Here is a 57671-nt window from a genome sequence, read left to right on the forward strand (position 1 = left end):
TACGGATAAAGAATTTTCAACTGAAACAGATAGCGGTCTTGTTTTGATCGATTTTTGGGCGACATGGTGTGGTCCTTGTCGTATGCAATCACCGATTTTAGAACAATTGAGTGAAGAATATGATGAAAGTGAAGTAAAAATCACGAAAATGGATGTAGATGAAAATCCAGAAACACCAGCTTCATTCGGGATCATGAGTATTCCAACGTTACTATTGAAAAAAGACGGAGAAGTTGTAGAAAAAGCAGTTGGTGTTCATTCAAAAGAGCAACTACGTGCATTGATCGACAAGTATCTTTAGAATTAAACCGTTTATTCGGATTCCTTAAGGCTGGAATATAACTCGTAGAGTTATATTCCAGCCTCATTTTTATGCCTAAATCTATAGAAAATGGTATAATATAATCTATCCCTAACCTAGAAAGGAAGTACTATGAACGAAAAAATCAAACATAAATTAGCATTGCTTCCTGACCAACCAGGTTGTTACTTGATGAAAGATAAAAATGGAACAATCATTTATGTTGGTAAAGCGAAAGTGTTAAAAAACCGTGTACGCTCTTATTTTAGCGGCAGCCATGATACAAAGACAGAACGGCTAGTCAGTGAGATAGAAGATTTTGAATATATAGTAACTGAATCAAATATTGAAGCTTTACTTCTCGAAATCAATTTGATTCATAAAAATGATCCTAAGTATAATATCATGTTGAAAGATGATAAAAGTTATCCGTTTATTAAAATTACCAACGAGGACTACCCTCGATTATTGATTACCAGAAAAGTGTCAAAAGATAAAGCATTATACTTTGGTCCTTATCCGGATGTGGGTGCAGCAAATGAGACAAAACGGTTACTGGATCGCCTTTTTCCGTTAAGAAAATGTCGAGTGCTACCAAAAGAGGTTTGTCTTTATTATCATATGGGGCAATGCTTAGCTCCTTGTGTTTTTGACATTCCAAAATCAACGTATACAGAAATGGTCGCAGAGATCAAAAGTTTTTTGAACGGTGGACACCCGGTCATTCAAGAAGAAATACAAAGAAAAATGAATGAAGCAGCAGAAAATATGGAATTTGAAAAAGCGGCAGAATATCGTGATCAAATCAAAGCAATCGAAACAGTCATGACACGTCAAAAAATGACGAATGCAGATTTAGTTGATCGTGATGTTTTTGGTTATGCAGTTGATAAAGGGTGGATGTGTGTTCAAGTATTCTTTATTCGTCAAGGCAAATTGATTGAAAGAGACGTTTCTATCTTTCCTTTTTATAATGAAGAAGAGGAGGATTTCTTAACGTTTATCGGGCAATTTTATCAAGAAAATGAACACTTTATCCCCAGAGAAGTCTTAATTCCAGATAATATCGATATTGCAAGTGTGGAGGCGATGCTTTCAACAAAAGTTTTAAAACCTCAAAGAGGAGAAAAAAAGAAATTAGTCAAGTTAGCTGGTAAAAATGCGACAGTTGCTTTACAGGAAAAATTTGATCTAATCGTGCGTAAACAAGAACGAACAGTTGGCGCAGTTGAAAAACTAGGAAATGCGATGAATATACCAACGCCTATAAGAATTGAAGCATTTGATAACTCAAACATCATGGGGACAGATCCAGTTTCGGCAATGGTGGTATTTATTGATGGACGCCCCGATAAAAAAGAATACCGAAAATATAAAATTAAGACCGTTAAGGGACCAGATGATTACGCCTCAATGCGCGAAGTAATCTATCGCCGCTATGCTCGTGTTTTAAAAGAAAATTTGCCATTTCCAGATTTGATCGTGATTGATGGCGGAAAAGGTCAAATAGATGCTGCAAAAGAAGTACTGAATAATCAATTAGGGTTAGATATTCCAATCGCAGGTTTGGCTAAAAATGATAAACACAAAACAAGTGAACTTCTTTTCGGACCTAATTTAGATATTATTCCCTTAGAAAGAAATTCGCAAGAGTTCTTTTTATTACAGCGCATTCAAGATGAAGTCCATCGATTTGCGATTACGTTTCATCGGCAACTACGAAGTAAAAATAGTTTTGCTTCACGTTTGGATGATATAGAAGGATTAGGACCAAAACGAAAAAAAGAATTGTTAAAGCAGTTTAAGTCATTAAAAAATATCACTGCAGCCTCAATCGAAGAATTGAATGCATCTGGTTTACCAAAAAATGTTGCTAAAAAGGTGTATGAGCATTTACATCAAGAAGAACTGAATTCTAAAGACAAGGCTGATTAGATCAGTAATCAGTAGGAGAACTGCATTTATTTAGGTGAATTCAGTTCTCCTACTTTTCATTTTTTTGTCAAGTGAAAAGGACTAATATGCGAAAAAAATTGACATGGCTATTAACTCGCGATACTATAAAATGAAAGAAGTGAATGGTTTAACAAAGTAAAACAATTTTTCATGAAATTATCTGAATATTTAGTGATTTATAGTGAAATTTATTAAAACCAAAGTTGTTTTGATCAGTAAAAATGAATAACTTACTCTTTATTAAAGCGCTTATTTAATTTGAACATAGGAGGATGGGGAATGTTAGAAGTAAAGAATTTGGTTAAAACGTTTGGGGACTATACAGCTGTTGACAATATGTCATTTGAAATCCCAGACGGAAAAATACTTGGGTTGATCGGCCAAAATGGTGCAGGTAAAACAACGACTTTTCGTTTGATCTTGGATTTTTTAACGCAAGATAGCGGTGTTGTACTTTGGAATGGGCATCAACTAAGCGGGAAAGACTATAACGATGTCGGCTATTTACCCGAAGAACGTGGCTTGTATCCAAAAGTTTCTATTCAAGAACAATTGATTTATTTTGCGCAATTAAGAGGGAAAACGAAAAAAGAAATTGAACCTAAAATTGATGAATGGATGGAAAAATTCAAAGTCAAAGGAAAAAAAACAGATAAAGTAAAATCACTTTCTAAAGGAAATCAACAAAAAGTTCAACTGATTGCAACACTAATTCATGAGCCCAAATTAGTTATTTTGGATGAACCATTCAGTGGATTAGATCCAGTCAATGCGGAGCTTTTAAAAGAGGGAATCATATCATTGAAAGAGAAAGGTTCTTGTGTTATTTTCTCTAGTCACAATATGGACAATGTAGAAAAAATCTGTGATCACCTTGTAATGTTAAGAAACGGCAAGATGGTTCTTAACGGGAAGGTTCATGAAATACGTGAAAGTTTTGGACGTACAAAAGTATTTTTAGAATCCCCTTTAAATCCAGAAGATGTTTTGGCAATCGAAGGTGTAAACTCTACTATAAAGCGTAGTGATGGTGTCTTGGAAGTCACGTTAAACGATCCAAAAGCTGGGCAAGAGATTTTTGCTCGCGCAACTCAATTTGGTTATATACCAATGTTTAATCAGCAACCTCCAACCTTAGAAGAGATATTCAAGATGAAAGCAGGTGAACCAAATGAGTAAATTTTGGATTATAGCGAGTGATGTGTACAAGAAAAATGTTAAATCTGTTTCTTTTATCATTATGATCCTGGTGCCATTTATTGTAATGGGCATTATTTATATTGCTGGTTCATTAGCAGGAGGTTTTTCTGAAGAAACGAAAGTTGGGCTTGTCTCAAATAATCAAGAATTAGCAACGCAATTATCTAAATCAAAGACAGATGATTATACCTTCAAAGTAATCAAGTCGCAAAAAGAAGCCGAAGAGCAATTGAAAAATGAAGACCTTGATGCATTTCTTGTCTTGGATACTAAAACAGAACAAATTCAAGCCAAGCTATATGCAGAATCATCTTTAGGTACAACAACAGAATTGATGATGGGGCAAATGCTTAACGGACTTCAGTCCTCACTGAATGCAAGTAAATTAAATTTGACGACAGAACAATTAACCAGTTTAAGTCAACCAGCCAATTTTGAGAAAACTAAAGTTAGTTTTGATAGCGATGGAAAAATGACAACAGGTCAAGATAATACAGCAATTCAGTCAGCTATGTCATTTGTAATAACGATCATTCTTTGGGTGTTTATCATTACCTATGCATCGATTATTGCACAAGAAATCGCTTCTGAAAAAGGAACACGAATCATGGAAGTTATTTTATCAAGTACCAAAGCTCAAACACATTTTTACGGAAAACTAACAGGTGTCATTTTAGTTGCTATGACACAAATTGTGATTTATGCCGCGGCAATAGGAATCGGCTATACACAATTAAAAAATGTAGAAATGGTGAAAGGGTTATTAGAAGGTCTTTCTTCTACCAATATTTTCGGTAGTTTCTTATTTTTCACATTAATATTTTTTGTACTAGGTGTGTTGGTCTATTCAGTTTTAGCGGCATTATGTGGCTCATTGGTATCAAAACCTGAAGACACAGCAAAAGCTGTTCAGCCGATTCTCTATCTTGCAATGATCGGTTATTTTATCGGAATTTCATTAGGAACAACAGATCCACAAAATATCGTGATCAAAATATCTTCTTATATTCCATTGATTTCATCTTTCATTATGCCGATTCGTTTAGCAAGTGAGACAGTAACAACAACAGGAGCAGTGATTTCTGTATTGATTCTTGTTGTATTTGGTATTTTACTAACGATGTTCTCAGCAAAACTCTATAAATCAAATGTCCTAGTTTATAGTGAAGGCGGCGTGTTGAAATCATTGAAGCAATCAATCTCAATTTTAAAAAATGAACGTAAAAAAGTAGCGAAATAGACAAGAAAAAGAACAATGGAGGTTTTAATCTTCATTGCTCTTTTTTTGTTCTCTAAAAGGTACGGTCATTCTTTCAATCAAGCGAACACTCATCTCTTGTTCTGGAATGGTTTCTTTATTGAGTTGATTATGAATATAGATAAATGAATTTTCTGCTTGTAGTTTAAGTGAATAGTCGACAGTCGTAATATGCATCAATCGACTGATCTCACTATTATCAAAGCCAATAACAGCGACGTCTTCTGGAATGGAGTAACCCAATGTTTGAAGTTCGGAGATAAAACCTGCGGCGACTGAATCAGTATAAAACGCCATTGCATCTGTTTTATTCATCATTTCATGCCATAGTTGTGCAATGCGACGTCCATTGTCGGTTCGATTCTCATCACGGAAAATCCATTCATCATTGATAGAAATATTTTTTTCTCTATGAAAATCATCAATTGCTTTTAATCGTGCTTTTGTATTCAAGTTTTCAAAATGCCCTAAAACATGCCCAATCGAACGATATCCACGCTGAAAAAGATAATCCAACGAGCGTAAATAACCTGAATAGTGATCAATATATGAAGAATAGATTCGTTCAGAATCAATACGATGCCAGGTAGCGATTGGGCCATAAATACTGTAGGGTTCAATCAGTTCCCACTTATTTGCTCTAGTCAAAATAAAAACACCGTCTAGTTGTTTATACCTCATTTGGTTTAACGCATCGATTTCCTTTTTCTTGTCTCCATCGGTAAAATAAAGGGTTACATAATAATTATAGGATTTTGCTATAGAGATGAAACTTTCAAGAAAAATACCTAAAGGATCGATAAACCCTTGAGCAAGAAAACCAATCGTTTTAGTCTCACCACTTTGAAGGTTACGAGCAATCAAATTTGGAGAATACGATAACGCTTCCATTGCTTCTAACACTTTTAAACGACTTTCCTCACTAACGTAACCATTTCCAGAAATGACTCTAGAAACAGTAGATTTTGAGACTTGTGCTTTTTTGGCTACATCAATAATCGTTGTCATTCCAACACCTCACTAATTGAATGAATAGAGAAGTATAACGTTAGCCTGAAAATTATAAAACCTAAAAAAATTTGCGACAATGAGTATCGCTAGAATGAATTTTTATTAGTATTCAGAGTCTAAGCAACTTCTTTTCATTTTAATAAGTATAACATAAAATAATTTGAAATAGTGCTTGACATGGGAACATTCCCACATATTATCATGATATTGTAAACGATGTCAGAACGTATTCTGAACAAAAAATCAGGAGGGAAACACATGACAAGAGAAGCATTGAAAATCGCAACAATTGGTGGAGGATCTAGTTATACACCAGAATTGATTGAAGGATATATTAAAAGAAAAGACGAACTGCCAATCAAAGAAATTTGGTTAGTTGATATTGAAGAAGGAAAAGAGAAGTTAGAAACTGTTGGTGCTATGGCTAAACGGATGGTCAAAGCAGCTGGTCTAGACTGGGAGGTTCATTTAACTTTAGACCGTCGTGCAGCTTTAAAGGATGCTGATTTTGTATCAACACAATTTAGAGTAGGATTACTTGATGCTCGGATCAAAGATGAGCGTATTCCATTATCTCATGGCGTATTAGGTCAAGAGACAAATGGAGCAGGTGGTATGTTTAAAGCATTCCGTACGATTCCTGTGGTTCTTGGAATCATTGAAGATATGAAAGAATTATGTCCAGATGCATGGCTTGTTAATTTTACTAATCCTGCTGGCATGGTGACAGAAGCGGCAATCAAACATGGTGGATGGAAGAAAACAGCCGGTTTGTGTAATGTACCGATCGGTCACAGAAAACAAGCAGCTGAAAAATTAGGCATTCCAGAAGAGGATTTATTCTTCAAATTTGCGGGTATCAACCACTTCCATTGGCACCGTGTATGGGATAAACAAGGAAATGAGCGCACACAAGAGTTGATCGATTTGATTTATGGACCTCAAGAGGATTCTGAGAGTCATTTGAAAAATATTCATAATGCCCCTTTCCATTATGAACAAATCAAGGATTTAGGCTTGTTACCATGTGGCTACCACCGCTATTATTATATTGAAGATGAAATGCTGAAGCATTCAATCGAAGAATTTGAAAAAGGTGAGACAAGAGCCCAAGTGGTAAAAGAAACAGAAGCTCGTTTATTTGAACTATACAAAGATCCAAACTTAGATTACAAACCAAAAGAGTTGGAACAACGTGGTGGGACACATTATAGTGATGCTGCATGTGAGTTGATTGCATCGATCCATAATGATAAACGTACAGATATGGTCGTTTCAACTGAAAATAATGGAACCATCACTGATTTACCATATGATTGTGTTGTTGAAGTGTCAGGTCCTGTAACTGCACATGGACATGAGCCGTACAATTGGGGCGCATTCCCACCAGCTGCTCGTGGAATCATTCAAGTGATGAAAGGAATGGAAGAGACGGTTATTCGTGCAGCTATTGACGGAGATTATGGTGCGGCATTACATGCCTTCACGATCAATCCATTAGTTCCTGGCGGAGCAATGTCTAAAACATTATTGGATGAACTACTGATTGCACACAAAGACCATCTACCAAACTTTTCTGAAGCAATTGCTAAGATTGAAAAAGAACAACCTGATACTGTCCTTTATGTGACGGAATTGATGAAGAGTAATTAATTTAATGACAATAAAAGACAAATAATACAAAAGAGAGTCTGGGACAATAGTCCTTCAAAAAAGAAAACAAGTTAAATTTTGATGATTATCAAAATTTAACTTGTTTTTCTTCTTTTCGTGTCTTTTCATCCATATAGGTCCCTAATTTTTTTAAATTTAGTGTCATGACCTTGTTTCCCTCGCAAATTGGAACGATCCAACACTAATTTAGCTTTTAGATGGCCAAATGCTTGTTTTGCATCGGCTTTTTGTTTTCGGTAAATCGAACCTGCGAGTCATATTCTCTTAAATGTTTGATTTCCAAAAATAGTCATTTTCTGGACACTCTAAGTATCGATTCCTCAAATTAAAAATGAAAATAGCTTTTACTATCTGCTTTGAGTGTCCCTCATAGATACGTGTCAAAATAGAAATGTTCGTCCCAAATCCAAATAAGACAAGGTGTTAGAATGTGTTTTTCAACTTTCAAGTAAACTCAGTTATCTAAATACTTCTCTCCCCACTCAAACATGGTTTCTATAATCGGAAAAAACTTTTCACCTAACTCAGTTAATGAATACTCTACTTTTGGCGGAACTTCTTTGTAAACTTCACGGTGGACAAGTTTATCTTGCTCTAGTTCTCTTAGTTGCTTGGTCAACATTGATTGTGTCATCTCAGGAAAACAACGGTTAATTTCTCCGAATCGCCGTGGTTGCTCTGAAAGATACCATAGTAACACCAATTTCCACTTTCCACCTAACATTTTCTGCACTTTTGCTAAAGAGCATTCAGGTGTGTAGTATTTTGTATTTTTTTCATAATATCCTCCTAAACATTCTCATTACTACCAAAAATAGTAGTACATACAAAAAAAGACAGTACTTGTTTTATTTGTTTAAACATAATAAAGTGATTGTAACATGTTTGCTGTGGTTTTTAAATATCTTGTTCAATGATAAAAAAGGTGAACTGTTACATAAATGCTAAAAAAACTTTATACTCGAAAGGTGATTTATATATGAAATCAAACAATCAAAAATTAATTTTAGTAGTCGGTGCTACCGGATTACAAGGAGGTGCTGTCACAAATGAAGCGCTGAAACAAGGCTTTAATGTTCGAGTTTTAGTAAGAGACAAAAACACATCTAAAGTCCAAGATCTTATTCAAAAAGGAGCCGAAGCTGTAGTAGGTGATTTTGATGATTCGTCTTCTTTGGAAAATGCTATGAAGAACGTTGATGCTGTATTTTCAGTCCCAATTTCTGGAATAGATACTATCGAAAATGACAGGGAGAGAAGGCAAGCGTATGCAGTTATTCAAAGTGCAATTAAAAGTGGTGTGAAACAATTTGTACATACTTCTGTTGCAGCCACAAGTAGATATACCGAGTTTCCAAAATGGGGAACAGGTTATTGGTTTGAAAAGTATTGGACCGATAAGTGGGATATAGAAGAAGCTGTTCGTTCTGCAGGATTTTCTTCATGGACAATACTGAAACCAGCCATGATTATGGAGAATTTCACTGAGAAAGTCGAGCTCATGTATCCTGATTTAAGACAAGGGAAAATAAAAACCGTTACTTTTGCTGATACACAAATAGATTATATCTCAGTTAAAGATCTTGCTGTGTTTGTTTGTGCAGCCTTTGAAAATCCTGAAAAATTCAATGAACACAATATTGAACTAGCTGCTGAATCACTATCGTATAAAGATATTGCTGAAATCATTTCAAAAGTCACAGGAAAAGAGATTGAGGTCTCAACACTTAGTATCGAAGAATCAAAAAGAGAAGGAACGCATCCATTTTCTATCTTAGGTCAGGAATGGGATAATTTAGTTGGTTACAATGTGGATATTAATTTATTAAAAACGTATAACGTAAAATTGACTTCTTTTAAAGAGTTTGCAAAAGCAAATAAAAATCAGTTCAAAATAGACTAACATTTCTCAAAAAAATTTTTATTAATCACGGGATTTTTTTAACATTTTTAATTCAGTTTTCAATAATTTAAGGTGCAAAAGAAAGTATATCCTGTTAAAGATTGCGAAAGTAAATAGAGTTTCAGAACAATAATTTATAAAATGAAAAAAACGAATGAATTTAGCCATAAGCTAGATTCATTTGTCTTTTTATGTAACTTAAAATTATCATTTATCGAAATAATTTCGTGCCATTTAAAAAGAAAAATGACAAGGTGAATTAACTAAGTAGATTCAGTCTCAAAAAAGGAAGGTTTTTGGGAAAGAAGAATTTTAATGATTCATGGGCTAAAAATTGCGCCTGAATATTTTAAAGATGTACGAACTGGATTGAAAAAATTTGAAATCAGGAAAAATGATTGAGATTTTAAGGATGGTGATCGATTATCTTTAAAAGAGTGGAACAGTTATCATTACACTGGAAAATCAATCAATGTAGTAGTTACGTACATAACCGATTACATGCAAAAAAAGGGGTGCGTTATATTAGGCATTGAATGAACATTAAGAACTGTATTTTCATGAAACGTTTAAACAGCGGTTTTTGGGATAGATTTAGAAATGTAGTGTCATAAAAAAGGAGGTTGTAGTGTCAAAATGTTTTAAAAAAAAGGAAAGTAAACAATACTATATATTGGAGTTTAGCAGAGAATTACAGGGAAGGAACGAAAATTAAACAGCGTGTGATTCTGAATTTAAAAACTACAGATCGAGCAATTCAAAAATTATCTGCAGATAATCAGTATGGTCATTTTTTGACTAAAGTAGCGAGTGAAGAAATGAAAACAGTAGAAAATATTAATGAACTGTGGGATCAAGTTTTTAATGAAAACTGCTTATTAAGCATGAAACGGATTCCAGACCATACTATAGATATGATTTTTTGTGATTTACCCTATGCAACCACAAATAACCGGGACAGTTTAATTCCTCTTGAACCACTTTGGAAAGAGTATAAACGAATCATAAAGGACAATGGGGCAATCGTTCTTACAGCTCAAACACCTTTTGATAAAATCCTTGCCAACAGTAATTTAGATATGTTGAGGTATGAATGGATTTGGGAAAAAACAACTGCTACTGGACATTTAAACGCAAAAAAATACCAATGAAGGCACATGAAAATGTTCTTGTTTTTTATAAAAAGCTACCTACCTACATACAACCCTCAAAAAACAACAGGACATAAGCCAGTAAATAGCTACACTAAGCACCAAAATGATGGCAGTAACTACGGTAAAACAAAAGTAGGCATTTCTGGTGGTGGTTCTACAGAACGATACCCACGCAGCGTTTTAACGTTTGCTACTGACAAACAGAGATTAGCAATACAGCCTACACAAAAGCCTGAATCACTTGTTGAATATTTTATAAAAACATATTCTAACGAAGGTGATTTGATACTCGACAATGCTTGGGGCAGTGGAACAACTGGAGTTGTATGTAAAAAAATAATAGACATTTTTTAGGATTTGAAAAGGATAAAGATATTTACTTATCTTCATTAGAACGATTGAACGATGTGTAAAATTTGAGTATAGTCAAAATTGAATCTACCTGGAGCTGATGCCATTAGTTTTCTAGCGTTAATTTTAAATATAAGCTAATTGTATTTTGCTAAAAGATAACAATAAATTTACCAATTATTTTAATTATTAGTATATGGTATATTTTATATTCGTAAGAGTGTTAAAATTTACTAGAGGAGATGTTCAATATGAAAGGTAAAATAGTAGGCTTTTTAGTAGTAACTGTATCAACTGTATTGTTAGGCTCAACTTTTGTTCTCAGTAAAGGTAATGCATATACTAAAAGTTCAGATAAAGTTATGATTAGTGAAGAGGCATCAAATATCATTTTGAGTAGTGACTCGATACCTGGAAGTAGTAGTATCGAAGAAAATGACTCGATCGTTGATTTTAAAAATATAAATGGTGAGCAACTTTATAATACTTTTAAAGGCCCCGATGCTTCTGATATTGTAAATCTGCTAGATCAATTTCATGATGATTCGGATCGAGTTGTTGTTACTTCGTATGGAGAAGTTCTAAGTGGTCAGATTGATTTTAAAGCGGAAGGGTCTAATAAAAGAAAGATAGATACTTCAACTTATTCAAAAGGCATAACTATTTACGACCTAAAGGTATTGATTGAAACTCATAAAGATGAAATAAATGAATTGTCTGAAAAGTACAGTCAATAAATTTATATAAATAACAAAAAAGGAGCTTAAAAATGAAAAAAATATTATTAGTTCGTTTTCAGTATAGATCAGAATTATTTTAATGAGTAAAAAATGTTTACTCATTTTCTTTTTAAGAAAAGCTATCAAAACTTAAAAGTATTGATCGAGCAAAATCAAGCAACAACAATCAGGATATTAGGCTATCAAAAGTTACGATCATAATTTGAACAACAATAGAGCTGACACAAAAAAAACTGTACTTTTATTTCACCTTATGTTATAAATATGTATTACGGAGAAAAAAAGGGATGCTTAAAGAAATGAAAAACAACAGAATTGCTATTTATATATTATTTTCTATATGTTTATTTTTGATTTTAATTATTGCTTTTCAACATAATAATAATTCAGAACAAACTACAAATAATATTGATTCTATTTACAGTAGAGAAAACTATCAGAAATATATTTCTGATTTCGATGAAATAACTCCTAAAGAGTATTCTGATTTAGTAAATAATAAAGACGATTTTTATTTTTATGTAGGCAATGAGAATTGTGTTTATTGTAGAGAATTGGTTGTAGAGTTACGAAAAGAGATTAAAACTAATAGTCTAAAAATTTTATTCCTAGATTCTGGGAAAGAAGAAAATCAATCTTTTCTAAGCGAACAGAAAATTCAATTTGTCCCCTATTTAATCCATTATAATACTGATGAAAAAAATAATTATAAAAAACAAGCATATGATGAAGCTAATGATGATTTAAAAGCTTTTTTAAGAATTTGAGAATATTATGAATAATGTATTCAAGGAAATTTATAGTAAATTAAAATTTTGGCTTATTTTTCAAATTGTTTTAAATATATATATAGGTGTTAGTCCTGTACTTATTATGTTACTAACTAAAAATATAGTAAATATTTTACAAAGCAATATTGATAGTAAAAATATTGTACACGCCGACATAATTAAGAATGTTACCCTCTTTTTACTACTTATTTTAAGTGATTACATCCTTTCTACGTATTCAAACTATTTTAAGTCTAAAGCAGAAATTAAAATTGATTATTTAATGGAAAATATGTTAATTGATAAAGCCTCTGGAGTTCCATACTCGTATTTTGAAAATCCTAATTTTCAAAATCATCTAGGGCGAGTTTCCAACAATTTAGGAGCTATTTTTATGGAGCCTATAAATAGTTGCATGAGTGTTATTCAAAATATGATCACTTTTATATCACTTTTTATTTATATATTTTCCTATACTAAGTTATCAGCATTAACATTACTTATGTTTATACCTATTATTTTAGTCAATATAAAATTAGGGAAAATAAAGTACCAAAACAATGTAGAAAACACTCCAAAAGCTAGAGAAATGGTTTATTTAAATCACTTATTAAAAGATAGAAATTCAGCGTTTGAAATTCGAGTATTCAATTTAAAGAATTTTTTGAAAACAAAGTGGAGCGAGGATTATTGGTTCATCAATAATAAAATTAATTATCTAAATAAAGTTGTTACTAATAAAAATATTTTTCTTAGTTTAGCAATGGTACTTTGTATTTCACTTATTATTATAGAAGTTTCTTATTCCATTGTGCTTGGTTTAATTTCATTAGGTGTATTTGTCTTAATCTTACAATCTGTAAATACAATTCAAACTACTGTTTTATCTTTGTCAATAAATATAGCTTCTATGTTTTCGGAATTTTTATATCTAGAGGATTTTGCTTCTTTTATAAATTATGAAGATGAATCAATTCATAAAAAAGAACTAAAGAAAACTATCTCTTATAAAAATAGTTCTTCAGTTTTAAAAGTTAATGATTTAAGTTTTAATTATCCTCATAGTGAACAGATAGTTTTAAAAAATATATCATTTCTCATTGAACGAGGAGATAAGGTTGCAATAGTTGGACAAAACGGTTGTGGTAAAACTACCTTAGTCAAATGTCTTTTAAATCTTCTAGAGAGTGTCTCAGGTGAAATTGAATTGTTCAATTCACCAATAGAACAATATTCAAAAGATGAATTAACAAGCATTTTTACAGTAATCCCTCAAAATTATATTAAGTATAATTTATCGATCAAAGAAAACATAATTTTGAATTCAAAATATGAGAAAGATAAATTTTTCAATATCTTAAAATTTGTTGGTTTAAACATATTAGTCGAAAATTTACCTGCTAAAGAAAATACCATTCTAGGTAAAGTATATGAAAATGGAGAGGATCTATCTGGTGGACAATGGCAAGCCATTGCAATAGCGAGAGCAATGTATAAACAGGGAGAGATTCTAATTATGGATGAGCCAACTTCCTCACTAGATTTTAAATCGGAGGAAAAATTTTATTCCGAACTTAAAAGAATTGCTAATGATAAAACAATTCTTTTTATTTCTCATAGGACTGCTTTTACTAAATCAGCCGATAAAATTATTGTTATGGACAATGGAAAAATATTTGAAACAGGAACACATACAGAGTTAATTTCAAAAAAGGGATTGTACTATGATATGTATATTACTCAATTAAAAATGATATCTTAATATCAGTTCTAGAATTCTAGAATTAATATAAAAAAATTGAAAGAGGGTTATGTTATGTTTGGAAATCTAATTTTGGGAACAAAAAGTACTAATGAACAATCTAAAATATCTCCTAGAAAACTGTGTGAAGTGGGGCCTTGTCCATGTGGTTATTATTTCAAAAAAGGTGGTTGGAGTACTGGAGGAACAAAAATATCTGGTGGATATTGTATTCCAATGGGCAATCTTCGTTAAACAGTAAATAAAAGGAGGTAAAAAAATTGAAGAAAACATATTTTTTTATATAGTTCTATTCGTATTACTCTGCATTACAGCTATGATACAAATAGAACTCAATAAGACTAATGAGCTATTGACTGTAGAAAGAAAGAAAAATGCGGACTATCCAGATATTTACAATTATTTAAATTCTGTTTCGTATATGAATCTCGATACGTTCCTTGAAAAAGGTTCAACTATACTATATGTTGGTAGACCGTCATGCGATGACTGTAACAACTTTGAACCAGAATTCATAAAATATATTTCTGAACATAAGTTGACAAATAAACTGACTTATTTAAACGTGAATGAAGTTCAAAAAAAATCTGCAGACTGGGAGAATTTTAAAAGAAAATATGATATTAAATATACACCCACATTGGCATTATTCAAAGAAGGAGTATTAGTAACAAAAACAGAATGGACGCCTGAAAATGATTTTTCTATAAACCAAATAAATAAATGGCTATCTGAAAATTCTATTAAATAGTAATTTTTAAATAAGATAATATGTATGGAGGTAACTATGAATACTAAATATTTAAGTAGCGTCTCACTAATACTAATCCCTATAATTATTAGTATTATTGTTAAGTTGGTTTTAAATGTACAATTTATATATATACTCACAGGGATTTATATTATTATGCTATTTTTTATGATTCCTTCAGACACTTTTTTTAAAAGTTCTTTAAATTATAACATAAAAAGTGTTAATCCTAGTTATAAGGATGATGAGCCTAAATTTAATGAAGGAACAAAACGTCAGTTTATCAACTTTATTTTGGTATTAAGTGCTTCTTTAATATGCTTAGGTATTAGTTTCTTATCTAGTTAAAAAAGATGGTAACTACTCTAGATGAAATAAGGGAAGCTACCGCTTAATACATTAATTAATATCGCAATATAGATATCGGTGTTTTGAAGGTGAAGCCTTTTTGTTAGCAAAGGATACAATTCAGCAGATTTTAAGCTTTAGTATGTTTACTATCGTTTTGATCAAGTTAATTGTAGATTTGCTGAAAAACGACAAAAAAGTAATCAATCACAACTTGTAATTAAAACTTGCTACCTTCTGAAATGGTTCTACTTACCACAATTTGGCGTAATTTTTGTTTACAGATTTATTAAAAAGACGCCGTAAGATAGACCTATTTTCCACAGTCAACTCCCTTGCAGCATCTTTTTATTTGTGAGCTCAGAATTTTGGGTAAAGTTAAAAGTTGGTCAATTTCCAAGACGTTTAAACTAGAAACCTAAGCGAAAATTTTTGAGTGAATCGCTGGTTTCGTCTTGCGTGATCCCGATGTATCGCTTGGTGATCTGTTGATTTGAGTGACCAAATATTTCCATTAGAAAAACAATATCCTTTGTACGTTTGTAATAGTGATAACCAAACGTTTTGCGTAAGGTATGAGTTCCAATATTGTCTCTGTCTAGTCCAGCTGCAACCTTTTGAAAAATCTTGTACACAGCTTTCGGCTGAAGGTGATCCTTTCTATTTCGACTAGCGAACAACCAATCATTATCGTCCATGTCTTTTATGTAGTCTTCAATCTGACTTTGCATACTCTCTAAATAGAGGGTTCTTTTTTTTCCTGTTTTTTTCTCGATGATTTGGGGTGTACTGGAATATGTTATATCACTTACTTTGCGACAAACAATATCGGACATTCACAAACCTGTATTGATCTCAAACAAAAAAAGAAACACGTCTCTTTTAGCATATCGATGTCGGCGCAAGAAAAAAAGAAAGTCATTAATTTCGTCATTTGATCGCAATGGCTGCACATTGTAACTCATGATTTTACCCCCTGATAGAATGCGTTATTATATCTATATTTTAGCATAATAACGCATTGAGAGCTATTGGAAATAGAAACCTATATTTCACTGTGATTTGAAAGCGTAAAAATGAACATATTTACGCATTGAGTTAAAATACAGGTGGATCGAAGTCCAGAAAATATTTATTTTAGAAATCGACACTAAAGTGTTGAGTAAGGCACTTTAGTGTCGTATAATTAATTTGAGATAAAGAAAGGATGATTTAGATGAACGCAAAAAGAAGAGAGTCGTTAAATACAATCGAGAAAACGTTACGTGTAGAATTGGAAAAATTGAGAGATATTTTGGAAGAGGAAGAAACGGATTTCGATAATATTCCAGAAAATTTATCAAGAACAGATATTTATACTGATTGTTTAAATGCAGTTGAACAGTTAGAAGAATCTATAAATTCAGTTGAAAAAGCAATGGATACTATCAGGTATGTTGTTAATATTAAAATGAGCAAAAAAAATTACTCTTATTCTGCTGTAACAGAACAAGAGCATGTGTAACAAAAACCTACTAAAGTCATTCGCTACTATTATACTATATCAAATTTAATAGTAGCGAACAACTTCGCTGCAACGAAAGGAAATTGCTTATGTATGCAGACAGAAAATTAATAGAAAGACTATTATTTGATACTGAAATATCAAGTGCAGAAATTGCTAGAGTTGCGGGATTTAAAAGCGCAACGGCAATAAAGAAATTTAGAAGTGGTGAATCAAATATTGACAATATGAGGTTGGGAAATGCTGAAGCTTTAACTTCATTTGCAAAAGAGACGTTTTATCCTAATTCGGATATGGATAAAAAACTAGAATGGATGTTAAAAGAATTTGATGAAGCAGGCAATGAGATATCATACACTGAGTTGTTAGAAAAAATGGTAGATAATTATTATGAGTTGATGAGGGGTAAATTTGTACAAGCAGAAAAACAATAAATTAAACCTAAACTTATAACTAAATCTATATTCGGTAAAACTACGTTAATGGTAGAGAGATTCTAAGTTCATTTCAACTTTTAAACTGAGGTACTATCTTGAACAAGCAATCTAGCGATTACCTAAAACGCCGTTTTTGGCAAAATAAAAAAGTTGCCCCAAAACTAGGACAACTTCCAGTAATACCAGTATTTCATATTCATTGAATCATTAATTAGGCAAATTATCGAAAACGCTCGTTTTTGGTATAAAGGCTTGTTTCCTTATATTTAATGTTAAAGGAATGAAGCAGCATTGTCAATTTGAAAAAGGATCGATAGCAGCTTCATGTATTAGACCCAAAAAAGATTAGAAAGGATGCGGTTAGTGATGATAATAAACATATGTATTGGTATTCTCATTGTGTTATTGATCCTTCAAGTTGTTGTACTAATAATATCAATAACAGAGAAAAAAGAAGTAGTTGATAAAGTATGGTCAGCAGCTGAACTAAACGAAAAAATTCTAGCGGACAGAATTGAACAAAGTAAAAATAAAAGTAGAAAACCTTATATCAGAAATTGGAGATAAGTTCTCCCAAAAAGGATTAAAAAAGGAAGTGAATTTCAATGAATATTGACTTAATTAGTGTTTGTGTTGGGGTAGTAAGTAGTGCAGTTATTCCATGTGTAACATGGGCAATAAAAAGATACAACTCGCATATTAAATACAAGTCGTTTAAAAGATTATTATTTAAAGAGTATGTTAGTCAATTTAGTAATATAAAACATTCAAAAGTTGATAATCAGCATATAGTTATGAAAAATATAGAAGATTGCATAAGAGATTTAGATGTTCTAAAACAATCACTGAAGGACTCAAATGCTGACTGTAAATATCAAATGCTAAGATCAATAGATTACACTGTTGATTTTTTATACACGTTAGAAATGAAACAAAAAAACTAACAGAAGAAATTCCTTTAGTTTATGAAGATCCGTCTAGAAAAGAAGAAGTTCTAAATTCATACGATAAGGAATTTGAAAATTACGGAAAAATATATATTGATAATATTGATAATTTCGTAGATATGAAAATAAACAATTTTGATGAGAGTCTAGAGTAAGAGCAAAGCAAAGCCATATATCAAAAAGGATAGATAGGAGAAAGTTATGAGAAAACAGCTTAAACAAAGTATGACAGGAATAATAATGTTCTTTGTATTAGGAATATTTCTTTCTATTTTTATTGCAGTAGGAGAAACACTATCAATTGATAATTTGTATTTAAAATTAACGTTGAACGTCATTAGGAACTTAACGAGTTATGTTTTTGTACCATTATTTCTTGGAATAATTTTATTATTATTGCCCGAAGTTTGGAAAATAAATGAAAAGTATGACAATTGAGAACAACAGAGGAATAGATTTCAAAAAAGAATCGTTCGGAAAAATAAGTCAAATAGTCCAGCTGAAGTGTGAGATCCTCCGGAGAAAACGTTCAAAGAGACGAACGATCGATTATACCTGGTCAATGGCCAAGCTCAGAATTACGAACTATGTATCAAAAAGGATCGTTCGTAAAATCGAAGAATATCCTCTGGCTGCAGCTGCGGATATTCCACGATAATTTCTCTAAAGTTGAAGAGTGAAAATATTTCGAATAATTATGAAAGAAGGAAAATGGTTTGGAACTAAAAATAGTAGTTATTTCAGGGGTAAGTTATTCAATACCAATCGATGTAATTGATTGGTGCAGTGAACAAAAAGACGAATCATTAACTCTTTCAGAAATTGTTTATAATTTAAAGAAGGCACCAAAAGAAGTACAAAATTGGGCCAAAATTACAATGAATTTCGAAATCATAAAGAAGCTACTGAAGGATGATGCAACGGCACCTGCAATTAAAAAATATGACGCAACAATAACTAAAAAAAATATCCTAATTAAAGAAGAACGGATTTTAAAAGATCCCAATGCTGCTAACGATTTATTAAATGAGGATGGTACAACTAAGATATCAGGCGACAAATTTTTTAATACAGTGAATCGACAATTCATGACACTAAACAAAACCTTGATAGAAATGAATACGATTCTATCTATTCGAGGTTTAGAAGGATACTTTTTTGTTAGACCTGATGAAAATAGCACATTGTGTTGTTTACTGAATATATCGGGAGATGTAAAGGTACTTTCATTCTTAGCTCCTAAAGAATTGAAAAAATTCTTTGATCTACCTAATAAAGAGCAAATGGAAGCTTATGCAATGGATCATAAGGATTTTTGAGCGCAGCCATTTGATAAATCAAAATTTTCTAAAAAGGATTAGTAAAGGAGAGATTTGAATGGAAAAAGATATTTGGGGAAGAGAACCAATGAAGTTATACGAAAAAGTTGGAAAGGAGATTTCTAGGAGTTCTTCAAATCCTATGTTATCTGAAGAAGGCCAAATGATTCAAGATTTGTTTGTCTTGTTTTACAAAGGAAAACCTGATATTAGAGGGAAAGGGGAACTACTTTATGAAGGTGAATGGATAAATTATGGATCTAAACTATATAGAGTAAACACCTTGCTAACACTTAACAAACTCAAAGAATTAGTAATAAAAGAATTGAATGTAAGAGAAAAAGATTTTTTAGTAAGTGGTGTAAAAGCAGATCCAAGAATTTTGTGAGTATATATTTTTAGTAAATTATTCAACCTGTCAAAAGGATGGCTAACTCTTAATAAACAAAAAAGACCTACCTTAGGGAGGAGGTAGGAAAAGGAGTTAAAAATGAAAAAATAGTTTGTTAGGGTTGTTTGTTGGTATAGGTAAATAGTACCTTATAATAATGAACAAAATATGAATAAAAATCATCATTTTCATTACTAATTTAGAACTTACTAATTACTAGAAGAATGTTGTAAACAAACTAATGTTCTAGGCTAGAGTGATATAGATTAGAATGTTTACGGTACTGTTTAACCATAATAGGAATAGCGATAGCAGCAAGTACAACAAATGTTTTTTTCATAAAACCATTCCTTTCTAAAGTATCTATTATATTTCAAGTGCCGAAGCACGACGTGGACGGTAGGATTCGAACCTACACCTCGATGATAGAGTACCAAAAAACGTTTAGTCTCTGGGAGTTAAACACCACGTTCACCCACATAGTTAGGATTGAGAAAAGAGGAAAATGAGCCTCTTTCACTCAAAGGTTTGGAATAATTTTTTTGTATTCTTTGTAGAACATATACATGAATTTAAGGTATCTAATTTTATCAAAAGCAATAATCCTCTCCTTTGTTTATCTGTATATAGAATACCGTTTAAACCTTAAACCAACCCTAAAAAAGTAAGAAGTAAGTATGAAGAATGATTAACAAAGTGATAAGAACTATATTCCAAAAAGGATCGGTAGCAGCATGCATGAGATCCAAAAACGATCAGATAAGTACAGTCTAATTAATAAAATAGTAGGAGGTATATATGAAAAGTGATATTAACAAGAAATCTATTCTACTGCGTTTTGGTTTCCTAGGTTGGTTACTGTACCAAAAAAGAGGAATGAAATTTGAGGATAATATGGGGTATGTCTTTAGACTGTACTCAGCCGCGTTCTTCTTAGTATTTTCTATAGTAGCAAGCTTGTTGCTACTAATATCAGTAAGGAAATGGATTTACATTGAGATAATTATAATTTTATTTTCATTTTTGTATGGAAGTTGGGCGTCAAAATTTTTTAGCAAAAGAAATATCAAAAGGATTGATTCCGAACGGTAAAAATACTGAAGCCGAAAATAGTTAGGAAATCAGTTACAAAGTTTGAGTACCTGGTTGCACGCTCGTTCGTGATTGCCAAAAAGGATTAATAATGTGGAGGAAAATATGTATGCCAAAAAAACATGAATTAGGAGATTATCTTTATAAAGACGGAAACATATACAAGATCATACCTAATTGGGGTTCTTTAGATTCATTAGGTAATCTTGCCTCAGTATTTCTGGAGGAGTCAACTAATCAAATGTTTACAAGCACTTACGCAATAGATAAGTATGATTTTAGTTATATTTCTGCTACAAAAGAACAAATAGAAAAATTTGATTTTATTGAACAACGGTTGTCAAATATTCTCAAAAACGATTAATAACTGAAGGAGGATAAAATGAAACTATTACCATTAATTAACATTAAAATTAGCAAATGTATTTTAGCATTTGTACTCATTACACTTAGCTTTTTCATGAAAAATAGTATGTTATTCATTTTTGGATTAGGAATGTTATCTCAGCATGTCATTGATTCAACATTCTTGCTCTCTAGTAATAATGTACAAGAATTTAACCATAGTATCAAAAAGGATCAATAACAGAAGGAGTCAATATGGAAATTATAATTGATAGACAGAGTGTATGTATGGGGGATGATGTTATAAGTCACAAAACCAAAAATAAAGTAAGCGAACATATCACATTTCTAGAACTCTTTAAAGAGTTAATAGCAAAAAATTATTTCCCTCATATTCAAGGAAATGATGTCGTTTGGGTTCTAAGATTTGATGGGAAAGATAGGATTGCTTGGAAAACAAAGAACAACAAATTTTATGAATGCAATAAAACTTGTTGTTCGATAAGTAAGAATGAGAAAAGGTTTCCAGAGGTTACTTTTATTTACTATTCATCAGTTAAAGAGTGGGCAGAAAAACATGAAGACTGTCTGGAGAATAAGATAGTGCAAACAAATTGGTTTGATAAGTTGAAGAACTTTTTTTATAAATAGCTATTTGTGGAATACTGAAGGCATTCCTAAAAAGGATCAGTAAGGAGTAATTAAATGTCTAATTCAGAAAAAGTAGAACTATATTTAAAAAAGAATCACCCTGATATTGAAATAGATAAAATTATAGATCATGAAGAATTAGAAAAAGTTAAGTTGTGGGGAAAACTATATCAAACAGCTGTTAAAGGAGTAACATTTAAAGAGTTCAAACATTATTTTGAACACTATTAATATTTAATGCCAAAAAGGATTATTTTTGAAACTATTCTACTGATAGGACAATCATATCACTATTATTAAATCAATATCACCTAAAGAAAATTTAATAATTAAAACGTAAGCATTAGATCACTTTAATGCTTATTTTTTTATTGATGTTTTGAGAGTGTAAAATAAACTGTGTAAGTAGCTAATTCTAGATAAGTTACTTATACAGTTTTTCTTTTCGTGTAAAGAAAATTCAGATAAAATAAAAATGAAAGGATGCGAGAATATGGCAAGACAGAAAAGAGATTCTAAAACCGTCGAACTAGCGAAAACTATTCTAGAAAACTACAACCCTGAAAATGTCGATGACATGCAAGAAGCGCTAAAAGATATTTTTGGTCCCTTATTTGAACAAATGCTTCAAGGCGAAATGACCCATCATTTAGGCTACGATATTCACTCAAAACAGGAGAAAGAAACGAACAATCGAAGAAATGGATTCGGCTCTAAGAAAGTAAAAACAAGCTTTGGAGAAGTCCCTATTGATGTACCTAGAGACAGAGAAGCCACGTTTGAACCAGAACTTATTAAGAAACGTGAACGGGATGTTTCAGCTATCGAATCAAAGGTTTTGTCCATGTATGCCAGAGGCATGTCTCAAAGAGACATCGCTCATACCATTGATGATATTTATGGGTTCTCCATTTCTCACGAAATGATTTCTACAATCACCGATTCTGTTCTTCCAGAACTGGAGGAATGGCAAAATCGCCCTTTGGCGAAGTGTTATGCCTTTGTTTTTGTGGATTGTATGTATGTGACGTTAAGAGAAAATTATGAAGTCAAAGAATACGCTGTTTATACAATTCTTGGCTATGATTTAAAAGGAAAAAAAGATATTTTAGGGTTGTGGTTGAATGAAACCGAGAGTAAAAACCGCTGGATGCAGATTTTTGATGAATTGAAATCTCGCGGTGTACAGGACATTTTCTTTATGTCTATGGATGGTGTTTCTGGTCTTGAAGATGGAGCAAAATCTATTTTTCCAAAGGTGATCGTTCAACGCTGTATCGTCCATTTAGTGCGTAATGCGCTTCGGTATGTTCCTTATAAAGACTACAAGGAATTTTCTCGGGAAATGAAAAAGTTTTATGGTGCTCCTTCGTTAAAAGCTTGTCAGAGTGCTTTTGATGCCTTTCAAAAACGGTGGTCACACTACTCAGGTGCTGTAGAGGTTTGGAAACGTAATTTTTCTCATGTGGAACAACTTTATGATTATGGTAGCGCAGTGCGTAAAATTATGTATACAACAAATGCCATTGAAAGTATTCATTCTAGCTTTAGAAAAGTAACTAAAAAAGGCGCATTTCCAAATGAAACCGCCCTTTTAAAGCTTCTTTATCTACGAGTAAAAGAATTAGAAAAGAAATGGAAAGCTGGTTTTATTCCCAATTGGCCAATGGTCTTAAATCAATTAATGGCGAATGAACAGTTTTCTGAGCGCATCAACACTTATAGCTTATATATTTCCTAGTCACTGTTGCATCAAAAAAGAACATCAAATTTTCCTTTTTTGGTAAGGTTTCTTTCTTATACCCTTTTAACCGAAGGTTATTTAGGAATGGTTTAATGTTCTTTTTCGTTCTTAAATTTGTCAGTTACACACTTTAGTTGACAAACCCGATGTTTTTATTTTTGTACCCTTTTCACCAACAGGAATTAGATGGTATGCTATACCTCATTTAAAAAAATATAACGAGAAAGAAGGATGTCTCTTGAAAAGTGAATGGACGATTCAACAATTATGGTCAGCAAAACACTCTCTGATGAACAAAAAAATTCTTAACGAGGACGAAGTAACAGCCCTTACTACTTTATTAACGTTGTTGTTAGGTACACATATTCCCACACTACAAGAAGTGAAACGAGCGTATGAATGTCAAGAATTACTCCGACACTGTCAGAATGATCATCAACGTACTTGTTTTTTACCGATGGTTGAACAGTACGAACGAAAATATACACTCCTGTACTAAAAAAACACGATAACTTTTCATTTGTTAAGTTTTAACAAAAATCGGTTACATGTATTCCTTTGGGAATGTTTTATGTTTTTTATGTTATTTATAATTGACAAGCAAAATTAGGAAAGATATACTTGATTAATAAAATTAATTATTCAAAAGGGAGAGATAATCATGGCAGGGGCAATTTCCGTCACACCCGAGCAACTGAAATCACAAGCAAAGGTGTATACACAATCACAACAACAAATCCAAGATGCAATTCGTAAAGTAAACTCAATGAATCAACAGATTGCACAAGAATGGAAAGGTCAAGCATTTCAATCATACTTAGAGCAATACAATCAGCTAGAAGGTAACGTGAAGAAAATGGAAGAACTGCTTATCAGCATTAATAGTCAATTAAATAAATATGCGGATACAGTGGCACAACGTGACCAACAAGATGCCAGTTCTTTCGGTTTAAATTAAAAAATATAGTGAAGAGAAAAGCGTTCGTGCAAAATCTTGCGCTAACGCTTTTTTTAGTAAAGGAGTTTAACGTTTGAATAAGAAAAAAGCAGTTAAACTAGGAATAATTACAGGTATTATCGTTCTTTTAGGAATAGTAGGTGTGTTAGGAGTGAAAAAAATGACCGAACCAACAGAAAAAGAAAAACAAATTGATTTTCTGAAAGTGAATAAGAGATATATTGAAAAGAAGGCCTTTGAAATTAATGGTAAAATGACAGTTGAAAATATTCACTTTGACTGGGACACTGTCACTGTTGAATATTCAGGAGTAATAAAATCAATCCCGTATGCCTTAAGTGTTGAAGTTTCTAGTACTATGTTATCTAATGGAAAAAAATATAACGACATTTTAGTTGTTAAAACAGATGTAGATAAATTGGACACTATAACAAGTGTTGCATTCAGATAACTGTAAAGGATAGGAGAATTAATTAGATGGCAGATTTAGATAACTATAATAATATTTATGCTGACTTGGCACAAGGAGCATACACTGGAAGACCAGAAGGAAAGTCTTTTGCTGATAAGACACCTGACCAAAATAATGAGTTAAAAAATGAAGGCTGTGCTACATACGAGTTTCCTAATGCAAAAGATGCACATGGGAATAGTATTGATCCCGTCTATTTACAACCCGACAATACTGTTAAAACAGTGACTGAAAAGAAGTTTTTTGGCAAAGATAAGAAATACCAAAAAGGGTTATTAACGGATGAAAAAGCAGGGTATAACTCGTATTATGTTACGAATACCCCTACCCTAAATACAGACACCAAACATACATATTTCACTACTCGTGGAAGTGATGGTGCTTCTACAGATGTAAAAAAAGGGTGGGCAGGTAATAATTTAAACGATTGGGTGAACAATAATGCGTCCTTTGCAGTAGGAGATGCCCATATCCCCCAAGCAAAATTAGCAACAGAAGCGATGCATCAAAAAATAGAAGAGATGAGAACAAAAGCGCCGAATGCAACCATGTCTATGACCGGACATTCATTAGGAACAATGGTGACAATACAGGCTGTCGCTAATTTGCCAGCTGGAGATATTTCTAAAATAGATAAAGTCATTTTATTTCAAGGACCAGATGCGCGAATAAGTATCGATAATATGCCCAACGAGCAAGCGCGTAAAAATATTCAACTGCTCGAAGAACAAGGAAAAATCGAATATTATGTGAATGCTTTTGATATTGTTTCTATGCTGAATCGAAATAAAAAAGGCGTGGATGAAATCGGAAAAGTCCATTATTTATTGCCAAAATCATTTAATACAACGTTTGATGGTGGTAAAAATGGTTCCAGTCATGACTTTGGTCAATATCAATTAAATCCAGACGGGACACCAAAAGAAGCGAATTTAAAAGATCATGGGTACATTTTTACTGCAGGAATCAAATTATCTGCACTTATTGATAAATATATGAACAAGTTATTAGCCACTACAGGAGCAGGAGTGGACTCTGGAGCGTTTTGGGCAGCTATCGCAGGAGATGCGTACCTCTATAAAAAATTTATGAAAGAATACGACAAAATTGTTGCCGATGCTAAAGTCGCAAGTGAATGGCAAGGAGACGTAGCTAGCTTACAAGGACGTATACGTGGAGCTTCTGGCAGTAAAAAAATTGAACTTCGGGGCGAACTTGCCACAGAAGTCGCAAACAAAGCGAAAATAGTTGGTGACGACTATGTATTAATTCAAAAAAATGACCAACAAGAAGCAGAAGATGAAGTAGATTTGGTTGTAAAAGAAATTGAAAGTGGTGCAAAGGACATTCAAAAATATTTAGAAAGTTATGAAGTTGAAGCCCTGATTGCTCCCTATAAAAAAACTAACTTGTGGGATAGTGGCCAAGCAACAAGCAATACCAACGAAGCAAAAAAATACAAAGAAAAATTGACTGCATTCAGTAAAACGTTAACGACTGTCGCGAAGAATATTCAAGAATATGATGGCAATGCAGGGAAAAATATCTTCACGAAGAAGTAACAAAGGAGTTTTAGTATGGAGGAAGAAAAAGCCGTGCAATTAAAATTAAAGCAAGAACGAAAAAAGAAACAACGTCAAACAACAGAACAATACGAGCAGGAAAAACGAGACCTTCAACAAACCCAGAAAAAGATGGAAGAAGAAGTAGAACATTTCAAAAAAGACACCGAAAAGTTGATGGATAAAGTTCTATATCATACAAAAAATGATTCATGGGATAAGCGATCATTCTATCGCCAAATGGAAGAAAGTCAAGCCACGATTCAATCTGAAACTCGACGATTCACACAAAAAGTAGAAGAAAAACAAATTGAACTAAAACGGACCTACCAACGAACAGTAGAGAAACTAGAACAGGAAAAGGAGTGAGTCTAAAATACTGGCTCTTTTTTTGTTAGGGATTTTCATAAAAAAGAGGTAGCGGCAGGAAATTGACATTTTTGTACGGTTCGTACCTAAAACATTAGTTTTAGGTGAAGGAAAGAATGATCCTTTTATATCAAATTAGTAAGTAGTTAAAAGTGATTTTGCGAAGATGCAGCGAAATCACTTTTTTTAAATTTATATGTATGCGACTAATCAGTATTTACAGTAGCAAATTTAAACAGATTTACTTAATTAGATGATTTCCCAAAATAGTCGTTTTTATCTGCTTTCAATCATTCCTTGTTTTATGTATAATCAATAGAATTTGCTATTAAATATATAGTTTTTTCAGACTCGACTTATGTCATTCTCATAGGGAAGTTGTGTCGAACTTTCCTATGAGAATAAAAAAGTCTAAAGGTTTCTATTTTAAGTAATGAGCTATTTATTTCTATAGTTGACACAATTAAGTATTATACCAAGTTCTAACACTACCAACCAATTAGTATACTCTAGACTGAAAGAGAAACCTTAGTAAATCAAGGATTCTCTTTTTTCATTTTAGAGACTCTTATCTTTAATAAAATTGAAATATTTTATATTTAATAATTTGAAATTTATCAAATTATTTTTCAGTTTTTTCAAAAGATTGAGAAGCCTTCTTTCCCTATTTGTCTGACGACTTGCATCTTTTTTTCAGAGGTGGAGATACTGTGACTTGCAATAGCTATACAGATCAACGTTACTTCTAAGTTCTTATGTAAAAGAAAATTTTGTAACAAATTTTTTTTACTCTTACTTAGGAAAATATAAAAAAAATAAATATAATATATATTGTATAATGAATAAGACTTTTTCTTTTTCATTTAATCAGAAATGTTAGTGGAATTGAAATAATTTTAAATGATGAATAATGGAGGGCTAGAAATGAAAAAACAGTTTGTTGCTATGGGATTATGCTTGATTTTTGGAAGTGTGTGGTTTTCAAATAGCTACGCAGAGGAATTAAATACAAGTAATGCATATGATTTTGTCGAGTATATGATGTAAAGTCAGGAAAAAACAAGGTAGCTTAGTTTAAAATACATTGACAGTGAAAGAAAAGATATTTTTACAACGTCGGGCTATCCTAGTGATATAGACGGTAAAATAAATCACTTTTTGTATACGGATTCAAATAAAATAGAAGTTACGATCTCATCTACTATATTCGAACAGTAAATAAATATAAGAGTATGAAAATATTAAAGGAGAAACGATGGCATATTTAGTAATGATTTTTATCATATTAATTTTTAACTGTTTTATATTTAGAGAATACAAAAAAAATCGAAGTGACGACAAATTTTTCTATTTAATAACGTTCGTTATTGTTACAGTTGCGATAGTTGTTAGATTTTATAATATAGAGAGTCTTCCTGGACTTCAGATTGATGAAGCGATGGCAGGATACGACGCGTGGTCTATTGCTAATTATGGAGTAGACAGTGCGTTAAATAGATTACCTATTTATTTAGTTAGTTATGGTTCAGGTAAATCAGCAGTATATGCGTATATGGAAGTTCCTTTTATCAAACTGTTAGGGTTGACAATATTTAGTATTAGACTTCCGATGCTACTTGTATCTACATGTACTATTTTTTTATTAATGTATACGTTACTAAAAAAAATGGAATCCAGAAAATTAATTGTTACTATTTTATTTTTTATTAGTATCAATCCGTGGAGCATTATGGGGAGTCGATTTGGTTTAGATGCAAATATTGCTCCTAATTTAATTTTACAAGCTATATGTTGGTTAATATTGGGGGCTAGCACAGAAAAAGGAAAAAGAATTTATTACTATAGCCTGTCTATTATCCTACTGTGCTTAACAGCATATTCTTATATAGCAACATGGTATTTTTTGCCAATTTTTTTTAATTGGTTTAGTTTATCTAGTAAAAAAAATCAGCTAATTACAAATCGGCAAATAATCATCTTAACTGCAATCGCTACGTTATGTATCATACCTATCGTTATTTTTGCAGGGATACAATTCTTTGGAGACAATAATGTATCGTTTTTTGGAATAACGATACCAAAGCTTTTATATACACAAAATGAAGGTCAAACTATTTTATATAACGATAATTTATTCATTTCCATTATAGATAATTTGAGAGAAGGGATTTCATTATTAATACATGGAGTAGATGGTGCTCGTTTTAGTACATTGAATGGATTTGGATTTATATATAATCTTGCAGGCCTATTCTTGTTATTTTTAGGTGTGGTAAAAATAATAAGAAAGAAAGATTTATTTAGTAAAGTCATTTTCCTATGGTTGCTAGCTGCTATCCCGTGTATAGTGATTGTTACACCACTGGTACATCATTGGAATATTATAATGTTCCCTCTGAGCATTATTGCTTCTTATGGATTGGAAAACTTGTGGGCGTATACACATAAAGTAACGGACAATATGGCTATTATATTTTTCTTATGTTTGTTTGTTCTGTTTATAAAAGACTATACTAGTAATCAAGAGATGAGAAATGGTAGTTATATAATGTCTACTATTTTGAAAACGGTCATAAATAAAACAAACAAATTTGAGAATGTTTTAGTTTATCGAGAAAGTTTAGTGCAACAAGGAGATTTACAATTTATCTATTTTCGTTTTTATGATCCTATTTCACCTTATGCATGGCAATCGGAGAAAGATGAGCCATACAGTAAAGAAAATAACATCACTCGTTTTAAATATGGAAAATACTATTTTTATTCAGATAACGAAGAAATAGAAAATCTTAGTCAATCCGACAGTGTATTTATCTTGGGGAATAGGGGCAAAACTAATATAACGGAATTTGAAACCAACCAATTTAAAGTAGAAAAAATTGACGAGTTTACGTTAATATACAAATAAACAGAAAAAACACGTTGCGTGTAAGCCGAAATAATCACTTTTGACATCATTTTCGAGTGGTAGGTTGGACGACTAAGCTGTGCTAAAGTGGTTTGAGTGATGGCATAATTTTTAAATAGAAAAGTACACTCCATTTGGTTGAGTTTTCTCGCTTTAGTCTTACTAGGTTGTGTGCTTTTTGTGTACCCTTAAATCAAAAAAAGTGGGACAATGATCAGATTTTTTCTGACTATTGTCCCAGAATTTTATTTAATAGAGTTCAACTCCAGAAACGTCACTTAATAATGAATCTAACGGCTCGATATTAAACACATATGAACGATAGCGAAATAGATGATTCAAAAGTATAAAGGCAGATAATTCAGTGAATAAAAATATTTTTAACGAAGCGATGGAAAGGCTAAGTAAAGAAATTGCTAAAAATAAAATAATAAATAATGAGAATAAGCGCTTGATATCATTTGTATTTGTAATCGTTATTTCTTTCGTTTCAGAAGTTACATATATTTTTTGAGAAAAGCGGAAAAGACCTTCTCTAAATTCAAGGGTATCTCCAACTTTAACCTCTAGTTCAGTTGTGATATTATTGAATAGTTTTCCTTGTTTAACACCATTTTTATATACAATGAAGTGACGTACGCATCCCCAAGTTGTTTGTCGTTTTAAGTTGATTTTCATCATAACCACCTCCTAAGACTATTTTCACATATGGAGAGTAAAAAAACATCAAACAAAAGACTGATTTATTTTTAACGATTTATCCTGCTAAAGTCGTAGTCGATGCGTTAAAGATAGAGTAATAAAAAACATACTGGATAAGGATTCCAGCATGTTTTTTATTCTATAGTAAGGATACACTTATTCCTCATCCAAATCAGGTAAATACGTATATTCTGCAATACTAGCTGCATGTGTTCCAGCCACATGTCCAGTGACAAAAGCAGCAGTAACGTTATAGCCTCCTGTATAACCATTAACATCAAGTAATTCACCTGCAAAAAACAAACCATTGACCAATTTACTTTCCATCGTTTTTGGTTGAACTTCTTTCAATGAAATACCGCCTCCGGTCACAAAAGACTTTTCGATTGGCAGTGTTTTTTCGGCTGTTATCTTAAAAGACTTTAATTGTTGAACGAGTTGATCCACTTGTTGATCTAAGACTTGTTTAGATTGGCTGTCGGCTAGGTTACATTTATTTAAGACGAAATCAAGCAGACGTTCTGGAACGAGATTTTTTAAAGCGTTTTTTGTTGATTTGTCTGGTTGATCTGAAAGTTTTCGTTTTATCTCTTTCGTTAGTTCTGCTATAGTTTTTTGAGGGAAAATATCTAATTGGAGCATAATAGGATTCTGATTGTTTTTGGCTATTTCCTGATTTACAAAACTTGAACATCTTAAAGCTGCTGGACCAGATAGACCAAAATGAGTAAAAAGAAGATCCATTTGATGTTCTACAACTTGTTTCCCTTTATTATTTAAAACAGAAAGTGAGATGTCTTGTAATGAAAGACCTTGCAAGGTTTTGTCTTTTATAAAATCATCGTTCGATAGTATTGGAGACTCAGTTGCATACAAGGTGCTGATCGTGTGACCTAATCTTTTTGCCAATTTGTAACCATCACCAGTTGAGCCAGTAGAAGGATAAGTTCGACCGCCTGTCGTTAAAATAACACAAGGAGCGTAAATTTTTTCATGCTCTAATGCAACTCCGATGACTTGATCTTCTTTGCGCAATATTTTTTCAACTTTTGCTTCTGTGTAGATCGTTACACCGAGTTGTTCTAATTGGTTAAACAAAGTCTCAACGATTGTTTTTGAACGATCAGTGACAGGAAACATTCGGCCATGATCTTCTTCTTTCAAGTGAGTTCCGTTTGATTCGAAGAACTCCATAATATCGTAATTGTTAAATTGTGAAAAAGCACTATATAAGAATTTTCCATTTCCAGGAATATGTGCAATAATTTCCTCTGCTGGACGATTGTTCGTCACGTTGCAACGACCACCACCAGTTAGTAAAAGTTTTTTACCTACTCGTTTGTTTTTTTCTATTAATAATGTATTGCTTCCAGATTTTGCTGCGGCAATAGCAGCCATCATACCACTTGTACCTGCCCCAACAACGATGACGTCGAATAATTTCATAAATTCTCCTCCATTTCAATGGTAGTTTAACACAATTTTCAAAACTTTTTCTACTTTTTTTGCAATTAATAGAAAAAAATTGTGGAAATTTTCAGAATTTAGGTTAAAATAGGATTATAACAATGAGAGGGTGATTAAATGGAAGCAAAACAGTACGTGGAAGAGATTCAAAAAAAGATTCATGAAAACGATCGAGGGCAAGTAGAATACTTGCAAGCAGTTGACGAGTTTTTACCAACGGTTGAGGTATTTTTAAAAGAAAATCCAGCATTCATTGAAGCCAATATTTTAGGTATCTTGATCGAGCCAGAGAGAATTTTACAGTTTAGAGTTCCTTGGCAAGATGATCAAGGAAATTGGCAAGTCAACCGCGGGTATCGTGTCCAATATAATTCTGCGATTGGTCCGTACAAAGGCGGCTTACGTTTTCACCCTAGCGTAAATTTAAGTGTGATGAAATTTTTAGCATTTGAACAAATCTTTAAAAATAGCTTGACTGGTTTACCAATTGGTGGTGGTAAAGGCGGGAGCGATTTTGATCCGAAAGGAAAATCAGATGCTGAAGTCATGCGTTTTTGTCAAAGTTTTATGACTGAGCTACAAAAACATATCGGACCAAGTACCGATGTACCAGCAGGAGACATTGGTGTTGGAGCAAGAGAGATTGGCTATTTGTTCGGGATGTACAAGCGTTTGAGAAATTATGATGCGGGTGTTCTTACTGGTAAACCATTAGGATACTGGGGCAGTGAAGCACGAACGGAAGCGACAGGATATGGCTGTGTTTATTTCGTCAAACATCTATTAAACGACTCAAATGATTCCTTTAAAGGGAAAAAAGTTGTTGTTTCAGGTAGTGGAAATGTGTCGATCTACGCGATAGAAAAAGCGAAAGAATTAGGTGCAACGGTTCTTACTTGTTCTGACTCAAATGGTTTTATTTACGATCCAAATGGTATTGATGTTGAATTAGTTAAAGAACTAAAAGAGAAAAATCGTGAACGCATTTCTAAGTATGTTGATACTCATTCAGGCGCGACGTATTATGACGGTCAATCAGTGTGGGATTTTGAAGTTTCTTATGATATTGCGTTGCCTTGTGCCACCCAAAATGAGATAAATGAAAAGCAAGCTGAAATTTTAGTCAAAAATGGCGGAAAGGTAGTTGCTGAAGGAGCGAATATGCCATGTACGTTGGATGCTGTTGCAGTACTCGATAAAGCAGGCGTATTGTATTGCCCAGGTAAAGCAGCAAATGCTGGTGGTGTAGCAGTTTCTGCATTAGAAATGAGCCAAAACTCAGAGCGTTTGTCTTGGTCATTTGAAAAAGTAGATGGCATGTTGGATGATATTATGAAAAATATTTATCAAACGTGTCGCGATACGGCTAATAAATATGATGCTGCGAATAATTTCGTTTTAGGGGCAAATGTTGCGGGATTTGAAAAAGTTGCTCGAGCTATGTTAAGCCAAGGATTAGTTTAGTCTAAAAGAAAAAATAGTTTGATTTTAACATTATAATTAGAAATAATGAAGAATAGTCGTAATGTCAATGGCATGATTATTCTTCATTTTTTTCAAGAAGTTTTTTGTCAATTTCATTTCAAGTTTCAAATGATTTACTTATTTAATAGTAGAGAGTATTCATTTTAGATGAAATAAAATAAAATTGGTACAGACAATCATAATTTGCTTGAAAAAAGCATCAAAAGAACGTAAAGTAGATACTGTACTAAGTTTAATTTCAAGGAGGAGAAGGAATGTCACACATTCAATTTGATTATTCCAATTTGACACCATTTGTTGCTGATCATGAATTGGAATACATGCAGGCACAAGTGACTGCCGTAGACAAAGCATTAAGAGAAGGTACTGGAGCTGGAAGTGATTTTACTGGTTGGATCGATTTACCAGAAAATTATGATAAAGATGAATTTGCTCGTATCAAAAAAGCAGCTGAAAAAATTCAATCAGATTCAGAAGTTTTAGTTGTAATTGGTATTGGTGGATCTTACTTGGGTGCAAGAGCAGCAATTGAATTTTTACATCATTCATTTAATAATTTATTATCAGCAGATGAAAGAAAAGCGCCACAAGTTTTCTTTGCAGGAAATAGTATCAGCTCAACATACTTAGCTGATTTAATAAATGTTATTGGTGATCGTGACTTCTCAGTTAATGTGATTTCTAAATCAGGCACAACGACAGAGCCTGCAATCGCATTTAGAGTATTCAAAGAATTATTGATTAAAAAATATGGTAAAGAAGAAGCAAATAAACGTATCTATGCAACAACTGATCGCGCTAAAGGTGCTGTTAAGGTGGAAGCAGATGCACAGGGTTGGGAAACATTTGTGATTCCTGATGATGTTGGTGGACGTTTTACTGTATTGACACCAGTTGGATTACTTCCAATTGCAGTTAGTGGTGGCGATATCGATGCTTTGATGACAGGTGCCAATGATGCGCGTAAGGAATATGCAACAACAACTGACTTAAGTAAAAATCAAGCATATCAATATGCTGCATTAAGAAATATTTTATACCGTAAAGGTAAAACAACTGAAATGTTGATCAACTACGAACCAGGGATGCACTATTTCTCTGAATGGTGGAAACAATTATTTGGTGAATCAGAAGGAAAAGACCAAAAAGGAATCTTCCCAGCAGCAGCTGATTTTTCTACTGATTTACATTCAATGGGTCAATATGTTCAGGACGGTATGCGTAACTTATTTGAAACAGTTGTAAAAGTTGACGCACCGCGCCATGTTGTTTCTATCCCTGAATTAACAGAAGATTTGGATGGATTAGGCTATCTACAAGGGAAAGAAATTGATTTCGTAAATACAAAAGCGTTTGAAGGAACGTTACTTGCTCATACAGATGGTGGCGTACCCAATATGATCGTTAAAATTCCTGCAATGGATGCTTATTCTTTAGGCTATGTTATGTATTTCTTTGAAATCGCAGTTGGAATTTCAGGTTATTTAAACGGTGTAAATCCATTTGATCAAGAAGGTGTAGAAGCATATAAGAAAAACATGTTCGCTTTACTTGGTAAACCTGGTTTTGAAGAACTAGCAAAAGAATTGAATGCACGTTTGAAATAAGCTAATTGAACAAAAAATACCGTTAATTGGAAGTTGATCCTTTTAACGGTATTTTTATATCAATTAAATAGAAATGACTGTTTCCTTTACAAGAAAAAGTTCAACGCATTTTATAAGATCATTTGTTCGTGCAAAATAGTTTGATAATTTTTAGGCAAGTGGATCGAGTGATCTGATTGTTGAACCAATCATGGGGGATCTTTAGTCTAATTATTTGAAGTCATCATCTTTTGGGTAAGGCAGAACATGCAATGAATAATCCTCTTCAACCGTTTCTTCATATTGTGGTTCCTGAGTATAACGATTATCATTGTAAGTATCTTGATTAAAATTGTACTGTTGGTTCGATTCATTCAGATCGACGTCATTTGTCTGCGATGATGTGGTGAGATCATTTTGAGCTAATCGTTCTTTAGCAGCTTGCTCTGCTTGACGGGTGTTATCGTGATGTGATTTTTTATCGCCACCTGTAAAAGTTAAATAGATAATCAATGCAATCATAATAATTGTTACTATAATTAAAGCAATAAACATGCCAAATGAGATAAACATGATAGTAATCCTCCTTTATCAATGCTGTGCTTCTTCAGTTTATCAAATGTTTCGTGTACAGTCATCTATTTTTCTCGAAAATGAGTAATTAAGTTTGATTACGTTTAAAAACGAAATAGCTTAGTAGCTATTCCAATAGAGAATGTTAAAACAGCAACTAAATTACTAAAATACGTGTCAATTTTTTTATTTCATTTAATAATTTAAGTTTCGACTCTTTAAATTATTAAAAGATGCCTTAAAATTTGCATAAAAAGAAAAGAATTCTGTAGAAAATCCGTTGTCTGTGGTAAAATATAGAAAGTAAGTTTTTTGGAGGAATGAATTTGAAGTCTAAAGAGTTATTACATACAGTTTTATTTTTTGTTGGTTTAGCTGCATTACTGTTTTTGTTAAGGCAGTTCGTCTTTACACCTGTTGTGGTCAAAGGACATTCCATGGATCCGACATTAGCTGATGGTGAACGAGTGATTGCTTTAAAAAACACGGAAATCAAGCGTTTTGATATTGTGACGTTCCCAGCACCAGATGAACCGGATAAGAATTATATCAAGCGAGTGATTGGCTTGCCTGGTGACACGATCGAGTCTAAAAATGATATTTTATATATCAATGGCAAAGAGGTAAAAGAACCTTATTTGGATGAATTCAAAAAGGACTTAACAGATGGCTCCCCTTTAACTTTTGATTTCACATTGAGTGAAGTTACAGGTGATAAGAAGGTTCCAGAAGGTGAATATTTTGTGATGGGTGACAATCGTAGGAATTCAAAGGATGGACGAATGATCGGCTTCATTGATAAAGATAAAATATCAGGTGATGTTAAATTTGTTCTATGGCCGTTAAATCGTTTTGGGACGATTTAAATAGTGACTCAATGAATGCTATATAAGAAAGTTCTCTTTTGATTAAGAGGCTTTTTTTTTTGTGAATGAATCAGAAGTATATTTAAGTTTGTTTTATGATAAACTAAGAACATGGAACATTTATAAAGGATGTGAAAAAATGAGTCTGCAATTTATCCGTGGCACTGCTGAAATGGATCTAGAGGAAGCCCTTTTGCAAGCTTCAGTAGAGTGGTTATCAGAAAATGATTCACACGAAGTTTTTTATTTAGTACCGAATCATATGAAATTTGAGCAAGAGATCAATGCACTTAAACGAATTAAACAAATCCATTCGAATCATAGTGATTCAATTGCGACCATGCGCTTTCAAGTCTTTAGTTTTTATCGGTTAGCATGGTACTTTTTACAACATACACAGTATTATAGTTCAGAGATCCTTTCCGAAGCAGGAGCTGCAATGGTTTTTAGAAAGATTTTGTCGGAAAATGAAGAATCATTGAATGTCTTTCGTGGAGAAGTGAATAAATCAGGATTTATCCAACAGTTATTTGACTTGTATCAGGAAATAAAAGATGGAAATATTGATTTAGTTGAGTTGTTTGGCCAATTATCAGGACCAAATTCAGATAGTAAAGAACAGGATCTACAATTAAAGATTCAAGACATCAAATTAATTTTTTCAAAATTCGAAGAAACAATGATGCAATATGGCATTAAATCAGCAGAAATCATCAATTATTTGACTGATTATTTAGAAACGAAAGACTTGAGTAATGTGTTATTTGTGATCAATGGCTATCATCATTTTTCAGCTAGAGAGTTGAAGCTGATCGATACGTTGATGCGGCGAGGTGGTGAAGTTAAGGTATCTTTGGTGTTGGATAAAAAATATCCGAATGAACGACCTTCGTTGATGAATTTATTTTATGAAACAGGTACGACCTATCACCAACTGTATCAACTTGCTAGAAATGCTAATGTGCCGATACTGCCTGATCATATTGAAAAAAATAATGTGTTGATAGCTGACAAGAGTCTTAAATCCCTTGGAAACTATTGGGTTAAGGCGCAAGAAAATCATCCTAAAAAAGAAAAACAAGAGATCAAAGAGGATCATTTACAATTTTGGTGTGCAGAAAATCTTAAGGAAGAAATCAATCATATCGCAAAAGAAATCAGAAGATTAGTCGTTGAAGAAAAGTATCGGTATAAAGATATTCAATTGCTGACGCGTGAGTTGGACAGTTACGAATCGTTGATTGAACCACTATTTTCCATGCATAAAATTCCCATTTACTTAGATCGAGATATGGCAATGGAACAGCATCCTTTAGTTGAATTTATTCAGTCTTTGTTTGCGATCCATGCGTACCATTATCGTTATCGAGATGTGTTACGTTTTTTAAGAACTGAATTATTTTTTCCAATCGAAGATCAAGTCTCCAGTGAAGAATGGCGAACACAGCGAGATGAATGGCGGCGTAAAGTTGATTTGGCCGAAAATGTGGTTTTAGCATACGGGTATGAGGGATACCATTGGGAAAAAGATAAGGACTGGCATTTTATCCGTTACGATTTTGAAGCAGAACAGCAAGATGATACTGAATTGATCGAACAAGAATCAAATGCTGTACGAAAAATGATTCAACAAACTGTCCCCTCTTTTTTTGTAAAACTTAAAAAAGCAAAAACCGGAATCGAAGCTGCGGATTATTTTTATCGTTTTTTAGTGAATAATGGTGTAGAAAAGCAGTTAATGATGTGGCGTAATCAGGCAATTGAAAAGGGACAATTAGAAGAGGCCCGCAACCATGAACAGACGTGGGAAGCGTTGATGACTTTATTTGATGAATATGTGACGATTTATGGCAATGACTCGTTTGACTTAGTTTTGTTTGAAGAAATTTTCTCTAGCGGGTTAGAAGGGCTACGTTATAATAAAGTACCAACGGCTATTGATCAGGTACAAGTTCGCTCAATCGATCTTGCTAGGCCTGGGCAGGCAAAAGTCGTATTTGCAATTGGCTTGACAGATCAGGTTTTACCACAAAAATTCGATAATAAAACGTTGCTGTCTGATGAAGAACGGCAATTTGTTAATGGTCACTTAGAAGATGGGCAGTTTTTAATGAATGATACGAGAAAAAGTATTGCCAAGGAACCATTTAATGCCTATATCATGTTTAATTCGGCAACAGAACGTTTGTATTTTTCGTATCCTAGTGTGAAAGATACTGCCAAAGACGTTAAAGCCTCTGCCTATTTAACCAATATTCAAAATGACTTAGGTTTGCACAAACAACAAAGAAATGGGCTTATGATTTCAGATGATGAACAGGTTAGTTTAGAACATATCGGAACTTACAGAACGTTGATTAGTGACTTAACCAATTTAAAGCGGCAGAAAAAAGAAACGCACGAAGGAATACCGTCTTTTTGGGATGCTTTGGAACGAGAATTAATGACACGCTCACAAGCAAAACTAGCAAGACATGTCTTTGAAAGTCTGGGTCATAAAAATTTGCCAGAAAATTTACAAGAGCATCTAGCGGATGAATTATATACAAAACATATTTATACATCTGTTTCTAGAATGGAAAGTTTCTATCGATGCCAGTATCAATATTTTTCGCGTTTTGGTTTAGGATTAAAAGAAAGAGATGTTTTTGGTTTATCGCCAGCGGCAACGGGTGATTTTTTCCATGAGGCATTGGACCAGTTCTTTAAATTATTGATCATGCAAAAGAAACAATTATCTGAGCTGACCGATCGGGAAGTCAACGAGTTTACGGAACAAATCCTGAATGCTGTGTTCGGCGAGATAAAATTTTCGATTCTTGATTCATCGAGTCGAATGAATTATATTCGCTATCAGCTTGGGCAAACGATAAAAAAAGTTAGTTGGGCACTGAAACGGCAAAGTGAACGCAGTGGAATGACAGCTGTTCAGACAGAAGTTTTGTTCGGTCAGATCGCTAGTCAAAAAGGGATCAAAGGGTTAGAACTACCTCTCGAAAATGGGGGGAATATAAGTGTTAGAGGTAAGATTGATCGCTTGGATCAACTGGTGACACCTGATTCTGTCTATTTAGGAGTCGTAGATTATAAATCGAGTCACAAAAAATTTAATATTACAGAAGCGTATTATGGACTAGCAATGCAGATGCTCACATACTTGGATGTCGCGTTGATGGATGCTGTGAATTTAGTAGGTCAATCGGCCAAACCGGCAGGTTCGTTTTATCTTCATGTGCACAATCCTATTCTTCCATATGAAACGGAAGATAAAAAAGAACAGCAACTTTTAAAGAAATTTCAATTTGATGGATTGTTATTGAATGACCCAGTCTTACTTGAAAATCTGGATAAAAGTTTGCAAGCCAAACAAAGTTCTTTGATTTACCCGATAGAAGAATCAGCTAAAGAAATAATTAAACCAGGTCGTCGTCAAGAAGATAAATTTGTAACAGAACCAGAGTTAGATGCGTTATTGATCCATAACCGCAGCAAGTTTATTGAAGCCGGGAATAAGATTATTAGCGGTGAGATCGGTTTGAATCCAGCTTATCAAGGAAAAGAACGAATTGCTTGTCGTTTTTGTCCATTTCGAAGTGTCTGTAACTTTGATGTGATGCTAAAAGAAAATAATTACAATCGAATTGAGACGTTATCTAAAAAAGAAGTGATGGATCGTTTGATTGACAATGATCAAAAGGGAGGACGGATAGATGAGTAAGATAATTCCTTTACGTCCAGAAAATGAACAATTTACCGACAATCAATGGCAAGCTGTTTTTGACGGAAATGAAAATATTTTAGTGTCGGCCTCCGCAGGTTCTGGGAAAACAACTGTTCTTGTCCGCAGAGTCATCGAAAAGCTAAAAAGTGGTGTAGATATTGATCGTTTATTGATCGTAACCTATACAGAGGCTGCAGCCAAAGAAATGAAAGAACGAATTCAGCTTGCTTTGCAAAAAGCGATCACAAATGAGAGTGATCAAGAGAAAAAACAGCACTTTATTAGACAATTGACCTTGCTGCCTACAGCTAATATCAGTACCTTGCATGCATTTTGTCTAACAGTGATTCGTCGTTTTTATTATTTGATCGAAATGGATCCAGTTTTTCGATTGTTGACAGATGAGACCGAGATGTTGCTTTTAAAAGAGGATGTTTGGGATGAGCTTAGAGAGCAATTCTACGCGGAAAACCAAGAATCTTTTTACCAGTTGACTAGTAATTTTTCAAATGATCGTAGTGATGACGGATTGACTCGTTTGATTTTTTCATTATATGAATTTGCCCGTGCCAATCCCGATCCTGATGATTGGTTGATGCATCTAGCTGATAGTTATCGTGTCGCTGGACAATTAGGTGATTCAGTTTTATTTCAAGAGTATTTAAAACCTCAGCTGATGGAAAGTCTGTTTCGGTGTGTAAATCGTTATGAAGAGATGATCCGTTTAACTGAAGGAGAAGAAAAATTAGGGAAAATCGAGATTCTTGCCAGAAATGAAAAAGATTTTGTTGAGACCTTTATCAGCCAGTTAGCAGATAATGATTTAGAAGCAGGATTTGAAATTTCTAAGACGATTACTTTTGAACGTTATCCTACTGTGCGTGTGGAAGAGCTAAAAGAAATAGCTGCACAAGCGAAAAATTTACGAGAACAAAATAAAAAAGCTATAAATGATAGCTTGAATAACTTGTTTACGTTATCACCAGAACAAATGAAGGAGATTTTAGACCAATCACAGCCACTTGTTGAAGAAATGGCTAAAGTCGGAAAAGCGTTCATAGAGAGTTATAGTAAACAGAAACTGAGAAAAGGGTTAGTCGATTTCAATGATTTGGAGCATTTCACATTAGCGATTTTAGCAAAAAAAGAAGCAGGTGAATGGTCGGCTACAGAAGCTTCAAACTATTATCGCGATAAATTTGATGAAGTTTTAGTCGATGAGTATCAAGATATCAATCGATTACAAGAGACGATCCTTTATTGGTTAAGAAGACCAACGGCAGAAGAAGGCAACTTATTCATGGTGGGCGATGTAAAACAGTCTATCTATTCCTTCCGTTTAGCTGATCCAACGCTTTTTATTGAAAAATACAATCAATATGGTCAAAATAAAGAAGGAAAACGAATCGTTTTAGCTGAAAATTTTCGTTCCAGAAAAAACGTATTGGATTTTACCAATTTAGTTTTTGAGCAATTAATGGACGAACGTGTCGGTCAAATCGAATATGACGAAGCGGCTCGACTTATTCATGGGTTCGATCAGTTTTCAGAAGCTGAAAATTATGATACTGAGCTATTGATTTATGAAAAAAAATCAGAGCAGCAGGAAGAAAGCTTGCAAGTGACGGATGATTCTCAATTAATTCTGGAAGATAAAACTGAAGGCGAATTGCACATGACCGCGCTGAAAATAAGAGAATTGATCGATAATAAATTTTTGATCTATGATAAATCGGTCAAAGAAAATCGACCACTTACCTATAAAGATATTGTGCTGTTGACACCGACGAAGAAAAATAATTTGACCATTTTAGAAATTTTCAAGCTAGCTGGAATTCCAATTCAGGTAAATGATGCTCAAAATTATTTTCAAGCAACAGAAGTTCAAACAATGGTGTCTCTACTACAGATCATCGATAATCCTTATCAAGATATTCCGTTAGCAGCTGTCTTGCGATCACCGATCGTAGGGTTGAAAGAAAATGAATTAGTGACGATCCGTTTGGCAGCTAAAAAAAGTTCATTTTACGAAGCTTTTTTATCGTTTAATCTAAATGATACTAACGAAAAAGAGCATCAAACGTTAAAAGAAAAGACTATGCAATTTGCTGAATGGTTAGAGAAATGGCGAGAAATGGCCAGACGCAATCAATTAGCGACATTGATTTGGCAAATTTATCAAGATACTGCGTATTTAGATTATGTAGGAGGAATGCCTGCTGGTAAACAACGACAAGCCAATTTATTTGCATTAGTTGACCGAGCAGCAAGTTATGAGCAGACCAGTTTCCGTGGATTATTTCAGTTTGTTCGTTTTATTGAAAAAATGCAGGAAAAAGATAAGGATTTAGCAGAACCCGTGATTTTGAGCGATGAAAATGCGGTGCGGGTGATGACGATCCATGCGAGTAAAGGGTTAGAATTTCCTGTCGTTTTTATTCTAGACATGACCAAAGAGTTCAATCTTGGTGATTTAAATGAACGGTATATATTTGATGATCGTTTAGGTGTAGGGATTCGTTATCTTGACCAAACAGAACGTATGTTGTATGAAACATTGCCGTTTTTGGCAATCAAACAAGCGAAATTAAAAAAATTACTTTCAGAAGAAATGCGTAAATTATATGTTGCATTGACACGAGCAGAGCAAAAACTTTATTTGGTCGGTTCTTACAACAATCAAGAGGCTGCTTTCAAAGAATGGCTGAAAGTTGGAGATGTTCAGACAAAAGTCTTACCTAGTGAAAATCGTCTGCAAGGGAAAAGTAGTTTGATGAACTGGGTTGGGATGAGTTTGATTCGTCATCAAAAAATGTCAGAATTTCAAACAACCTTTGTTACTGAAACAGTAGCTGGAATCACGCAACATGCTGCAGGGTTCAATGTTTCTTTTGTAACGGAAAAAGAAATACAAGATCAATTTGCGACCCTTCAATTTATTGAAACAGATTCCTTAAAAAAAGTGAGCTCTCAGACAAGTGATCCAAAAAAGATAAAAAAAGCTCTTCAACGTTTGAACTATGATTATCCTTATCAGCTTTCAACAAAAACAACAAATTATCAATCAGTATCAGAAATAAAACGTGTATTTGAAGATCCAGATAATAAAGAAATTGCTAAAATAGAAGTAGATGAAAAAAATACAATTCAGGAAACTCCGATGATTATTCATCGGATGAGTGAAGGAGAATTAGGGAAACCCAGATTTATCGAAACGATCCGAAAACCATCGGCTGTTGAAATCGGTACAGCAACTCATTATTTATTACAGCTTTTGGATTTAAACGAAGCACCGACAAAGGCTACCATTGGTGTATTGCTTGAGGAATTAGTTCAAACAAAAATCATCCAAGAAAATGTAGCCAAACAAATCAATATTGAACAAGTGTTATCATTTTACCGCACAAGTTTAGGACAAAAATTACTTGAAAATCCAGCACTGGTCATTCGTGAACAGCCGTTTTCAATGTTGTTGAAAGCAGAAGAATTGATCAAAGATTACCCAAAAGAAACACAAGATGATCTATTGATCCATGGTATGATCGATGGATACATTTTGCACGATGAGGACTGCATTCTCTATGATTACAAGACTGATTTTGTCCAAGATATTGACAATCCACAAGAAATCAAAAAAGTTATTCAGCGTTATAGAGGTCAGCTGAACTTATATCGAAAAGCGTTGACACAAGCAACGAATAAACAAGTAAATCAAGTATTACTAGTATTATTGTCTGCAGGGATCATTATTGATTTGGACAAAGAGCAAATTATTGAAAAAATGAATTAAATTGAAAGCAGATATACTTACAAATTGTAAGTTGTGTGCTATACTCAGTTTACGAGGTGAGGAAAATGGAGCAAGTAAAAACAACCGAATTTTCACTATGTCCCAAATTCGAAAAGGCATTTACGATTTTAGGAAAGAAATGGAATGGTTTGATTATTGATGTCTTGTTGGAAAATGGTCCTCAACGATTTGGCGAGTTAAAACAAAAAATCCCTGAACTAAGCGATCGTGTATTAGTGGAACGCTTGAAAGAATTAGAAGGGGAAGGGATCATCTCAAAAGCAGTTCGCTGTGATGAGAGCAGTCGTCTAGAGTATTTTCTCACAAATAAAGGTAAGGACCTACAACATGCAATGGAACAAATCCAGCATTGGGCAGAAAAATGGGTCACTGCGGAAGAATGCAGTTGACCTCAGATGTAAATTCTTGTACACTATAATCAATTGAATAACAAAAAATGTAGATGGAAAAGAGTAATTTGGCTGATACGAAAAGGGAAAACCTGTCTTAGACTGAAAACAGGGTACGTAATCGAAAAATGAAGTTCACTTCCGGAGTTTGTTTGTTCCAAAGAGATCAGACCGGTGAAAGCCGTTATATGAATTGAGTGCATGATTTTTTATCATGAAGTAGGATGGTAACACGATAGCTCGTTCCTTAATATAGGAGCGGGCTATCGTTTTTTTTAATTAGTTTGTTGTAAAAAATGACTTGTTTTCATCAATACTTTATACTCAATTTTGTTACCAAACAAAAGAAAGGAATAAAAAAATGACATTAAAAGCTCAATTAGAAGCATTAAGAGATGAAACGTTGAATAATATTCAAACTGTATCTGATCTTAAAGCACTAAACCAAATCAGAGTAGAGACACTGGGGAAAAAAGGTCCAATCACAGAAGTGCTAAGAGGCATGAAGGATTTATCAGCTGAGGAACGTCCGATAGTAGGAAGTTTTGCTAATGAAATTCGCGATATGTTGAGTGACGCTATTGAAGCACGCAAAGAAGTTTTAGAAACTATTGCGTTAAATGCGGCGTTAGAACAAGAGACGATCGATGTTACCTTACCTGGAAAACAGATGACCCACGGTACACGTCATGTATTATCTCAAGTAATGGAAGAAATCGAAGATATCTTTGTTGGTATGGGATACCAAGTTGTTGAAGGATATGAAGTAGAGTCGGATCAATATAATTTTGAGCGCATGAATTTACCTAAAGATCATCCAGCTCGCGACATGCAAGATACATTTTATATTTCTGATGATATTTTGATTCGTACTCATACATCACCTGTTCAAGCCAGAACCATGGAAAAACATGATTTTTCAAAAGGTGCATTACGCATGATTTCTCCAGGAAAAGTATTTCGTAGAGATACAGATGATGCGACGCATAGTCATCAATTCCATCAAATTGAAGGCTTAGTTATCGATAAAAATATTACGATGGGGGACCTAAAAGGAACCTTAGAAGTTGTAATGAAAAAAATGTTTGGTGAAGACCGTAAGATTCGCCTGCGTCCAAGTTATTTTCCGTTTACAGAACCATCTGTTGAAGTTGATGTTAGTTGCTTTAAATGTGGAGGCGCTGGATGTAATGTTTGTAAGCATACTGGCTGGATTGAAATTTTAGGTGCCGGCATGGTTCATCCAGATGTTCTATCTATGTCAGGGATCGATCCAAATGAATATACAGGTTTTGCTTTTGGCTTAGGACCAGATCGTGTAGCAATGCTGCGTTATGGTGTGAACGACATACGTAATTTCTATCAAAATGATTTACGTTTCTTAAATCAGTTCAAGGTAAAGGAGTAATCGACGATGTTAGTTTCTTATAAATGGTTAAGTGAGTATTTAGATCTTTCAAAAATTTCAGCAAAAGAATTATCTGATCAAATGTCTTTGACTGGGATTGAAGTTGAAGGCGTGGAAGTACCAGAAGAAGGCTTGAAAAAAATAGTCGTAGGTGAGGTTAAAGAATGTATTCCTCATCCAAATTCGGATCATTTGTCAATTTGCCAAGTGGATATAGGCGAAGAAGAATTATCCCAAATCGTATGTGGTGCGCCAAATGTGAAAGTCGGCATTAAAGTAATTGTTGCGTTACCAGGATCTCGAATTACTGGAAATCAAAAAATCAAAAAAGGTAAAATGCGCGGTGAAGTCTCAAACGGTATGATCTGTTCTTTACAAGAATTGGGTTATTCTGATAATGTGATTCCTAAAGCTTATTCTGACGGAATTTATTATATGCCAGCGGATGCTATCAATGGGGATGATGTGTTTTCTTATTTAGATATGGATGATCATATTATCGAATTATCGATCACGCCAAATCGTGCTGATGCTTTAAGTATGCGCGGTGTAGCGTATGAAGTAGGCGCTATTTATCGTCAGACACCTCAATTCAATGATGAAATTTTAAAAGAGGATGCTACCCAAACTGCTGCTGATTATATCTCTGTTGAAGTAGAAGATAAAAAAGATACACCAGCCTATCAAATTAGAATCATCAAAGATGTAAAAATTGCTGAAAGTCCGTTGTGGTTGCAAACTCGTTTAATGAATGAGGGCATTCGTCCAATCAATAATGTCGTTGACGTAACAAACTATATTCTTTTATTATTTGGCCAACCTTTGCATGCATTTGATTATGATAAATTGGATAGTAAAACTATTTTAGTAAGACGTGGCAAATCTGGCGAAGAAATCGTTACTTTAGATAGCGAAACAAGAAAAGTATCTGATGAAAATATTGTCATTACAAATGGAAATGTTCCTGTGGCTTTAGCTGGTGTAATGGGTGGTGCGGACTCTGAAATCACTGAGGGAACAACTACAGTTGCTTTAGAATCAGCATTATTTGATTCTTTATCGGTTCGTAGAACGTCAAAAGAATTCAATCTACGTAGTGAATCTTCTAGTCGTTTTGAAAAAGGCATCAACCATGCAACGATTGGTGAAGCAGGCGATGTGGCAGCAGCCATGATCGCTAAATTAGCTGGCGGAACAGTTGTCGCAGGTAAAGCGATTGGTTCTGAATTAGCTCTTGAAGAAATTATTGTCAGTGTAACGATTTCACGAATCAATGAGTACTTAGGTACTGATATGGATCAGGAGACAGTTAGTGAAATTTTTGATACGCTAGGCTTTACTTATAAACTTGATCAAGGAAAATATACTGTAACTGTTCCGCCTAGACGTTGGGATATAACGATTGAAGCCGATTTGATTGAAGAAGTTGCACGTATTTACGGCTATGACAACCTACCATCAACACTACCAAAAGGTGAAACAGTAGCTGGTAGTTTAACGAGTGGGCAAGTATTGGTTCGTAAAATCAAAAGTTTATTAGAAGGCTGCGGCGCAAGCGAAGCAATTAGCTACGCTTTGACAACCGAAGAAAAATCTCGTCAATTTATGATGAGAGAAAGCTTAACAACAAGCTTACAATGGCCGATGAGTGAAGAGCGCTCTGTTTTAAGAATGAACTTGATTTCAGGCTTATTAGATGATGTAGCCTATAATGTTGCTCGTAAAAATAATAATGTTGCTCTCTATGAAATTGGACGAGTGTTTTATCAAGATCGTGATCCTAAAAAAGAATTGCCGTATGAAGAAAATCATTTAGGCATTGTATTATCAGGAAATAAAGTAGTAAAAGACTGGCAGACTAAAGAAATACCTGTCGATTTCTATACACTCAAAGGCATGCTTGAAACGCTATTTGATTCTGTAGGTATTGCTGATAAGATAACTTATGAGGCGACAAAAGAGAACCAAGAGTTGCATCCAGGAAGAACGGCCTTAATAAAATTGAATGATACTGTCATTGGTTTTGTCGGTCAAGTTCATCCGAGTGTAGCAAAAGAATACGAAATTCCTGAAACTTATGCAGCTGAATTGAATCTTCAAGCAATTATTGAAGAAGAAAGTGCCCCTTTGATTTATCAACAAATTTCGAAATTCCCGGCTATTTCAAGAGATATTGCCTTATTGGTTGATGAATCAGTAACTAGTCAAGCATTAGTTGAAACGATTTCTAAACAAGCTGGAAAATTCTTGCAATCTGTTCATTTATTTGATGTTTACCAAGGAGATAATATCGCTGAAGGTAAAAAATCAATGGCGTATAGCTTAACGTTTGTAAATGCAGAAGCCACATTGGTAGATGAAGAAATCAACCAATCGATGGAAAAAGTAGAAAAAGCGTTAGTCGAACATTTTAATGTAACGATTCGATAAAAAAATAAGGGTGTAGCAAAAACTGGCTCTTTGTCAACTAATGTTGGTGAAGAAAATCCAAAGAATTAAATCAATTATTGTAAGGCCTAGAGGAAAATACCTCTAGGTTTTTCTATTCGGCTGAAAAAGAACGTTACCAAAGCATAAAGCAATTCTCAATTTAAAGTTATAAAAGTTACGAAACCCATACGCATTTCTCTTTAACACTTTGATATGGTTGTTCAAGCATTCCAATGGGCCATTGGAATAGGATAATTCTAGAGCATGCTTAATTTCATTTTGAACTTTCTTAAAGGTAGAAAAAACTGTTTGGTAATAGACGGGAAGTCCAGAACAATCTTGTTCTAATAGCGAGTGGAATCTTGTGTAGTCTCGTGTTTGTACCGCATAAAGAACGTTCTGATAACAGGTGTAACCAGATTTTAACTCCTCATCATATGCAAGGAGTCGATCAACGAGTTCTGTTTCTGTTAAATAGGTGCGGAAAGAAGGACGCCATTGGCGTTTTTCAAAATCGAGCTTCGATTGGTTCTTTTGAAGAAGTTTCCAGTACTTCTTCAAGTGTCGATATTTTTTTGCCTCTACAGTTCCTTTCTGGAGAAACAGATTCATTCGTTGAATGCGGTGTTTTAAAAAGGTTCGTCCAATGTGTTGGACAATGTGAAAGCGATCGAGAATAATCTGAGCCATAGGAAACAATTTTTTGACGAGAGAAAAATAAGGAGCGTACATATCACAAACGATATATTTTACACGTTCACGAACAGACAAAGAGAATCGTGAAAAATAACGTTGTAAAAAGGACAATTGACGGTTTTCAATGACATCAATTAACTGCTTTGTTTGACCATCCATCATGATAAAACTCATAGAAGCAGCGACCTGTTTAACCGATTTAAATTCATCAAAACAAAGGACTTCAGGCAAGGTCAGGCGATTGATTTTTTTCGGTTCATAAAATTGTTTCAAGACGCGATAGACAGAAGAAACAGAGACCTTCTTTTGACGCGCAATCTCACTCATAGACGTGACCTTTCTTAATCGATCGGCAATAGATAGCTTCACTTTCTTAGAAATCGAACACCCTTTTTGGATCAGACTTGTTTCAGCGACGAACGTTCTTTCACAGGAATAACAGAAGAAACGGCGTTTCTTCAAGCGTAAATACGTTTGATACTCAGACACATCGTTCATTAAAATAAGACAAGTCGTATAGCCCCAACGAATAATCTTTCCTTTTTCTTTCTCTCCACAATGAAGACAGGAGTGGGCTAAATAGTCTAATGTACCAGAAAATACCTGACAAATTCGTCCCTTAATGCGTTCTTTTTCTAAAGAATTTTCAGTAAAAGTAATGTTTAAGTCTAGAATATCTAAGGTATTTTTGATAAGATTGGTGTAAGACATCTTGATTTCCTCCTTTTAATTGGTTTTAGTCGACTTAATTCTAAAGGATATCGAGATGTCTTTTCTATTATTTTGCATTAAAAAAAGATGCCGGTGATTTCTCACCAACATCAGAAAGTATAGAGCCCAAAAACTAAAATAGTTTAGGCTACATCCTTATTTTTATACCCAATTTCTAGATAACCATCTTGAAAATTGAGAGATAGAGAAGTTGATTACAAAATACATCAAAGCCACAAGTCCATATATAGTGAAAACTTGTCCGGTTTGTGCATAGCGACCCATTAAGATATAAGATTTTCCAAACAATTCTTGTAATGCAATGACAGAATATAAGAAACTAGTATCTTTGATTACCGTGACAAACTGAGAAACGATTGCGGGTAATACATTGCGAATCGCTTGAGGTAATACGATATGCACAAGAATTTGAACATTACTAAATCCTTGTGATCGAGCGGCTTCTTTTTGACCTTTATCTACACCGTTTAGTCCACCTCGGATAATTTCAGCTAAAGCTGCTGTTGTAAAAACAGTAAAACTAACAATACCAGCGGGGGTAGATTTGATTTTGAAAATCAGAAAAATCACATAGATCCATAATAAATTAGGAATATTACGCACAATTTCGATATAAACACTAGACAAAAATTTTAAAGGCCCAGTTTTTTGATTTCTTAAAACAGCTAAAATTGTCCCAAAAATCGTACTTAAGACGATTGAAACAAAAGAAATATAAAGTGTAAGCTTCAAACCATCGAATAAAAAGCGCAAATTATTGCCGGTCAGAAGTTGACTCATTTGTTCTGAAAAAGACATGTTTGCATCCTCCTATCGGGTATAAGCTTTCTTATTATTTTCTTCCAATTTCCGTGCTAAGTTGGCTAATGGGAAGCACAGGATGAAGTAAAGAAATCCTGCGACTGTGAAAGCTGGAATATAATTTAAATTGATTGAAGACCAACTGTTAGCCGTAAACATTACATCAGCACCAGAGATGATGGCTACAGTTGATGTATTTTTGATTAAATTGACGATTTGATTCGTAAGTGGTGGCAACATGATACGCCAAGCTTGTGGTAGTACAACATAGCGCATGGTTTTCCCATAGGAGAAACCTTGTGAATAAGCTGCTTCAAATTGCCCTTTAGGAACAGCACCGATTCCAGAACGGACAACTTCTGAGATATAAGCGCCGTGATAAAGACCGACACAGAGAATAGCAATAGTGGTTGTAGAAAAAGTCAGCATTGGACTGATCAATGGAAAACCGTAGTAAACCACAATAAACTGAATCAATAATGGTGTGTTCTGAAAAAATTCAACATAAATTCGACTGATTACGTTCAATAATTTATGTTGCATGGCAGATAGGCTGCCAAAAAATATACCTAGCAACAATGCTACAATCAGTGAACCCACAGCTAATAAAATAGTATAGAGGAAAGCATCCCCAAAAAGTCTCCAGTCTTTAAACAATACTTCCCATCGATAGAGTGCAAAAGGTCCTGCATTCGCTATAATGAACATCTAATTTCCTCCCAAATCCTAACAAAATTGCACGAAACTGGGAACGTTTAATCCAGATTCCACGTTTTGTAAATTTTTTCTAAAGTACCATCTTTTTCCCATTTTTCTATTGATTTATTCAACTGATCATTTAGTTCAGTATTTGCTTTCTTCGTAGCAATGCCATATTCTTGGGGTGAGAAACCGTCCTTAAGGATTTCTGTACTATCATCTACATAACCTGTCAAAATTGATTTATCAACTGAGAAAGCATCAATTCTTTTTGACGTTAAAGCAGTTTTTAGTTCAGGATATGAACCAAGTTCTTGATACTTGAATGATACACCCAATTCTTTTGCTTGCTTTTCAATCGCTTCTTTTGTCGTTGCAGATTGAACGACACCAATCGTTTTTCCATCTAAACTAGCTGTATCTGTAAAGTTATCCGCTTTTCTTACTAAAAAACCAACTTCGTCTTTATAGTAAGGTGTTGTAAAATTGTAGGTTTCTTTTCTTTCATCCGTGATCGTGAAGGTAGCAATTACCATGTCTAATTCACCGTTATCCAATAAAGGGCCGCGCGTTTTAGCAGTTACACCGACAAATTCTACGTTATCTTCACTACCAGTCAATTCTTTTGCAATTAAACGTGCGATATCTGGCTCCATTCCTTCATTTCTATTTGTATCTGGATTCATATAGCCAAAATTTGGGACATCTTCTTTAACTCCGACTTTGATAACACCAGCATCTTTGATTTTTTGAAGATCAGTTGTTGCGTTGTTACCAGAATTAGAGGCGTTTTTGTCGTCTCCGCCACTCCCGCAGCCTACAACCAAACCAAGTAATAACGCAAGGGACAGTGCACCTAATAATTTCTTTGTTTTTTTCATCTAAAATTCCTCCTTGGTATATGTGTTATCAATTATGAATGATTTTACTTAAAAATTCTTTTGCGCGTTCATTTTGAGTATTAGTAAAGAAATGCTCTGGACTTCCCGTTTCAATAATTTGACCGTCATCCATAAAAATGACTTTATCTGCTACTTGACGTGCGAATCCCATTTCATGTGTCACGCAAATCATTGTAATATTTTGTTTCGATAAATCTACCATAACATCGAGTACCTCTTGAATCATTTCTGGATCAAGAGCTGAGGTAGGTTCGTCAAAAAGAATAATCTCTGGATGCATATTTAAAGCACGTGCAATGGCGACTCGTTGTTGTTGTCCACCGGATAGTTGAGCAGGATATGCATTCGCCTTATCTGCCAAACCAACTCTCTCCAAGTATTCCATCCCAGTCTTAGTTGCTTCTTCTTTGCTGACGCCTTTGACTTTGATGGGGGCCAAGGTAAGATTTTGAATAATTGTTTTGTGGGCGTATAAATTAAAACTTTGAAAAACCATCGCTACTTTTTGACGAACCTTTTGAACAGGTGCTTTTGGCTCTGTTATGTCGATCCCGTCAACAAATATATGGCCATCCGTAACTTTTTCTAAACGATTAATACAGCGGATCAAAGTACTTTTACCAGAACCAGAAGGCCCGATGATGACGATCTTTTCTCCTTCGTTAACGTTTAACGATACATCCTTCAAGACATGATGCTCCCCAAAAAACTTATTTACATGTTCCAACGAAATCATGGTCATTCTCCTTTATGTATAAAATTATCACATCACGGTTAATCTATATAGATCAGTGAGCGAGTGGATGAACAGGTGGGAAAATAAATAAAAAACGAATATTTATAGAAATCTGTGAATATGGAAAGTGCGATAGACAATCTTTTGATCTTGACAGATCAGTGCTGAAGAGTTGAAATGGCACTCTATCTATTTTCTTTTTATAAAAATAGTTTTCTTTTATATTTAATCTAATAGCCATAAATCTATCCATCCGTTAATGTTAGAAATTATAACATACAGAAAATGAGATTACCAGTTTTTTTTAAAGGCTAATAAAGAAAAACAATTAAAAAGCGCAAGCTAAATGAAAACTTGCTATATAAAAAGTGATATAATAGAAGCTAGTGATAATAAAACTTGAAAAAAAGCAGCAAAAAGTAGAGAATAAGAGTGTTGAAAAAATACTGTAAAGGTTTGATTGACTTGAATAATCATGAAGCAATAGGATTTATAGATTCCGGGGTTGGCGGACTTACGGTAGTAAAAGAAGCATTAAGGCAGCTACCCAATGAGCGCTTAATTTATCTTGGAGATACAGCACGTTGCCCATATGGTCCAAGGCCTGCTGAACAAGTAGTCCAATTTACTTGGGAAATGACAAATTTTCTTTTAGAAAAAAAAATTAAAATGTTAGTAATTGCATGCAATACCGCTACTGCTGTAGCATTAGAAGAAATAAAAGAGCAATTGGCTATTCCAGTCGTAGGCGTGATCCTACCAGGAACTAGAGCTGCGTTGAAAGCAACTAAAAATAATCGCATTGGTGTCATCGGCACAGCTGGAACAATCAAAAGTAAAGCCTATGAAGAAGCGTTATTAAGTAAAGCCCCTAATACGTTTGTCACAAGCTTAGCGTGCCCTAAATTTGTTCCCATTGTCGAAAGTAACGAATTTCATTCTTCTGTAGCAAAAAAAGTCGTATCAGAAACGTTAAATCCATTACAATTGAAAAAACTGGATACGTTGATTTTAGGCTGTACCCACTATCCATTATTGCGTCCTTTGATCCAAAATGTAATGGGAAACCAAGTGACCTTGATCGATTCGGGTGCTGAAACAGTGAGTAAAGTGAGTATGTTGTTAGATTATTTTGACATAGCAAATACTCCGCAGTATAAAAATAAGCCAAATGAATTTTATACCACAGGTTCTGCAAAAATGTTTAAAGCAATTGCCGATGATTGGCTAAATTTAGAAACGATCATCGTTGAACAGGCGCGATTGTCGAATTTCTTAGAGGGAGTAGTGAAACATGATCAGACATGATGGAAGACAAGCGAAAGAATTAAGAAAAATCATCATTGAGACGGATGTTTATAAGCATCCAGAAGGTTCCGTAGTGATTTCTTTTGGCGATACAAAAGTAATCTGTTCTGCAACCGTGGAAGAAAAGGTTCCACCATTTTTAAGAGGCGAAGGGACCGGTTGGGTGACGGCTGAATATAGTATGCTTCCAAGAGCCACGAATACAAGAAATATCCGAGAAAGCGCAAAAGGAAAATTGACTGGCAGAACGATGGAAATCCAACGTTTGATTGGTCGCTCGCTGAGAGCGGTTGTCGATTTGAAAAAATTAGGTGAACGAAGTATTATTGTGGACTGTGACGTGATCCAAGCAGATGGAGGAACCCGCACAGCCAGCATAACTGGTGCATTTGTTGCAATGAAAATTGCTGTTGATAAACTGCTTAAAAAAGGGGATTTACAGGAAAATCCGATCAAAGAATATCTTGCTGCGGTCAGCGCAGGTATATTAAGTGACGGAACCTGCGTTCTTGATCTAGATTATAAGGAAGACTCTGCAGCTGCTGTAGATATGAATTTGGTGATGACCGAATCAGGTAATTTTGTCGAACTTCAAGGTACAGGTGAAGAAGCAACTTTTTCAGGTGATGAATTGAATTCGTTACTATTTTACGGTAAAACGGGCATCGAGCACTTGATTGCTTATCAAAAAGAAGCCTTGATGAATCCATTAGCTGAGAAATCATTTCCTGACGAAGCTAAAACGATTGTGATCGCTACAAGAAATCCAGGAAAAGCTAAAGAGTTTACGAAAATCTTTTCCGAAAAAGGATACCATGTAAAAACATTATTGGATTATCCAGATTTGCCTGATGTTGAGGAGACAGGCAAAAGCTTTGAAGAAAATGCTCGTTTAAAAGCTGAAACAATTGCAGATATTTTAAAACAACCAGTTTTAGCAGATGATTCAGGACTGATTGTTGATGCTTTAAATGGCAGACCAGGAATCTATTCTGCGCGCTTTGCTGGTGAACCAACGAATAGTGCTGCTAATAATGCTAAATTACTTCATGAATTAACTGGAGTGCCACAAGAAAAACGAACAGCGACATTCCATTGCACACTTGTTTTTGCTGCTCCTGAGAAAGAAAGTTTGGTTGTAGAAGGAAATTGGCTTGGAGAAATCGGGACCATTCCACGTGGTGATCGCGGGTTTGGCTATGATCCATTATTTTTCGTTCCAGAAGAACAAAAAACAGCAGCCGAACTTTCAGACGAGCGCAAAAATGAGATCAGTCATAGAGGAAGAGCTGTTGCAACATTAAGAAATCAATGGGAAAATTGGCTAAAAAACTAGGAGGTTGTGCATGAAATATCTAGTAGTAAGTGATAATCACGGTGATCGTGATATATTAATTGATTTGGCAGAAACTTATCGAGGAAAAGTTGATAAAATGTTTCATTGCGGCGATTCAGAATTAGAACCCACGGATAAATTGTGGAATGATTTTATAGTAGTAAAAGGAAATTGCGATTATGATCCTGAATTTCCAGATATGATCGTAGAGAAAATTGGAATGGATACTATTTTTATGACACATGGTCATCTGGCGAATGTTCGTTCCGGATTGACTTCTCTTGCTTTACAAGCTGAAAAAGCCAAAGCCAATATCGTGTTATTTGGGCATACTCATGAAATTGGATGTGAAGTTCGGGCAAATGTTCTTTATTTGAATCCTGGAAGTATTAGCTTGCCTAGAGGGCCAATTCAATTGAAATCCTATGCGATCATCGAAAGTACTTCAGAACAATTCATTGTTCAATATTACGGTCGAAATCATCAAAAGTATAAAGAGTTGCATTTTGTTTTTAATAAAAAATAATTTTGACTAATTATTTCTAGGGGAATTGTGATAAAAGGCTACAGTGTATCTTATTTTTTATGTTTTTTAGATAATTTCCGAATGATTCTGACATTCTATTAACATTTATTCAGGTTTTTAGAAAGTGAAGGAAATAGGGTCAAATCTTAATTTTTTTTAAGAGTTATGAAAAAAGTTTGAATTTCAAGACATTTGCATCCGTTTTCTGTACAATGATAATTGTGGCAAAGAAAATGAAATGGAGGCACTCCAATGATTGGAACTGCTATAAAAGAATTATTATTAGAAAAACAAGAAACCTTTTTGATACCAGCGGAAAATGTTGCAAACGTAATGTGTTTGAATCCGCTAAGTCACGCTTTATTAGTTTTATCTCAAGTAAAATATTCAAAAATCCCTGTTTTAGATAAAGGGGATCGTTTTGTGGGATTGATTAGTTTATCAGATGTAGTGGATAAAATGTTTGATATCACATCAGTCGATTTTGATAAATTACAAGATTTCACTGTGGCAGATGTTATGGAAGTCAATGTTCCTTTGATTGGCGAACAATGGGAACTTGAAGATATACTTCATTTGTTAGTTGATGCAGCATTTCTGCCTGTAGTAGATGACAATCAATGTTTTAAAGGAATCATCACACGCAAAGAATTGTTGAAGGCAATCAATCATATGGCTCATGAACTGGAACGAAAGAATATCATTTTACCAAAATCTGATGGTGAATCTATAGAAATGAAAGTGATTTGATTTTTTTAAATCAATTATTCACTTTTTCCTATTTTTTTGATAAGCTAGATACTTAAACGTGGCGAGTTTTTTGAAATGCTTTATTAAGCTGTATTATGAAGGGAGTTATATTGATGGACGCATATGAAATTATTAATTATATTGGAAATGCTGAAAAAAAAACACCAGTAAAAGTTACTTTGAAAGGAAAACTCAAAGAAGTAACCTTTCCTGATGAAATTCAAGCATTTACTAATTGTAAAACAGGGACTTTGTTTGGTGAATGGAATGTAATCAAAGAATTTTTGGAAACAAATAAAGAAAATATCGTAGATTATGTGATTGAAAATGATACTCGTAATTCTGCGATTCCAATGCTAGACATTAAAGAGATCAATGCTCGTATCGAACCAGGGACAACTATCAGAGATCAGGTTGAAATCGGTGATAATGCTGTAATCATGATGGGCGCTGTTATAAATATCGGTGCTGTAATCGGTGAAGGAACTATGATCGATATGGGCGCGATTTTAGGTGGACGTGCAACAGTCGGGAAAAACTGTCATATTGGTGCGGGAACTGTTTTGGCAGGCGTGATCGAGCCGCCTAGTGCAGATCCTGTGGTCATCGAAGACAATGTTTTGATTGGTGCAAATGCAGTTGTTCTAGAAGGAATTAGAGTAGGTGAAGGAGCCGTTGTTGCAGCTGGAGCAATTGTTGTTGATGACGTTGCACCCTACACTGTAGTTGCAGGCGTACCAGCTAAAAAGATAAAAAATATTGATGAAAAAACTAAAAGCAAGACAAATATGATGGAAGAGCTACGAAAATTGTAATGTTTCTATCACACAATCATTAATAGCGCAAAAAAGATTAAAACTACACGTTAG

57 protein-coding genes and 2 pseudogenes (1 of these 59 cut by a window edge) are annotated in these 57671 nt (G+C 33.8%); 48 read left to right on the forward strand and 11 right to left on the reverse strand.

Going from position 1 to position 57671, the window contains the following annotated elements; translation table 11 throughout:
* The 4 genes from trxA to IGI43_RS00555 form a co-directional block, all read left to right on the forward strand.
* Window positions 1–301, forward strand: the 3' portion of a protein-coding gene (trxA, locus tag IGI43_RS00540) for a thioredoxin (RefSeq protein WP_438755855.1). Its footprint begins 14 nt before the window's first position; 301 of the gene's 315 nt are visible here — the last part of the coding sequence; its start codon lies beyond the left edge, outside the window; it ends in the stop codon at window positions 299–301.
* Between the two features lie 132 nt (window positions 302–433).
* Window positions 434–2236, forward strand: a complete 1803-nt coding sequence (gene uvrC, locus IGI43_RS00545) for an excinuclease ABC subunit UvrC (RefSeq protein ID WP_438755856.1) — start codon at window positions 434–436, stop codon at window positions 2234–2236.
* Between the two features lie 300 nt (window positions 2237–2536).
* The gene (locus IGI43_RS00550) at window positions 2537–3436 is read left to right on the forward strand and encodes an ABC transporter ATP-binding protein (protein ID WP_438755857.1); all 900 of its coding nucleotides are present in this window, start codon (window positions 2537–2539) and stop codon (window positions 3434–3436) included.
* Window positions 3429–4697 carry an ABC transporter permease gene (locus IGI43_RS00555; protein ID WP_438755858.1) on the forward strand — a complete coding sequence of 423 codons (1269 nt, stop codon included), beginning with the start codon at window positions 3429–3431 and terminating at the stop codon, window positions 4695–4697. The genes IGI43_RS00550 and IGI43_RS00555 overlap by 8 nt, the downstream gene beginning before the upstream one ends.
* 24 nt (window positions 4698–4721) lie before the next feature.
* Here the strand turns inward: IGI43_RS00555 and IGI43_RS00560 are convergent, their stop codons facing one another.
* Window positions 4722–5723 (reverse strand): LacI family DNA-binding transcriptional regulator, encoded by a 1002-nt coding sequence (locus IGI43_RS00560; RefSeq protein WP_438755859.1) that lies wholly within the window; start codon window positions 5721–5723, stop codon window positions 4722–4724.
* 261 nt (window positions 5724–5984) lie between these two features.
* Between IGI43_RS00560 and IGI43_RS00565 the strand changes: the two genes are divergently transcribed.
* The gene (locus tag IGI43_RS00565) at window positions 5985–7379 is read left to right on the forward strand and encodes a 6-phospho-beta-glucosidase (RefSeq protein WP_438755861.1); all 1395 of its coding nucleotides are present in this window, start codon (window positions 5985–5987) and stop codon (window positions 7377–7379) included.
* Between the two features lie 475 nt (window positions 7380–7854).
* Here IGI43_RS00565 and IGI43_RS00570 read toward each other — a convergent pair whose 3' ends face one another.
* Complete coding sequence (locus IGI43_RS00570; protein ID WP_438755862.1) at window positions 7855–8124, reverse strand: winged helix-turn-helix transcriptional regulator; 270 nt, start codon at window positions 8122–8124, stop codon at window positions 7855–7857.
* 255 nt (window positions 8125–8379) lie between these two features.
* On the opposite strand from IGI43_RS00570, the gene IGI43_RS00575 reads away from it, so the two are divergent.
* The 11 genes and pseudogenes from IGI43_RS00575 (at window position 8380) to IGI43_RS00625 (ending at window position 15399) form a co-directional block, all read left to right on the forward strand.
* Entirely contained in the window at window positions 8380–9303 is a 924-nt protein-coding gene (locus IGI43_RS00575) for an NmrA/HSCARG family protein (protein ID WP_438755864.1), read from the forward strand.
* Window positions 9304–9618: 315 nt separating this feature from the next.
* A pseudogene (locus IGI43_RS00580) lies at window positions 9619–9843 on the forward strand (DUF3850 domain-containing protein).
* A 278-nt stretch (window positions 9844–10121) separates the two neighbouring features.
* Window positions 10122–10454: a hypothetical protein gene (locus tag IGI43_RS00585; RefSeq protein WP_438755865.1), complete on the forward strand. Its 333-nt coding sequence runs from the start codon at window positions 10122–10124 to the stop codon at window positions 10452–10454.
* A 12-nt stretch (window positions 10455–10466) separates the two neighbouring features.
* Complete coding sequence (locus tag IGI43_RS00590; RefSeq protein WP_438755866.1) at window positions 10467–10811, forward strand: DNA methyltransferase; 345 nt, start codon at window positions 10467–10469, stop codon at window positions 10809–10811.
* 248 nt (window positions 10812–11059) lie between these two features.
* On the forward strand, window positions 11060–11545 hold the full coding sequence (locus tag IGI43_RS00595) for a hypothetical protein (protein WP_438755867.1): 486 nt from the start codon (window positions 11060–11062) through the stop codon (window positions 11543–11545).
* A gap of 290 nt (window positions 11546–11835) precedes the next feature.
* Window positions 11836–12315 carry a hypothetical protein gene (locus IGI43_RS00600; protein WP_438755868.1) on the forward strand — a complete coding sequence of 160 codons (480 nt, stop codon included), beginning with the start codon at window positions 11836–11838 and terminating at the stop codon, window positions 12313–12315.
* Window positions 12316–12322: 7 nt separating this feature from the next.
* On the forward strand, window positions 12323–14080 hold the full coding sequence (locus IGI43_RS00605; RefSeq protein WP_438755869.1) for an ABC transporter ATP-binding protein: 1758 nt from the start codon (window positions 12323–12325) through the stop codon (window positions 14078–14080).
* Window positions 14081–14134: 54 nt separating this feature from the next.
* Entirely contained in the window at window positions 14135–14314 is a 180-nt protein-coding gene (locus IGI43_RS00610; protein WP_438755870.1) for a hypothetical protein, read from the forward strand.
* Window positions 14315–14363: 49 nt separating this feature from the next.
* Window positions 14364–14831, forward strand: coding sequence for a thioredoxin family protein (locus IGI43_RS00615; RefSeq protein WP_438758787.1), 468 nt, complete (start codon window positions 14364–14366; stop codon window positions 14829–14831).
* Window positions 14832–14867: 36 nt separating this feature from the next.
* Window positions 14868–15179 (forward strand): hypothetical protein, encoded by a 312-nt coding sequence (locus IGI43_RS00620; protein WP_438755871.1) that lies wholly within the window; start codon window positions 14868–14870, stop codon window positions 15177–15179.
* A 100-nt stretch (window positions 15180–15279) separates the two neighbouring features.
* Window positions 15280–15399, forward strand: coding sequence for a putative holin-like toxin (locus tag IGI43_RS00625; protein ID WP_438755872.1), 120 nt, complete (start codon window positions 15280–15282; stop codon window positions 15397–15399).
* 190 nt (window positions 15400–15589) lie between these two features.
* Here the strand turns inward: IGI43_RS00625 and IGI43_RS00630 are convergent.
* Window positions 15590–16144, reverse strand: a pseudogene (locus tag IGI43_RS00630) (tyrosine-type recombinase/integrase).
* Between the two features lie 251 nt (window positions 16145–16395).
* Here IGI43_RS00630 and IGI43_RS00635 point away from each other — a divergent pair.
* The 19 genes from IGI43_RS00635 (at window position 16396) to IGI43_RS00725 (ending at window position 29878) form a co-directional block, all read left to right on the forward strand.
* The gene (locus IGI43_RS00635; RefSeq protein WP_438755873.1) at window positions 16396–16683 is read left to right on the forward strand and encodes a hypothetical protein; all 288 of its coding nucleotides are present in this window, start codon (window positions 16396–16398) and stop codon (window positions 16681–16683) included.
* Between the two features lie 89 nt (window positions 16684–16772).
* Window positions 16773–17117 carry a hypothetical protein gene (locus IGI43_RS00640; protein WP_438755874.1) on the forward strand — a complete coding sequence of 115 codons (345 nt, stop codon included), beginning with the start codon at window positions 16773–16775 and terminating at the stop codon, window positions 17115–17117.
* A 608-nt stretch (window positions 17118–17725) separates the two neighbouring features.
* Window positions 17726–18064, forward strand: a complete 339-nt coding sequence (locus IGI43_RS00645; protein ID WP_438755875.1) for a hypothetical protein — start codon at window positions 17726–17728, stop codon at window positions 18062–18064.
* 204 nt (window positions 18065–18268) lie between these two features.
* Window positions 18269–18505, forward strand: coding sequence for a hypothetical protein (locus tag IGI43_RS00650; RefSeq protein WP_438755876.1), 237 nt, complete (start codon window positions 18269–18271; stop codon window positions 18503–18505).
* Window positions 18486–18725, forward strand: coding sequence for a hypothetical protein (locus tag IGI43_RS00655; protein ID WP_438755878.1), 240 nt, complete (start codon window positions 18486–18488; stop codon window positions 18723–18725). Before IGI43_RS00650 ends, IGI43_RS00655 begins: the two co-directional genes overlap by 20 nt.
* Window positions 18726–18783: 58 nt before the next feature.
* Window positions 18784–19386, forward strand: coding sequence for a hypothetical protein (locus IGI43_RS00660; RefSeq protein WP_438755879.1), 603 nt, complete (start codon window positions 18784–18786; stop codon window positions 19384–19386).
* A 58-nt stretch (window positions 19387–19444) separates the two neighbouring features.
* Window positions 19445–19774 carry a hypothetical protein gene (locus tag IGI43_RS00665; protein ID WP_438755880.1) on the forward strand — a complete coding sequence of 110 codons (330 nt, stop codon included), beginning with the start codon at window positions 19445–19447 and terminating at the stop codon, window positions 19772–19774.
* 1204 nt (window positions 19775–20978) lie between these two features.
* Window positions 20979–21233, forward strand: coding sequence for a hypothetical protein (locus tag IGI43_RS00670; protein ID WP_438755881.1), 255 nt, complete (start codon window positions 20979–20981; stop codon window positions 21231–21233).
* An 18-nt stretch (window positions 21234–21251) separates the two neighbouring features.
* On the forward strand, window positions 21252–21455 hold the full coding sequence (locus IGI43_RS00675) for a hypothetical protein (protein ID WP_438755882.1): 204 nt from the start codon (window positions 21252–21254) through the stop codon (window positions 21453–21455).
* A gap of 14 nt (window positions 21456–21469) precedes the next feature.
* Window positions 21470–21865 carry a hypothetical protein gene (locus tag IGI43_RS00680; RefSeq protein ID WP_438755883.1) on the forward strand — a complete coding sequence of 132 codons (396 nt, stop codon included), beginning with the start codon at window positions 21470–21472 and terminating at the stop codon, window positions 21863–21865.
* Between the two features lie 54 nt (window positions 21866–21919).
* Entirely contained in the window at window positions 21920–22096 is a 177-nt protein-coding gene (locus tag IGI43_RS00685) for a hypothetical protein (protein ID WP_438755884.1), read from the forward strand.
* 262 nt (window positions 22097–22358) lie between these two features.
* Complete coding sequence (locus IGI43_RS00690; protein WP_438755885.1) at window positions 22359–23606, forward strand: IS256 family transposase; 1248 nt, start codon at window positions 22359–22361, stop codon at window positions 23604–23606.
* Between the two features lie 241 nt (window positions 23607–23847).
* Entirely contained in the window at window positions 23848–24108 is a 261-nt protein-coding gene (locus tag IGI43_RS00695) for a hypothetical protein (protein ID WP_438755886.1), read from the forward strand.
* 162 nt (window positions 24109–24270) lie between these two features.
* Window positions 24271–24567 (forward strand): WXG100 family type VII secretion target, encoded by a 297-nt coding sequence (locus IGI43_RS00700; protein WP_010761887.1) that lies wholly within the window; start codon window positions 24271–24273, stop codon window positions 24565–24567.
* A 73-nt stretch (window positions 24568–24640) separates the two neighbouring features.
* Window positions 24641–25018: a hypothetical protein gene (locus IGI43_RS00705; RefSeq protein ID WP_438755887.1), complete on the forward strand. Its 378-nt coding sequence runs from the start codon at window positions 24641–24643 to the stop codon at window positions 25016–25018.
* Window positions 25019–25044: 26 nt separating this feature from the next.
* Window positions 25045–26601 (forward strand): cutinase family protein, encoded by a 1557-nt coding sequence (locus IGI43_RS00710; protein WP_438755889.1) that lies wholly within the window; start codon window positions 25045–25047, stop codon window positions 26599–26601.
* Between the two features lie 15 nt (window positions 26602–26616).
* Window positions 26617–26970, forward strand: coding sequence for a hypothetical protein (locus IGI43_RS00715; protein WP_438755890.1), 354 nt, complete (start codon window positions 26617–26619; stop codon window positions 26968–26970).
* A gap of 924 nt (window positions 26971–27894) precedes the next feature.
* Window positions 27895–28017, forward strand: coding sequence for a hypothetical protein (locus IGI43_RS00720; RefSeq protein ID WP_438755892.1), 123 nt, complete (start codon window positions 27895–27897; stop codon window positions 28015–28017).
* A 208-nt stretch (window positions 28018–28225) separates the two neighbouring features.
* Entirely contained in the window at window positions 28226–29878 is a 1653-nt protein-coding gene (locus tag IGI43_RS00725) for an ArnT family glycosyltransferase (protein ID WP_438755893.1), read from the forward strand.
* A 249-nt stretch (window positions 29879–30127) separates the two neighbouring features.
* Here IGI43_RS00725 and IGI43_RS00730 read toward each other — a convergent pair whose 3' ends face one another.
* Both IGI43_RS00730 and IGI43_RS00735 read right to left on the reverse strand, forming a co-directional pair.
* Window positions 30128–30556, reverse strand: a complete 429-nt coding sequence (locus tag IGI43_RS00730; protein ID WP_438755894.1) for a hypothetical protein — start codon at window positions 30554–30556, stop codon at window positions 30128–30130.
* Between the two features lie 180 nt (window positions 30557–30736).
* Entirely contained in the window at window positions 30737–32026 is a 1290-nt protein-coding gene (locus IGI43_RS00735) for an NAD(P)/FAD-dependent oxidoreductase (RefSeq protein WP_438755895.1), read from the reverse strand.
* Between the two features lie 138 nt (window positions 32027–32164).
* Between IGI43_RS00735 and gdhA the strand changes: the two genes are divergently transcribed.
* Together gdhA and IGI43_RS00745 are read left to right on the forward strand one after the other, a co-directional pair.
* Window positions 32165–33511 (forward strand): NADP-specific glutamate dehydrogenase, encoded by a 1347-nt coding sequence (gene gdhA, locus IGI43_RS00740; RefSeq protein ID WP_438755896.1) that lies wholly within the window; start codon window positions 32165–32167, stop codon window positions 33509–33511.
* A gap of 275 nt (window positions 33512–33786) precedes the next feature.
* Window positions 33787–35139 carry a glucose-6-phosphate isomerase gene (locus tag IGI43_RS00745; protein WP_438755897.1) on the forward strand — a complete coding sequence of 451 codons (1353 nt, stop codon included), beginning with the start codon at window positions 33787–33789 and terminating at the stop codon, window positions 35137–35139.
* A 210-nt stretch (window positions 35140–35349) separates the two neighbouring features.
* On the opposite strand, the gene IGI43_RS00750 is transcribed toward IGI43_RS00745, so the two are convergent.
* Window positions 35350–35691: a hypothetical protein gene (locus tag IGI43_RS00750; RefSeq protein ID WP_438755898.1), complete on the reverse strand. Its 342-nt coding sequence runs from the start codon at window positions 35689–35691 to the stop codon at window positions 35350–35352.
* Window positions 35692–36011: 320 nt separating this feature from the next.
* Between IGI43_RS00750 and lepB the strand changes: the two genes are divergently transcribed.
* The 6 genes from lepB (at window position 36012) to pheT (ending at window position 48316) form a co-directional block, all read left to right on the forward strand.
* Window positions 36012–36557 carry a signal peptidase I gene (gene lepB / locus IGI43_RS00755; RefSeq protein WP_438755899.1) on the forward strand — a complete coding sequence of 182 codons (546 nt, stop codon included), beginning with the start codon at window positions 36012–36014 and terminating at the stop codon, window positions 36555–36557.
* A 139-nt stretch (window positions 36558–36696) separates the two neighbouring features.
* The gene (locus IGI43_RS00760; RefSeq protein WP_438755900.1) at window positions 36697–40275 is read left to right on the forward strand and encodes a PD-(D/E)XK nuclease family protein; all 3579 of its coding nucleotides are present in this window, start codon (window positions 36697–36699) and stop codon (window positions 40273–40275) included.
* Window positions 40268–44068 carry a helicase-exonuclease AddAB subunit AddA gene (gene addA / locus IGI43_RS00765; protein ID WP_438755901.1) on the forward strand — a complete coding sequence of 1267 codons (3801 nt, stop codon included), beginning with the start codon at window positions 40268–40270 and terminating at the stop codon, window positions 44066–44068. Before IGI43_RS00760 ends, addA begins: the two co-directional genes overlap by 8 nt.
* 65 nt (window positions 44069–44133) lie before the next feature.
* Window positions 44134–44478, forward strand: coding sequence for a winged helix-turn-helix transcriptional regulator (locus tag IGI43_RS00770; protein WP_438755902.1), 345 nt, complete (start codon window positions 44134–44136; stop codon window positions 44476–44478).
* 361 nt (window positions 44479–44839) lie between these two features.
* A complete protein-coding gene (pheS, locus tag IGI43_RS00775) occupies window positions 44840–45886 on the forward strand; it encodes a phenylalanine--tRNA ligase subunit alpha (RefSeq protein ID WP_438755903.1) in 1047 nt (348 codons plus the stop codon).
* A gap of 6 nt (window positions 45887–45892) precedes the next feature.
* A complete protein-coding gene (gene pheT, locus IGI43_RS00780; protein ID WP_438755905.1) occupies window positions 45893–48316 on the forward strand; it encodes a phenylalanine--tRNA ligase subunit beta in 2424 nt (807 codons plus the stop codon).
* Between the two features lie 102 nt (window positions 48317–48418).
* On the opposite strand, the gene IGI43_RS00785 is transcribed toward pheT, so the two are convergent.
* From IGI43_RS00785 to IGI43_RS00805, 5 genes are all read right to left on the reverse strand, one after another.
* The gene (locus IGI43_RS00785; RefSeq protein WP_438755906.1) at window positions 48419–49723 is read right to left on the reverse strand and encodes an ISL3 family transposase; all 1305 of its coding nucleotides are present in this window, start codon (window positions 49721–49723) and stop codon (window positions 48419–48421) included.
* Window positions 49724–49885: 162 nt separating this feature from the next.
* Window positions 49886–50542 carry an amino acid ABC transporter permease gene (locus IGI43_RS00790; protein ID WP_438755907.1) on the reverse strand — a complete coding sequence of 219 codons (657 nt, stop codon included), beginning with the start codon at window positions 50540–50542 and terminating at the stop codon, window positions 49886–49888.
* A gap of 12 nt (window positions 50543–50554) precedes the next feature.
* The gene (locus IGI43_RS00795; protein ID WP_438755908.1) at window positions 50555–51253 is read right to left on the reverse strand and encodes an amino acid ABC transporter permease; all 699 of its coding nucleotides are present in this window, start codon (window positions 51251–51253) and stop codon (window positions 50555–50557) included.
* Window positions 51254–51300: 47 nt separating this feature from the next.
* Window positions 51301–52125: a transporter substrate-binding domain-containing protein gene (locus IGI43_RS00800; RefSeq protein ID WP_438755909.1), complete on the reverse strand. Its 825-nt coding sequence runs from the start codon at window positions 52123–52125 to the stop codon at window positions 51301–51303.
* A gap of 28 nt (window positions 52126–52153) precedes the next feature.
* On the reverse strand, window positions 52154–52882 hold the full coding sequence (locus IGI43_RS00805; RefSeq protein ID WP_438755910.1) for an amino acid ABC transporter ATP-binding protein: 729 nt from the start codon (window positions 52880–52882) through the stop codon (window positions 52154–52156).
* Between the two features lie 465 nt (window positions 52883–53347).
* On the opposite strand from IGI43_RS00805, the gene racE reads away from it, so the two are divergent.
* The 5 genes from racE (at window position 53348) to dapD (ending at window position 57617) form a co-directional block, all read left to right on the forward strand.
* Window positions 53348–54190, forward strand: coding sequence for a glutamate racemase (racE, locus tag IGI43_RS00810; protein ID WP_438758788.1), 843 nt, complete (start codon window positions 53348–53350; stop codon window positions 54188–54190).
* Entirely contained in the window at window positions 54177–55526 is a 1350-nt protein-coding gene (rph, locus tag IGI43_RS00815; RefSeq protein ID WP_438755911.1) for a ribonuclease PH, read from the forward strand. Before racE ends, rph begins: the two co-directional genes overlap by 14 nt.
* Window positions 55527–55536: 10 nt before the next feature.
* A complete protein-coding gene (locus tag IGI43_RS00820; RefSeq protein WP_438755913.1) occupies window positions 55537–56052 on the forward strand; it encodes a metallophosphoesterase in 516 nt (171 codons plus the stop codon).
* Window positions 56053–56304: 252 nt separating this feature from the next.
* On the forward strand, window positions 56305–56802 hold the full coding sequence (cbpB, locus tag IGI43_RS00825; protein WP_438755914.1) for a cyclic-di-AMP-binding protein CbpB: 498 nt from the start codon (window positions 56305–56307) through the stop codon (window positions 56800–56802).
* Between the two features lie 113 nt (window positions 56803–56915).
* On the forward strand, window positions 56916–57617 hold the full coding sequence (gene dapD, locus IGI43_RS00830) for a 2,3,4,5-tetrahydropyridine-2,6-dicarboxylate N-acetyltransferase (protein WP_438755915.1): 702 nt from the start codon (window positions 56916–56918) through the stop codon (window positions 57615–57617).
* The last annotated feature ends 54 nt before the right edge of the window (window positions 57618–57671 follow it).

The organism is Enterococcus sp. AZ126, assembly GCF_051714545.1.
Lineage (GTDB): Bacteria > Bacillota > Bacilli > Lactobacillales > Enterococcaceae > Enterococcus_L.

What these genes read in the sequence shown, in the direction of transcription:
- uvrC (WP_438755856.1), top strand. Translation starts at nt 434, where the DNA reads ATGAACGAAAAAATCAAACATAAATTAGCATTGCTTCCTGACCAACCA.
- IGI43_RS00550 (WP_438755857.1), top strand. Translation starts at nt 2,537, where the DNA reads ATGTTAGAAGTAAAGAATTTGGTTAAAACGTTTGGGGACTATACAGCT.
- IGI43_RS00555 (WP_438755858.1), top strand. Translation starts at nt 3,429, where the DNA reads ATGAGTAAATTTTGGATTATAGCGAGTGATGTGTACAAGAAAAATGTT.
- IGI43_RS00560 (WP_438755859.1), bottom strand. Translation starts at nt 5,723, where the DNA reads ATGACAACGATTATTGATGTAGCCAAAAAAGCACAAGTCTCAAAATCT.
- IGI43_RS00565 (WP_438755861.1), top strand. Translation starts at nt 5,985, where the DNA reads ATGACAAGAGAAGCATTGAAAATCGCAACAATTGGTGGAGGATCTAGT.
- IGI43_RS00570 (WP_438755862.1), bottom strand. Translation starts at nt 8,124, where the DNA reads ATGTTAGGTGGAAAGTGGAAATTGGTGTTACTATGGTATCTTTCAGAG.
- IGI43_RS00575 (WP_438755864.1), top strand. Translation starts at nt 8,380, where the DNA reads ATGAAATCAAACAATCAAAAATTAATTTTAGTAGTCGGTGCTACCGGA.
- IGI43_RS00585 (WP_438755865.1), top strand. Translation starts at nt 10,122, where the DNA reads ATGAAAACAGTAGAAAATATTAATGAACTGTGGGATCAAGTTTTTAAT.
- IGI43_RS00590 (WP_438755866.1), top strand. Translation starts at nt 10,467, where the DNA reads ATGTTCTTGTTTTTTATAAAAAGCTACCTACCTACATACAACCCTCAA.
- IGI43_RS00595 (WP_438755867.1), top strand. Translation starts at nt 11,060, where the DNA reads ATGAAAGGTAAAATAGTAGGCTTTTTAGTAGTAACTGTATCAACTGTA.
- IGI43_RS00600 (WP_438755868.1), top strand. Translation starts at nt 11,836, where the DNA reads ATGCTTAAAGAAATGAAAAACAACAGAATTGCTATTTATATATTATTT.
- IGI43_RS00605 (WP_438755869.1), top strand. Translation starts at nt 12,323, where the DNA reads ATGAATAATGTATTCAAGGAAATTTATAGTAAATTAAAATTTTGGCTT.
- IGI43_RS00610 (WP_438755870.1), top strand. Translation starts at nt 14,135, where the DNA reads ATGTTTGGAAATCTAATTTTGGGAACAAAAAGTACTAATGAACAATCT.
- IGI43_RS00620 (WP_438755871.1), top strand. Translation starts at nt 14,868, where the DNA reads ATGAATACTAAATATTTAAGTAGCGTCTCACTAATACTAATCCCTATA.
- IGI43_RS00635 (WP_438755873.1), top strand. Translation starts at nt 16,396, where the DNA reads ATGAACGCAAAAAGAAGAGAGTCGTTAAATACAATCGAGAAAACGTTA.
- IGI43_RS00640 (WP_438755874.1), top strand. Translation starts at nt 16,773, where the DNA reads ATGTATGCAGACAGAAAATTAATAGAAAGACTATTATTTGATACTGAA.
- IGI43_RS00645 (WP_438755875.1), top strand. Translation starts at nt 17,726, where the DNA reads ATGAATATTGACTTAATTAGTGTTTGTGTTGGGGTAGTAAGTAGTGCA.
- IGI43_RS00650 (WP_438755876.1), top strand. Translation starts at nt 18,269, where the DNA reads ATGAGAAAACAGCTTAAACAAAGTATGACAGGAATAATAATGTTCTTT.
- IGI43_RS00655 (WP_438755878.1), top strand. Translation starts at nt 18,486, where the DNA reads ATGAAAAGTATGACAATTGAGAACAACAGAGGAATAGATTTCAAAAAA.
- IGI43_RS00665 (WP_438755880.1), top strand. Translation starts at nt 19,445, where the DNA reads ATGGAAAAAGATATTTGGGGAAGAGAACCAATGAAGTTATACGAAAAA.
- IGI43_RS00670 (WP_438755881.1), top strand. Translation starts at nt 20,979, where the DNA reads ATGCCAAAAAAACATGAATTAGGAGATTATCTTTATAAAGACGGAAAC.
- IGI43_RS00675 (WP_438755882.1), top strand. Translation starts at nt 21,252, where the DNA reads ATGAAACTATTACCATTAATTAACATTAAAATTAGCAAATGTATTTTA.
- IGI43_RS00680 (WP_438755883.1), top strand. Translation starts at nt 21,470, where the DNA reads ATGGAAATTATAATTGATAGACAGAGTGTATGTATGGGGGATGATGTT.
- IGI43_RS00685 (WP_438755884.1), top strand. Translation starts at nt 21,920, where the DNA reads ATGTCTAATTCAGAAAAAGTAGAACTATATTTAAAAAAGAATCACCCT.
- IGI43_RS00690 (WP_438755885.1), top strand. Translation starts at nt 22,359, where the DNA reads ATGGCAAGACAGAAAAGAGATTCTAAAACCGTCGAACTAGCGAAAACT.
- IGI43_RS00700 (WP_010761887.1), top strand. Translation starts at nt 24,271, where the DNA reads ATGGCAGGGGCAATTTCCGTCACACCCGAGCAACTGAAATCACAAGCA.
- IGI43_RS00710 (WP_438755889.1), top strand. Translation starts at nt 25,045, where the DNA reads ATGGCAGATTTAGATAACTATAATAATATTTATGCTGACTTGGCACAA.
- IGI43_RS00715 (WP_438755890.1), top strand. Translation starts at nt 26,617, where the DNA reads ATGGAGGAAGAAAAAGCCGTGCAATTAAAATTAAAGCAAGAACGAAAA.
- IGI43_RS00720 (WP_438755892.1), top strand. Translation starts at nt 27,895, where the DNA reads ATGAAAAAACAGTTTGTTGCTATGGGATTATGCTTGATTTTTGGAAGT.
- IGI43_RS00725 (WP_438755893.1), top strand. Translation starts at nt 28,226, where the DNA reads ATGGCATATTTAGTAATGATTTTTATCATATTAATTTTTAACTGTTTT.
- IGI43_RS00730 (WP_438755894.1), bottom strand. Translation starts at nt 30,556, where the DNA reads ATGAAAATCAACTTAAAACGACAAACAACTTGGGGATGCGTACGTCAC.
- IGI43_RS00735 (WP_438755895.1), bottom strand. Translation starts at nt 32,026, where the DNA reads ATGAAATTATTCGACGTCATCGTTGTTGGGGCAGGTACAAGTGGTATG.
- gdhA (WP_438755896.1), top strand. Translation starts at nt 32,165, where the DNA reads ATGGAAGCAAAACAGTACGTGGAAGAGATTCAAAAAAAGATTCATGAA.
- IGI43_RS00745 (WP_438755897.1), top strand. Translation starts at nt 33,787, where the DNA reads ATGTCACACATTCAATTTGATTATTCCAATTTGACACCATTTGTTGCT.
- IGI43_RS00750 (WP_438755898.1), bottom strand. Translation starts at nt 35,691, where the DNA reads ATGTTTATCTCATTTGGCATGTTTATTGCTTTAATTATAGTAACAATT.
- lepB (WP_438755899.1), top strand. Translation starts at nt 36,012, where the DNA reads ATGAATTTGAAGTCTAAAGAGTTATTACATACAGTTTTATTTTTTGTT.
- IGI43_RS00760 (WP_438755900.1), top strand. Translation starts at nt 36,697, where the DNA reads ATGAGTCTGCAATTTATCCGTGGCACTGCTGAAATGGATCTAGAGGAA.
- addA (WP_438755901.1), top strand. Translation starts at nt 40,268, where the DNA reads ATGAGTAAGATAATTCCTTTACGTCCAGAAAATGAACAATTTACCGAC.
- IGI43_RS00770 (WP_438755902.1), top strand. Translation starts at nt 44,134, where the DNA reads ATGGAGCAAGTAAAAACAACCGAATTTTCACTATGTCCCAAATTCGAA.
- pheS (WP_438755903.1), top strand. Translation starts at nt 44,840, where the DNA reads ATGACATTAAAAGCTCAATTAGAAGCATTAAGAGATGAAACGTTGAAT.
- pheT (WP_438755905.1), top strand. Translation starts at nt 45,893, where the DNA reads ATGTTAGTTTCTTATAAATGGTTAAGTGAGTATTTAGATCTTTCAAAA.
- IGI43_RS00785 (WP_438755906.1), bottom strand. Translation starts at nt 49,723, where the DNA reads ATGTCTTACACCAATCTTATCAAAAATACCTTAGATATTCTAGACTTA.
- IGI43_RS00790 (WP_438755907.1), bottom strand. Translation starts at nt 50,542, where the DNA reads ATGTCTTTTTCAGAACAAATGAGTCAACTTCTGACCGGCAATAATTTG.
- IGI43_RS00795 (WP_438755908.1), bottom strand. Translation starts at nt 51,253, where the DNA reads ATGTTCATTATAGCGAATGCAGGACCTTTTGCACTCTATCGATGGGAA.
- IGI43_RS00800 (WP_438755909.1), bottom strand. Translation starts at nt 52,125, where the DNA reads ATGAAAAAAACAAAGAAATTATTAGGTGCACTGTCCCTTGCGTTATTA.
- IGI43_RS00805 (WP_438755910.1), bottom strand. Translation starts at nt 52,882, where the DNA reads ATGATTTCGTTGGAACATGTAAATAAGTTTTTTGGGGAGCATCATGTC.
- rph (WP_438755911.1), top strand. Translation starts at nt 54,177, where the DNA reads ATGATCAGACATGATGGAAGACAAGCGAAAGAATTAAGAAAAATCATC.
- IGI43_RS00820 (WP_438755913.1), top strand. Translation starts at nt 55,537, where the DNA reads ATGAAATATCTAGTAGTAAGTGATAATCACGGTGATCGTGATATATTA.
- cbpB (WP_438755914.1), top strand. Translation starts at nt 56,305, where the DNA reads ATGATTGGAACTGCTATAAAAGAATTATTATTAGAAAAACAAGAAACC.
- dapD (WP_438755915.1), top strand. Translation starts at nt 56,916, where the DNA reads ATGGACGCATATGAAATTATTAATTATATTGGAAATGCTGAAAAAAAA.